Origin of the sequence: Klebsiella pneumoniae subsp. pneumoniae HS11286, from assembly GCF_000240185.1 — a bacterium.
Classification (GTDB): Bacteria; Pseudomonadota; Gammaproteobacteria; order Enterobacterales; family Enterobacteriaceae; genus Klebsiella; species Klebsiella pneumoniae.
This window is the reverse complement of sequence record NC_016845.1, coordinates 573,410-629,803: the sequence shown is the minus strand read 5'-3', so window position 1 is coordinate 629,803 and position 56,394 is coordinate 573,410. Positions and strand designations below refer to the sequence as shown.

Annotated in this window: 59 protein-coding genes and 2 rRNA genes (2 of these 61 only partly in view); 39 read left to right on the top strand and 22 right to left on the bottom strand. The window is 56.4% G+C overall.

Translation table 11 applies throughout. The annotated features are described in order from the left end of the window. A 23S ribosomal RNA gene (locus KPHS_r00110) occupies window positions 1-655 on the bottom strand (it extends 2,244 nt beyond the left edge of the window). A 350-nt stretch (window positions 656-1,005) separates the two neighbouring features. Then, a 16S ribosomal RNA gene (locus KPHS_r00190) occupies window positions 1,006-2,532 on the bottom strand. Together the 16S and 23S rRNA genes form the textbook arrangement of a ribosomal RNA operon. A 597-nt stretch (window positions 2,533-3,129) precedes the next feature. Here KPHS_r00190 and KPHS_05900 point away from each other — a divergent pair. Then, the gene (locus KPHS_05900; RefSeq protein ID YP_005224890.1) at window positions 3,130-4,251 is read left to right on the top strand and encodes a cupin domain-containing protein; all 1,122 of its coding nucleotides are present in this window, start codon (window positions 3,130-3,132) and stop codon (window positions 4,249-4,251) included. A 47-nt stretch (window positions 4,252-4,298) separates the two neighbouring features. Here KPHS_05900 and KPHS_05890 read toward each other — a convergent pair whose 3' ends face one another. From KPHS_05890 to KPHS_05860, 4 genes are all read right to left on the bottom strand, one after another. Next, a complete protein-coding gene (locus KPHS_05890) occupies window positions 4,299-4,832 on the bottom strand; it encodes a putative GCN5-related N-acetyltransferase (RefSeq protein ID YP_005224889.1) in 534 nt (177 codons plus the stop codon). Between the two features lie 10 nt (window positions 4,833-4,842). Continuing rightward, the gene (locus tag KPHS_05880) at window positions 4,843-5,109 is read right to left on the bottom strand and encodes a DUF1778 domain-containing protein (protein YP_005224888.1); all 267 of its coding nucleotides are present in this window, start codon (window positions 5,107-5,109) and stop codon (window positions 4,843-4,845) included. 102 nt (window positions 5,110-5,211) lie between these two features. Next, entirely contained in the window at window positions 5,212-6,645 is a 1,434-nt protein-coding gene (locus KPHS_05870; protein YP_005224887.1) for a sensor kinase CusS, read from the bottom strand. Continuing rightward, window positions 6,635-7,318 carry a transcriptional activator protein Irlr gene (locus tag KPHS_05860; protein YP_005224886.1) on the bottom strand — a complete coding sequence of 228 codons (684 nt, stop codon included), beginning with the start codon at window positions 7,316-7,318 and terminating at the stop codon, window positions 6,635-6,637. Before KPHS_05860 ends, KPHS_05870 begins: the two co-directional genes overlap by 11 nt. A gap of 64 nt (window positions 7,319-7,382) precedes the next feature. Here KPHS_05860 and KPHS_05850 point away from each other — a divergent pair, with 64 nt between their 5' ends. The 6 genes from KPHS_05850 to KPHS_05800 all read left to right on the top strand — a co-directional run bounded on the left by KPHS_05850 (window position 7,383) and on the right by KPHS_05800 (window position 14,126). Continuing rightward, entirely contained in the window at window positions 7,383-7,523 is a 141-nt protein-coding gene (locus tag KPHS_05850) for a hypothetical protein (protein YP_005224885.1), read from the top strand. Next, a complete protein-coding gene (locus KPHS_05840; RefSeq protein YP_005224884.1) occupies window positions 7,490-8,875 on the top strand; it encodes a copper/silver efflux system outer membrane protein CusC in 1,386 nt (461 codons plus the stop codon). The genes KPHS_05850 and KPHS_05840 overlap by 34 nt, the downstream gene beginning before the upstream one ends. Window positions 8,876-8,892: 17 nt before the next feature. Next, window positions 8,893-9,237 carry a copper-binding protein gene (locus KPHS_05830; RefSeq protein YP_005224883.1) on the top strand — a complete coding sequence of 115 codons (345 nt, stop codon included), beginning with the start codon at window positions 8,893-8,895 and terminating at the stop codon, window positions 9,235-9,237. Between the two features lie 45 nt (window positions 9,238-9,282). Next, the gene (locus KPHS_05820) at window positions 9,283-10,545 is read left to right on the top strand and encodes an RND family efflux transporter MFP subunit (RefSeq protein YP_005224882.1); all 1,263 of its coding nucleotides are present in this window, start codon (window positions 9,283-9,285) and stop codon (window positions 10,543-10,545) included. Between the two features lie 11 nt (window positions 10,546-10,556). Beyond that, the gene (locus KPHS_05810; RefSeq protein YP_005224881.1) at window positions 10,557-13,706 is read left to right on the top strand and encodes a CusA/CzcA family heavy metal efflux RND transporter; all 3,150 of its coding nucleotides are present in this window, start codon (window positions 10,557-10,559) and stop codon (window positions 13,704-13,706) included. Window positions 13,707-13,778: 72 nt separating this feature from the next. After that, window positions 13,779-14,126 (top strand): cyanate transport, encoded by a 348-nt coding sequence (locus KPHS_05800; RefSeq protein YP_005224880.1) that lies wholly within the window; start codon window positions 13,779-13,781, stop codon window positions 14,124-14,126. 9 nt (window positions 14,127-14,135) lie between these two features. Here the strand turns inward: KPHS_05800 and KPHS_05790 are convergent, their stop codons facing one another. Continuing rightward, a complete protein-coding gene (locus KPHS_05790) occupies window positions 14,136-14,669 on the bottom strand; it encodes a lipoprotein Blc (protein ID YP_005224879.1) in 534 nt (177 codons plus the stop codon). A gap of 116 nt (window positions 14,670-14,785) precedes the next feature. Here KPHS_05790 and KPHS_05780 point away from each other — a divergent pair, with 116 nt between their 5' ends. From KPHS_05780 to KPHS_05690, 10 genes are all read left to right on the top strand, one after another. Then, complete coding sequence (locus KPHS_05780) at window positions 14,786-15,514, top strand: MerR family transcriptional regulator (protein YP_005224878.1); 729 nt, start codon at window positions 14,786-14,788, stop codon at window positions 15,512-15,514. Between the two features lie 231 nt (window positions 15,515-15,745). Next, window positions 15,746-16,180: a nuclear transport factor 2 family protein gene (locus KPHS_05770; RefSeq protein YP_005224877.1), complete on the top strand. Its 435-nt coding sequence runs from the start codon at window positions 15,746-15,748 to the stop codon at window positions 16,178-16,180. Beyond that, window positions 16,177-16,896 (top strand): oxidoreductase, encoded by a 720-nt coding sequence (locus KPHS_05760; protein ID YP_005224876.1) that lies wholly within the window; start codon window positions 16,177-16,179, stop codon window positions 16,894-16,896. The genes KPHS_05770 and KPHS_05760 overlap by 4 nt, the downstream gene beginning before the upstream one ends. Further along, entirely contained in the window at window positions 16,893-18,152 is a 1,260-nt protein-coding gene (locus tag KPHS_05750; protein ID YP_005224875.1) for an L-aspartate oxidase, read from the top strand. Before KPHS_05760 ends, KPHS_05750 begins: the two co-directional genes overlap by 4 nt. 1 nt (window position 18,153) lies before the next feature. Then, complete coding sequence (locus KPHS_05740; RefSeq protein ID YP_005224874.1) at window positions 18,154-18,876, top strand: plasmid partition ParA protein; 723 nt, start codon at window positions 18,154-18,156, stop codon at window positions 18,874-18,876. Beyond that, on the top strand, window positions 18,873-20,093 hold the full coding sequence (locus tag KPHS_05730; protein ID YP_005224873.1) for a cyclopropane-fatty-acyl-phospholipid synthase family protein: 1,221 nt from the start codon (window positions 18,873-18,875) through the stop codon (window positions 20,091-20,093). Before KPHS_05740 ends, KPHS_05730 begins: the two co-directional genes overlap by 4 nt. Next, entirely contained in the window at window positions 20,090-20,575 is a 486-nt protein-coding gene (locus KPHS_05710; protein YP_005224872.1) for a DUF2878 domain-containing protein, read from the top strand. The genes KPHS_05730 and KPHS_05710 overlap by 4 nt, the downstream gene beginning before the upstream one ends. Next, a complete protein-coding gene (locus KPHS_05720; RefSeq protein YP_005224871.1) occupies window positions 20,572-21,096 on the top strand; it encodes a hypothetical protein in 525 nt (174 codons plus the stop codon). Before KPHS_05710 ends, KPHS_05720 begins: the two co-directional genes overlap by 4 nt. Beyond that, a complete protein-coding gene (locus KPHS_05700; protein ID YP_005224870.1) occupies window positions 21,093-21,644 on the top strand; it encodes a putative lipoprotein in 552 nt (183 codons plus the stop codon). The genes KPHS_05720 and KPHS_05700 overlap by 4 nt, the downstream gene beginning before the upstream one ends. A gap of 74 nt (window positions 21,645-21,718) precedes the next feature. Further along, window positions 21,719-22,600, top strand: coding sequence for a DUF523 and DUF1722 domain-containing protein (locus KPHS_05690; RefSeq protein ID YP_005224869.1), 882 nt, complete (start codon window positions 21,719-21,721; stop codon window positions 22,598-22,600). Window positions 22,601-22,894: 294 nt separating this feature from the next. On the opposite strand, the gene KPHS_05680 is transcribed toward KPHS_05690, so the two are convergent. The 3 genes from KPHS_05680 to KPHS_05660 all read right to left on the bottom strand — a co-directional run bounded on the left by KPHS_05680 (window position 22,895) and on the right by KPHS_05660 (window position 25,868). Further along, window positions 22,895-24,277: a carbohydrate porin gene (locus KPHS_05680; RefSeq protein ID YP_005224868.1), complete on the bottom strand. Its 1,383-nt coding sequence runs from the start codon at window positions 24,275-24,277 to the stop codon at window positions 22,895-22,897. Between the two features lie 130 nt (window positions 24,278-24,407). Next, on the bottom strand, window positions 24,408-24,521 hold the full coding sequence (locus tag KPHS_05670) for a hypothetical protein (RefSeq protein YP_005224867.1): 114 nt from the start codon (window positions 24,519-24,521) through the stop codon (window positions 24,408-24,410). 27 nt (window positions 24,522-24,548) lie between these two features. After that, window positions 24,549-25,868 carry a xylose isomerase gene (locus tag KPHS_05660; RefSeq protein ID YP_005224866.1) on the bottom strand — a complete coding sequence of 440 codons (1,320 nt, stop codon included), beginning with the start codon at window positions 25,866-25,868 and terminating at the stop codon, window positions 24,549-24,551. Between the two features lie 426 nt (window positions 25,869-26,294). On the opposite strand from KPHS_05660, the gene KPHS_05650 reads away from it, so the two are divergent. After that, a complete protein-coding gene (locus KPHS_05650; protein ID YP_005224865.1) occupies window positions 26,295-27,734 on the top strand; it encodes an MFS transporter in 1,440 nt (479 codons plus the stop codon). 58 nt (window positions 27,735-27,792) lie between these two features. Further along, window positions 27,793-29,472 carry a putative beta-1,4-xylosidase, XynB gene (locus tag KPHS_05640; protein YP_005224864.1) on the top strand — a complete coding sequence of 560 codons (1,680 nt, stop codon included), beginning with the start codon at window positions 27,793-27,795 and terminating at the stop codon, window positions 29,470-29,472. A gap of 82 nt (window positions 29,473-29,554) precedes the next feature. Here KPHS_05640 and KPHS_05630 read toward each other — a convergent pair whose 3' ends face one another. Next, window positions 29,555-30,193, bottom strand: coding sequence for an HNH endonuclease (locus KPHS_05630; protein ID YP_005224863.1), 639 nt, complete (start codon window positions 30,191-30,193; stop codon window positions 29,555-29,557). A 179-nt stretch (window positions 30,194-30,372) separates the two neighbouring features. Between KPHS_05630 and KPHS_05620 the strand changes: the two genes are divergently transcribed. From KPHS_05620 to KPHS_05580, 5 genes are all read left to right on the top strand, one after another. Then, on the top strand, window positions 30,373-31,242 hold the full coding sequence (locus KPHS_05620; RefSeq protein YP_005224862.1) for an HNH endonuclease: 870 nt from the start codon (window positions 30,373-30,375) through the stop codon (window positions 31,240-31,242). Window positions 31,243-31,891: 649 nt separating this feature from the next. Next, complete coding sequence (locus KPHS_05610) at window positions 31,892-32,074, top strand: hypothetical protein (protein YP_005224861.1); 183 nt, start codon at window positions 31,892-31,894, stop codon at window positions 32,072-32,074. Between the two features lie 354 nt (window positions 32,075-32,428). Then, window positions 32,429-33,103, top strand: coding sequence for a hypothetical protein (locus KPHS_05600; RefSeq protein YP_005224860.1), 675 nt, complete (start codon window positions 32,429-32,431; stop codon window positions 33,101-33,103). Window position 33,104: 1 nt separating this feature from the next. Continuing rightward, entirely contained in the window at window positions 33,105-33,452 is a 348-nt protein-coding gene (locus tag KPHS_05590) for a hypothetical protein (RefSeq protein YP_005224859.1), read from the top strand. Window positions 33,453-33,718: 266 nt separating this feature from the next. Next, window positions 33,719-33,934, top strand: coding sequence for an Hcp1 family type VI secretion system effector (locus tag KPHS_05580; protein YP_005224858.1), 216 nt, complete (start codon window positions 33,719-33,721; stop codon window positions 33,932-33,934). A 191-nt stretch (window positions 33,935-34,125) separates the two neighbouring features. Here the strand turns inward: KPHS_05580 and KPHS_05570 are convergent, their stop codons facing one another. Together KPHS_05570 and KPHS_05560 are read right to left on the bottom strand one after the other, a co-directional pair. After that, a complete protein-coding gene (locus KPHS_05570) occupies window positions 34,126-34,353 on the bottom strand; it encodes a phospholipase D (protein ID YP_005224857.1) in 228 nt (75 codons plus the stop codon). Between the two features lie 114 nt (window positions 34,354-34,467). Continuing rightward, on the bottom strand, window positions 34,468-34,947 hold the full coding sequence (locus tag KPHS_05560; RefSeq protein YP_005224856.1) for an IS3 family element, transposase orfB: 480 nt from the start codon (window positions 34,945-34,947) through the stop codon (window positions 34,468-34,470). Window positions 34,948-35,079: 132 nt separating this feature from the next. Between KPHS_05560 and KPHS_05550 the strand changes: the two genes are divergently transcribed. Continuing rightward, on the top strand, window positions 35,080-35,235 hold the full coding sequence (locus tag KPHS_05550) for a hypothetical protein (RefSeq protein ID YP_005224855.1): 156 nt from the start codon (window positions 35,080-35,082) through the stop codon (window positions 35,233-35,235). Window positions 35,236-35,312: 77 nt separating this feature from the next. On the opposite strand, the gene KPHS_05540 is transcribed toward KPHS_05550, so the two are convergent. The 6 genes from KPHS_05540 to KPHS_05490 all read right to left on the bottom strand — a co-directional run bounded on the left by KPHS_05540 (window position 35,313) and on the right by KPHS_05490 (window position 40,024). Beyond that, window positions 35,313-35,579, bottom strand: coding sequence for an IS3 family element, transposase orfA (locus tag KPHS_05540; protein YP_005224854.1), 267 nt, complete (start codon window positions 35,577-35,579; stop codon window positions 35,313-35,315). Between the two features lie 744 nt (window positions 35,580-36,323). Beyond that, window positions 36,324-38,657, bottom strand: coding sequence for a nucleoside triphosphatase, D5 family (locus KPHS_05530; RefSeq protein ID YP_005224853.1), 2,334 nt, complete (start codon window positions 38,655-38,657; stop codon window positions 36,324-36,326). Window positions 38,658-38,671: 14 nt separating this feature from the next. Further along, window positions 38,672-38,992, bottom strand: a complete 321-nt coding sequence (locus KPHS_05520) for a P4 phage protein (RefSeq protein YP_005224852.1) — start codon at window positions 38,990-38,992, stop codon at window positions 38,672-38,674. Beyond that, window positions 38,989-39,216, bottom strand: a complete 228-nt coding sequence (locus KPHS_05510) for a hypothetical protein (protein YP_005224851.1) — start codon at window positions 39,214-39,216, stop codon at window positions 38,989-38,991. The genes KPHS_05520 and KPHS_05510 overlap by 4 nt, the downstream gene beginning before the upstream one ends. Next, window positions 39,213-39,407, bottom strand: coding sequence for a phage immunity repressor protein (locus KPHS_05500; RefSeq protein YP_005224850.1), 195 nt, complete (start codon window positions 39,405-39,407; stop codon window positions 39,213-39,215). Before KPHS_05500 ends, KPHS_05510 begins: the two co-directional genes overlap by 4 nt. A gap of 350 nt (window positions 39,408-39,757) precedes the next feature. Continuing rightward, entirely contained in the window at window positions 39,758-40,024 is a 267-nt protein-coding gene (locus KPHS_05490) for a phage DNA binding protein (protein YP_005224849.1), read from the bottom strand. A 560-nt stretch (window positions 40,025-40,584) separates the two neighbouring features. On the opposite strand from KPHS_05490, the gene KPHS_05480 reads away from it, so the two are divergent. From KPHS_05480 to KPHS_05450, 4 genes are all read left to right on the top strand, one after another. After that, entirely contained in the window at window positions 40,585-41,322 is a 738-nt protein-coding gene (locus KPHS_05480) for a hypothetical protein (protein YP_005224848.1), read from the top strand. Continuing rightward, window positions 41,319-41,564, top strand: coding sequence for a phage transcriptional activator, Ogr/delta (locus KPHS_05470; RefSeq protein YP_005224847.1), 246 nt, complete (start codon window positions 41,319-41,321; stop codon window positions 41,562-41,564). The genes KPHS_05480 and KPHS_05470 overlap by 4 nt, the downstream gene beginning before the upstream one ends. Before the next feature lie 17 nt (window positions 41,565-41,581). Next, a complete protein-coding gene (locus KPHS_05460; RefSeq protein ID YP_005224846.1) occupies window positions 41,582-42,148 on the top strand; it encodes a phage polarity suppression protein in 567 nt (188 codons plus the stop codon). Between the two features lie 71 nt (window positions 42,149-42,219). Next, window positions 42,220-42,369 (top strand): hypothetical protein, encoded by a 150-nt coding sequence (locus tag KPHS_05450; RefSeq protein ID YP_005224845.1) that lies wholly within the window; start codon window positions 42,220-42,222, stop codon window positions 42,367-42,369. A gap of 412 nt (window positions 42,370-42,781) precedes the next feature. Here KPHS_05450 and KPHS_05440 read toward each other — a convergent pair whose 3' ends face one another. Further along, entirely contained in the window at window positions 42,782-43,750 is a 969-nt protein-coding gene (locus KPHS_05440) for a transposase InsC for insertion sequence IS903 (RefSeq protein ID YP_005224844.1), read from the bottom strand. A 204-nt stretch (window positions 43,751-43,954) separates the two neighbouring features. On the opposite strand from KPHS_05440, the gene KPHS_05430 reads away from it, so the two are divergent. Next, window positions 43,955-45,034: a hypothetical protein gene (locus KPHS_05430; RefSeq protein ID YP_005224843.1), complete on the top strand. Its 1,080-nt coding sequence runs from the start codon at window positions 43,955-43,957 to the stop codon at window positions 45,032-45,034. Here the strand turns inward: KPHS_05430 and KPHS_05420 are convergent. Continuing rightward, window positions 44,998-45,111, bottom strand: coding sequence for a hypothetical protein (locus KPHS_05420; RefSeq protein YP_005224842.1), 114 nt, complete (start codon window positions 45,109-45,111; stop codon window positions 44,998-45,000). The genes KPHS_05430 and KPHS_05420 overlap by 37 nt on opposite strands. A gap of 410 nt (window positions 45,112-45,521) precedes the next feature. Here KPHS_05420 and KPHS_05410 point away from each other — a divergent pair, with 410 nt between their 5' ends. Then, window positions 45,522-46,532 (top strand): hypothetical protein, encoded by a 1,011-nt coding sequence (locus tag KPHS_05410; protein YP_005224841.1) that lies wholly within the window; start codon window positions 45,522-45,524, stop codon window positions 46,530-46,532. A 57-nt stretch (window positions 46,533-46,589) separates the two neighbouring features. Here the strand turns inward: KPHS_05410 and KPHS_05400 are convergent, their stop codons facing one another. Continuing rightward, window positions 46,590-47,852, bottom strand: a complete 1,263-nt coding sequence (locus KPHS_05400; RefSeq protein ID YP_005224840.1) for a putative P4-type integrase — start codon at window positions 47,850-47,852, stop codon at window positions 46,590-46,592. Window positions 47,853-48,676: 824 nt separating this feature from the next. Between KPHS_05400 and KPHS_05390 the strand changes: the two genes are divergently transcribed. The 8 genes from KPHS_05390 to KPHS_05320 all read left to right on the top strand — a co-directional run. Continuing rightward, the gene (locus KPHS_05390) at window positions 48,677-49,357 is read left to right on the top strand and encodes a putative carbonic anhdrase (protein ID YP_005224839.1); all 681 of its coding nucleotides are present in this window, start codon (window positions 48,677-48,679) and stop codon (window positions 49,355-49,357) included. Then, complete coding sequence (locus KPHS_05380; RefSeq protein ID YP_005224838.1) at window positions 49,354-50,823, top strand: putative sulfate transporter; 1,470 nt, start codon at window positions 49,354-49,356, stop codon at window positions 50,821-50,823. The genes KPHS_05390 and KPHS_05380 overlap by 4 nt, the downstream gene beginning before the upstream one ends. A 111-nt stretch (window positions 50,824-50,934) precedes the next feature. After that, a complete protein-coding gene (locus KPHS_05370) occupies window positions 50,935-51,954 on the top strand; it encodes a putative alcohol dehydrogenase (protein YP_005224837.1) in 1,020 nt (339 codons plus the stop codon). Between the two features lie 130 nt (window positions 51,955-52,084). Beyond that, complete coding sequence (locus KPHS_05360) at window positions 52,085-52,969, top strand: putative SN-glycerol-3-phosphate transport system permease (RefSeq protein YP_005224836.1); 885 nt, start codon at window positions 52,085-52,087, stop codon at window positions 52,967-52,969. Beyond that, a complete protein-coding gene (locus KPHS_05350) occupies window positions 52,959-53,846 on the top strand; it encodes a sn-glycerol 3-phosphate transport system permease (RefSeq protein ID YP_005224835.1) in 888 nt (295 codons plus the stop codon). Before KPHS_05360 ends, KPHS_05350 begins: the two co-directional genes overlap by 11 nt. 10 nt (window positions 53,847-53,856) lie before the next feature. Beyond that, complete coding sequence (locus tag KPHS_05340) at window positions 53,857-54,681, top strand: putative phosphohydrolase (RefSeq protein YP_005224834.1); 825 nt, start codon at window positions 53,857-53,859, stop codon at window positions 54,679-54,681. A gap of 5 nt (window positions 54,682-54,686) precedes the next feature. Next, window positions 54,687-55,760: a sugar ABC transporter gene (locus KPHS_05330; RefSeq protein ID YP_005224833.1), complete on the top strand. Its 1,074-nt coding sequence runs from the start codon at window positions 54,687-54,689 to the stop codon at window positions 55,758-55,760. Next, window positions 55,753-56,394, top strand: the 5' portion of a protein-coding gene (locus KPHS_05320) for an ABC transporter substrate-binding protein (protein ID YP_005224832.1). It continues 669 nt past the right edge of the window; 642 of the gene's 1,311 nt are visible here — the first part of the coding sequence; the start codon lies at window positions 55,753-55,755; its stop codon lies off the right edge, out of view. The genes KPHS_05330 and KPHS_05320 overlap by 8 nt, the downstream gene beginning before the upstream one ends.

The window sequence follows — 56,394 nt, the reverse complement described above, 5'->3', positions numbered from 1 at the left end:
CAACTTAACGCCCAGTTAAGACTCGGTTTCCCTGCGGCTCCCCTATACGGTTAACCTTGCTACAGAATATAAGTCGCTGACCCATTATACAAAAGGTACGCAGTCACACCCGAAGGTGCTCCCACTGCTTGTACGTACACGGTTTCAGGTTCTTTTTCACTCCCCTCGCCGGGGTTCTTTTCGCCTTTCCCTCACGGTACTGGTTCACTATCGGTCAGTCAGGAGTATTTAGCCTTGGAGGATGGTCCCCCCATATTCAGACAGGATACCACGTGTCCCGCCCTACTCTTCGAGTTCACAGCCTGTGCATTTTGGTGTACGGGACTATCACCCTGTACCGTCGGACTTTCCAGACCGTTCCACTAACACACAAGCTGATTCAGACTCTGGGCTGCTCCCCGTTCGCTCGCCGCTACTGGGGGAATCTCGGTTGATTTCTTTTCCTCGGGGTACTTAGATGTTTCAGTTCCCCCGGTTCGCCTCGTTAACCTATGTATTCAGTTAACGATAGTGCAACGAATTGCACTGGGTTTCCCCATTCGGACATCGCCGGCTGTAACGGTTCATATCACCTTACCGACGCTTTTCGCAGATTAGCACGTCCTTCATCGCCTCTGACTGCCAGGGCATCCACCGTGTACGCTTAGTCGCTTAACCTCACAACCCGAAGATGTTTCACTTCTGATTGCGAAAATTTGAGAGACTCGAACACACATTAACTGTGTGTCGTTTCAATTTTCAGCTTGATCCAGATTTTTAAAGAGCAAATATCTCAAACGTCACCCGAAGATGAGTTTTGAGATAGTTCGGCACGCGTCTTTCACTCACGAACCAGCAAGTGGCGTCCCCTAGGGGATTCGAACCCCTGTTACCGCCGTGAAAGGGCGGTGTCCTGGGCCTCTAGACGAAGGGGACACTGAAGTCTCAATCGCAAGACGCCTTGCTTCTTTACGTTCATCAGACAATCTGTGTGAGCACTACAAAGGCAGGTTCTTTAAGGTAAGGAGGTGATCCAACCGCAGGTTCCCCTACGGTTACCTTGTTACGACTTCACCCCAGTCATGAATCACAAAGTGGTAAGCGCCCTCCCGAAGGTTAAGCTACCTACTTCTTTTGCAACCCACTCCCATGGTGTGACGGGCGGTGTGTACAAGGCCCGGGAACGTATTCACCGTAGCATTCTGATCTACGATTACTAGCGATTCCGACTTCATGGAGTCGAGTTGCAGACTCCAATCCGGACTACGACATACTTTATGAGGTCCGCTTGCTCTCGCGAGGTCGCTTCTCTTTGTATATGCCATTGTAGCACGTGTGTAGCCCTGGTCGTAAGGGCCATGATGACTTGACGTCATCCCCACCTTCCTCCAGTTTATCACTGGCAGTCTCCTTTGAGTTCCCGGCCGGACCGCTGGCAACAAAGGATAAGGGTTGCGCTCGTTGCGGGACTTAACCCAACATTTCACAACACGAGCTGACGACAGCCATGCAGCACCTGTCTCACAGTTCCCGAAGGCACCAATCCATCTCTGGAAAGTTCTGTGGATGTCAAGACCAGGTAAGGTTCTTCGCGTTGCATCGAATTAAACCACATGCTCCACCGCTTGTGCGGGCCCCCGTCAATTCATTTGAGTTTTAACCTTGCGGCCGTACTCCCCAGGCGGTCGATTTAACGCGTTAGCTCCGGAAGCCACGCCTCAAGGGCACAACCTCCAAATCGACATCGTTTACGGCGTGGACTACCAGGGTATCTAATCCTGTTTGCTCCCCACGCTTTCGCACCTGAGCGTCAGTCTTTGTCCAGGGGGCCGCCTTCGCCACCGGTATTCCTCCAGATCTCTACGCATTTCACCGCTACACCTGGAATTCTACCCCCCTCTACAAGACTCTAGCCTGCCAGTTTCGAATGCAGTTCCCAGGTTGAGCCCGGGGATTTCACATCCGACTTGACAGACCGCCTGCGTGCGCTTTACGCCCAGTAATTCCGATTAACGCTTGCACCCTCCGTATTACCGCGGCTGCTGGCACGGAGTTAGCCGGTGCTTCTTCTGCGGGTAACGTCAATCGATGAGGTTATTAACCTTACGCCTTCCTCCCCGCTGAAAGTGCTTTACAACCCGAAGGCCTTCTTCACACACGCGGCATGGCTGCATCAGGCTTGCGCCCATTGTGCAATATTCCCCACTGCTGCCTCCCGTAGGAGTCTGGACCGTGTCTCAGTTCCAGTGTGGCTGGTCATCCTCTCAGACCAGCTAGGGATCGTCGCCTAGGTGAGCCGTTACCCCACCTACTAGCTAATCCCATCTGGGCACATCTGATGGCATGAGGCCCGAAGGTCCCCCACTTTGGTCTTGCGACGTTATGCGGTATTAGCTACCGTTTCCAGTAGTTATCCCCCTCCATCAGGCAGTTTCCCAGACATTACTCACCCGTCCGCCGCTCGTCACCCGAGAGCAAGCTCTCTGTGCTACCGCTCGACTTGCATGTGTTAGGCCTGCCGCCAGCGTTCAATCTGAGCCATGATCAAACTCTTCAATTTAAGTTTGATGCTCAAAGAATTAAACTTCGTAATGAATTACGTGTTCACTCTTGAGACTTGGTATTCATTTTTCGTCCGAGGACGTTAAGAATCCATGTCACTTTGAGTGCCCACACAGATTGTCTGATAAATTGTTAAAGAGCAGTTGCGACGCGTTTTAGCGCCCTGTCGCGAGGTGGCGTATATTACGCTTTCCTCTTTCAGAGTCAACCCGTTTTTCAGGATTTTTCTCTGCAACCGAACCGGCTGTTTGTGTGAAGTGATTCACATCCGCCGTGTCAGTGGGAGCGCATTATAGGGAGTTCGCCGGAAGTAGCAAGCGTTAAAATAGAAAAATCTTATCGACCGCTCATTATTTGAACTTTTCGCTAATTCATCTTCTTACCATTAAAGGCGCAATCCCAGTGCTCATGCGGCCTGCAGCGCAATTTACGCTAAGATCGGTTTTTGGCGAAAATGTGATTTTCTCTCTTACCCAACGCCATTATCGCGCCGATGGTGAATTAAGCACCACTCTTGACCCACGACAATGCGCCCGCCCGGCCCTCATTTCTATAATCAGGCCCGTTTCTTCTTACTGGTAATAATCGATGGCTTATCAACTCAACATTAACTGGCCCGAGTTTTTAGAAAAATACTGGCAGAAACAGCCGGTGGTATTAAAAAACGCGTTTCCGGACTTCGTCGACCCGATTACTCCGGACGAGCTGGCCGGATTAGCCATGGAGCCGGAAGTCGACAGCCGGCTGGTCAGCCTGAAAAACGGCAAATGGCAGGCCAGCAATGGTCCTTTTGAACATTTCGACGGGCTGGGCGAAACCGGTTGGTCCCTGCTGGCCCAGGCGGTAAACCACTGGCATATGCCTGCCGCCGAGCTGGTGCGTCCGTTCCGCGTACTGCCGGACTGGCGCCTGGACGACCTGATGATCTCCTTCTCCGTCCCCGGCGGCGGTGTCGGCCCGCATATCGATCAGTATGACGTCTTTATTATTCAGGGCATGGGCAGCCGCCGCTGGCGCGTGGGTGACAAGCTGCCGATGCGTCAGTTCTGTCCGCATCCGGCACTGCTGCACGTCGATCCGTTCCCACCGATCATTGATGAAGATCTGCAGCCAGGCGACATCCTCTATATTCCACCGGGATTCCCGCACGACGGCATAACCCACGAAACCGCCCTGAACTACTCCGTCGGCTTCCGCGGGCCAAACGGCCGCGACCTGATCAGCAGCTTCGCCGACTATGTGCTGGAGAACGATCTCGGCGGCGAGCACTACAGCGATCCGGACCTCACCTGCCGCGAGCATCCGGGCCGGGTTGAAGAGTATGAACTCGAACGTCTGCGCACCATGATGATCGATATGATTCGCCAGCCGGAAGACTTCAAGCAGTGGTTCGGCAGTTTCGTCACCACCCCGCGTCACGAGCTGGATATTGCGCCGGCGGAACCACCGTATGAAGAAGAGGAAGTGGTCGATGCGCTGCTGGGTGGTGAAAAGCTTTCCCGCCTGAGCGGCCTGCGCGTTCTGCATATCGGCGACAGCTTCTTCGTGCATAGCGAACAACTCGACACCACCGATGCCGAAGCGCTGGATGCGCTGTGTCGCTATACCTCATTAGGCCAGGAAGAGCTCGGCAGCGGCCTGCAGAATCCGGCGTTCGTGAGCGAACTGACGCGGCTGATTAATCAGGGCTACTGGTACTTCGAAGAGTAAGAGAGTCGCGATACTGCGGGCAGCCGCCTGGCGCTGCCCGGTTTCTTTTATGACTCATCGTCAGTAAAGAGCTGTTCAATCGATTTGGTCGGATAAAACAGTAAGTTACTATTTTCATCCACGAGCTGTATAAACCCCAGACGAAGATAGAATGCTTTAGCTTTCTCATTAAGGGCTTCAACAAACAATCCGTAGATGCCAACGGCTTTAGACGCTCCCCACACCACTCGCATCACATGGGCAACCAACATCTCTCCCCAGCCCTGCCCCTGAACAGATTTATCAATGGCCAGCCGCCCGAGGGTTACGCTTGGCGCATTTTGATACGGGATTTTCTTTTGCTGAGTTTTAGACGGCAACATGCCTCGCTCGAAACAACTCCCCGATAAGGTGTAATAACCCAGCAACCTGGGAACGGTATCCCCGGAGACCAGCGCATAACCCCTTAAGATTTGTCCATCGTGCTGCCGCTTGAGGTGCTCTTTTAAAAACGTATTCAGCGCTTCCTCGCCGCAATCAAATCCAGTGATATCGTAGCTGAACGCATCGGCAATCATCTCAATCGTCAGTTGCTGCTCCATTAGCTCTACCTTACCTGGTTTGTAGACGCTTCGCTGCACGTTTCAGTCGATCATTCGGGGCTGGCGGTTGGGTAATCGCCTCCATCACCAGGCTCCATGATTGCTCATTGAGGACCATTCTGCGGTGCTGCTCAATCACTTCCGCAGCACGTTCTGAGGCACTGGCAACCACAAACTGGGTAATCGTCTGATTCGAAATTGCCGCAGCTTCCTCGATGATGCTCTTATCATCATCGGTTAATCTCAAATCTATACGCTGCTTTTTAAGTGCGGGCATACGTTATCTCCGGCCTGTTGCAAACTTCATGTACGGTTATTTTCCGTACATTTAATATAGCGACAGAAAGCCACATACTCAACTATCACTCGCGGATTGCGCCTATTTCGGCAACACCACAATAAACCGCGTCGAGCGCAGATCGGACTGCGCCGCCACGCTGCCGTGGTGGGCTCCGACAATCGATTTCACAATCGCCAGGCCGATGCCGCTGCCCTCCCCTTTGCGCTGGCGCGAGGGGTCGACGCGATAGAATCGGTCAAACAGGCGCGGCAGATGCTCGGCGGCAATCGGCGTACCGGGGTTCTCCACCACCAGGCGTACCGTCTCCGCGCTTTCGCTCAACTGGATGGTCACCGCCTGCCCGGCCGGCGTATAGCGAATCGCGTTCGACAGCAGGTTGCTGATTGCCCGCCGCAGCATCAGCGGATCGCCAATCACCCGGCAATGGCTACCGACAAAACGCAGCGCCACCGCCTTCTCTTCCGCCCACGCTTCGAAAAACTCAAACACCTTATGCACTTCATCGGCCAGATCCAGCGCCTGTTGCTCAGGGATCAGCTGGTTATTATCCGCCTGAGCGAGGAACAGCATATCGCTAACCATCCGCGACATCCGCGAGAACTCTTCGAGATTGGAGTAAAGCACCTCTTCCAGCTCCTGCGGGCTGCGGCTCTGGCTTAAGGCGATTTCGGTTTGCGTGACCAGGTTGGTAATCGGCGTACGGATTTCGTGGGCGATATCGGCGGAGAAATTAGACTGGCGGGTAAAGACATCCTCTATCCGCTCCAGCATATGGTTAAACGACAGCGCCAGCCGCTCCAGCTCGACAGGCACCGCCTGCGGGTCAAGGCGTACATCGAGATCCCGCGAGGTAATATTCTGGATCTGGCGGCTGATCTGGCGGATCGGCTTATGCCCCTGGTAGACCACAAACAGCACGATGGCGATGATCAGCAGGCTGATTATCGACGCCGCGGAGATCAGCTTCGCTTTCAGCTCATTAATATAGTGCAGGTGAAAATCGATGGATAAGGCCATCAGCAGGTGGTACGCCGGTTTACCGTCCGCCTGCTTGCCCAGCGGCAGCATGATCAACCGCCAGGCGCGGGTCTCCAGTGGATGATTATCGTGCGCCATTGCCCGCGGCTGCGGGTCGGTCCATGAAATCACATTCCCGTCGCGGAGCTGCATCGCCAGCCCCGGCGTACTCAGCATATGGCTGAGATCCGGCCCGTTGGGCGACTGGAACAGAATATTGCCCTGGCCATCGTCCAGGCAGATGAAGACGTTGGCGTAGCCCGCAATGATATTCTTCACGATCTCCAGCCGCCGCGCCTGCGGATAGTCAGCGTGGTCGAGGACCGTCTCCAGGGTGGTGCTGAGCTGTCTGAGATCGTGAACGTCGCGCTCTTCAAAGTGGGCCTTCACCGAATGGATCATGATCCAGGTGAAGGCAAAGAAAGCAATGATGGTGGCGAGGCTAATAAAGAAGGTCAGCCGGGTGGCCAGGGAAAAGGGGCGCTTAGCGGCCATCCGGCACCTCAAGCATATAGCCGACGCCGCGCACGGTCTGGATCAGCTTCGGCTCGAAGTCGTTATCAATTTTGGCGCGCAGCCGCTTCACCGCCACGTCAATGGCGTTAGTGTCGCTGTCGAAGTTCATATCCCACACCTGCGAGGCAATTAACGAACGGGGCAGCACCTCGCCCTGATGACGCAGGAAGAACTCCAGCAGCGTGAATTCCTTACTGGTCAGGGTGATGCGGGTGGCACCGCGCGTCACCTTGCGGCTGACCAAATCGACGCTGAGATCGGCCGCCTGAAACTGGCTTTCGACGATGACCGCCGCCCCGCGGCGCAGCAGAGTACGCACCCGCGCCAGCAGCTCCGCAAAGGCGAACGGTTTTACCAGATAGTCGTCAGCGCCCAGCTCCAGCCCCTTCACCCGATGCTCAATGGTGCCCAACGCGGTAAGCAGCAGGATCGGCATGCCTTTCCCGGCGGCGCGCAGCATGCGCACGATATCCCAACCGTTCACATCCGGCAGCATGATGTCGAGGATCAGCAGATCGTAATCGCTGGTCATCGCCAGGTGATAGCCGTTGAGGCCGTTATCGGCCAGGTCGACGACGAAGCCGGCCTCGGTGAGCCCTTTGGTCAGGTACTCTCCGGTTTTCTTCTCATCTTCGACAATCAAAATCTTCACGGCAGGCTCCTTCACGCGCGCTTTGTGCGGGTATTCAATTTTAGAGGAGCGCCTCCGGATAGCAATGAAATATCAGGAAAATGACAGCTTTGTCATTTTCCCGTCACGCCCTGAACAGAGCCCGCTACGTAAAGTAGCCGCCATGGATAAATCGTCGAAACTTCTGCCGCCATGCGCTCAATACAGCTACTTACCCTCAGCGTGATATTTACCTTAACCGGCTGTCTGTCACTTGCTCCGGACTATCAGCGCCCCGCAGCGCCGGTGCCGCAGCAGTTCTCTCTCAGCCAGAACAAGCTGGTTACTGCGACAGCGGGCTACCAGGAGACCGGCTGGCGCACCTTTTTCGTCGACCCGCAGGTGAAAAGCCTGATTAGCACCGCGCTGACCAACAACCGCGATCTGCGGATGGCGACGCTGAAAGTGCAGGAGGCTCGCGCGCAATATCGGGTTACCGACGCCGACCGCTACCCGCAATTGAACGGTGACGGCAGCACCACCTATGGCGGCAAGCTCAAAGGCGACACCACCACCAGCAGCGATTATGCCGCCGGCTTAAACCTCAGCTACGACCTCGACTTCTTTGGCCGGTTGAAAAACCTTAGCGAAGCCGACCGACAGAACTTCTTCGCCAGCGAAGAGGCGCGGCGCGCGGTGCATATCCTGTTGATTGCTAACGTTTCACAAAGCTACTTCAACCAGCGGCTGGCGGCAGCGCAGCTGCAGGTGGCCAACGACACCTTGCAGAACTATCAGCAGTCTTACGCCTTCGTTGAAAAACAGCTGCTGACCGGGAGCACCACCGTCCTGGCGCTGGAGCAGGCGCGCAGCATGATCGAAAGCACCCGCGCCGATATCGCCAAACGTCAGGGCCAGCTGGCGCAGGCCAATAACGCCCTGCAACTGCTGCTCGGCAGCTATCAACATCTGCCGGACGATAGCGCCAGCAGCGCCGTGGACCTGCAAGGCGTAACCCTGCCGCCATCGCTCTCCTCAGCGATCCTGCTGCAGCGGCCGGATATTTTAGAGGCCGAACACAGCCTGCAAGCGGCCAACGCCAACATCGGCGCCGCGCGGGCGGCCTTCTTCCCGTCGATCACCCTGACCAGCTCGCTCTCCGGCAGCAGCAGCGAACTCTCCAGCCTGTTTAACGCTGGCGGCGCGATGTGGAACTTCATTCCCAAAATCGAACTGCCGATTTTCAACGCCGGGCGTAATCAGGCCAGCCTCGATCTGGCGGAGATCCGCCAGCAGCAGCAGGTGGTCAACTATGAACAAAAAATCCAGTCCGCCTTTAAAGAGGTGGCCGACGCGCTGGCCCTGCGCCAGAGCCTGGCCGATCAAATTGCCGCGCAGGAGCGCTATCTCGCCTCGCTGAATATCACCCTGCAGCGCGCCACTGCGCTCTATCGCCACGGCGCGGTCAGCTATATCGAAGTCCTGAGCGCCCAGCGCGATATTTTCACCACCCGACAAACCCTGCTGGAACTCAACTATTCCCGTCAGGCAAATGAAATCACCCTGTTCACCGCTCTCGGCGGCGGCTGGATGGAATAACCCAAGGAGTCCCGAACATGAATTCACTATCTAAAATCGCCCTGTTCACCCTGCTCTCTGGCGCGGTGTTCGCCGCCCAGGCCGCCGCCCCGCACGCCGGTATGGTGATGCACGAGCAGCCCGCCGCCGCGCAGGCGCAAAGCATCCGCGGCAAAGGCGTCATTAAAGCTATTGATATGGATAACAAAAAAATCACCATCGCCCACGAGGCCATCCCGGCGGTGAACTGGCCGCCGATGACCATGCGCTTCACCATCACCCCGCAGACGCAGCTCAACAATGTGAAGGATGGCGACAGCGTGGACTTCACCTTCGTTCAGCAGGGCAATCTGTCGCTGTTACAGGATATCCGCGCCCAATAACGGCCCGGCGACGGTAGGCCCCCTCAACAACTGAATGGACGACACATGGCATCCCTGACACTGAAAAATACGGCGCTGATCCTCGGCAGCATGCTGATTGGCGGCGCGCTTACCGCGGCGCTGTACGCCAGACTAACGCCGGTCGACGCTGCCGCTCCGGCAGCCGAGCAGCAGCGTAAAGTGCTGTTCTGGTACGACCCGATGTACCCGAACACCCGCTTCGATAAACCGGGTAAATCGCCGTTTATGGATATGGATCTGGTGCCGAAATACGCCGATGAGGAGAGTGCTGCCGCCGGTGCGCCGGGGGTGCGTATCGACCCGACGCAGACCCAGAATCTTGGGGTGAAAACCGCCGCCGTTACCCGCGGGCCGCTGCGCTACGCCCAGACCTTCCCGGCCAACATCAGCTATAACGAGTACCAGTATGTGATTATGCAGGCGCGGGCGGCGGGCTTTATCAATAAAGTCTATCCGTTGACCGTCGGCGACAAAGTGAAACAAGGCACGCCGCTGCTCGAGCTGACCATCCCGGACTGGGTGGAAGCGCAGAGCGAATATCTGCTATTGCAGGAGACCGGGGGCACCGCTACGCAGGTCGAGGGGATCCTCGAGCGTCTACGTCTCGCCGGAATGCCGGACGACGATATCCGCCGCCTGAAAGCCACGCGCAAGATCCAGACCCGCTTCACCCTCAAGGCGCCCATCGACGGGGTGATCACCGCCTTCGATCTGCGCGCCGGAATGAACATCGCTAAAGATAACGTGGTGGCGAAAATTCAGGGCATGGACCCGGTGTGGGTCAGCGTGGCGGTCCCGGAATCCATCGCCTGGCTGATTAAAGACGCCTCGCAGTTCAGCATTCAGGTTCCCGCCTGGCCGGGCAAAACCTTCCGCATCAGCAAATGGACCCTTCTCCCCAGCGTCGATAGCGCCACCCGCACCCTGCAGCTGCGCCTGCAGGTCAACAACCCGGATGAAGCGCTGAAGCCGGGGATGAACGCCTACCTGCAGCTGACCAGCGAAAGCGCCCCGATGCTGCTGATCCCCTCCAAAGCGCTGATCGACAGCGGCAGCGAGCAGCGAGTGATTACCGTGGATAACGAGGGCCGCTTCGTGCCGAAAATCGTGCAGGTATTCCATGAGTCCAATGGCGTCACGGCCATTCGCAGCGGGCTGCAGGAGGGTGAGAAAGTCGTCGCCAGCGGCCTGTTCCTGATCGACTCGGAGGCCAATATCGCCGGCGCGCTGGAGCGCATGCGCGCGCAGGCCCCTGATGCCGCGGCCTCTGCCGCCCACGCGCACTAAGGAACGGAACCATGATTGAATGGATTATCCGCCGCTCGGTGGCCAACCGCTTCCTGGTGATGATGGCGGCGCTGTTTCTCAGCATCTGGGGAACCTGGACCATCATCCACACCCCGGTAGACGCCCTGCCGGATCTCTCTGACGTACAGGTGATCGTCAAAACCCGCTATCCGGGGCAGGCGCCGCAGATCGTCGAAAACCAGGTCACCTGGCCGCTGACCACCACCATGCTGTCGGTCCCCGGCGCCAGAACGGTTCGCGGCTTCTCGCAATTCGGCGACTCCTACGTATACGTGATTTTTGAAGACGGCACCGATCCTTACTGGGCGCGCTCGCGGGTGCTGGAGTATCTCAACCAGGTGCAGGGCAAACTTCCCGCCGGGGTCAGCGCCGAAATGGGCCCGGATGCCACCGGCGTCGGTTGGGTCTTCGAGTACGCGCTGGTCGACCGCAGCGGCAAGCACGACCTCGCCGAACTGCGCTCCCTACAGGACTGGTTCTTAAAATATGAGCTGAAAACCATCCCTAACGTCTCGGAAGTGGCGTCGGTGGGCGGCGTGGTCAAGGAGTATCAGATTGTCGTCGACCCGATGAAGCTGACCCAGTACGGCATCAGTCTCGGCGAAGTGAAATCGGCGCTGGACGCCTCTAACCAGGAGGCGGGCGGCTCTTCCGTCGAACTGGCGGAAGCCGAATATATGGTGCGCGCCAGCGGCTACCTGCAGACGCTCGACGACTTCAAAAATATCGTGCTGAAAACCGGGGATAACGGCGTGCCGGTCTATCTTGGCGACGTCGCGCGGGTGCAGATCGGCCCGGAGATGCGCCGCGGAATCGCCGAGCTTAACGGCGAAGGCGAAGTGGCCGGCGGCGTGGTGATCTTGCGCTCCGGCAAGAACGCCCGCGAGGTGATCTCGGCGGTCAAAGAGAAGCTGGCGTCGCTGCAAAGCAGCCTGCCGGAAGGGGTGGAAGTGGTCACCACCTACGACCGCAGCCAGCTTATCGACCGCGCCATCGACAACCTCAGCTACAAGCTGCTGGAAGAGTTTATCGTCGTCGCCCTAGTCTGCGCCCTGTTCCTGTGGCACGTGCGCTCGGCGCTGGTGGCGATTATCTCGCTACCGCTCGGCCTGTGCTTCGCCTTTATCATGATGCATTTCCAGGGGCTCAACGCCAACATCATGTCGCTGGGCGGGATCGCCATTGCGGTGGGGGCGATGGTCGATGCCGCCATCGTGATGATTGAGAACGCCCATAAGCGGCTGGAGGAGTGGGAGCATCAGCACCCGGGAGAGAAGCTCAGCAACGACACACGCTGGAAAATAATTACCGAGGCCTCGGTGGAGGTCGGCCCGGCGCTGTTTATCAGCCTGCTGATCATCACCCTGTCGTTTATCCCGATTTTCACCCTCGAAGGCCAGGAGGGCAAACTGTTCGGCCCGCTGGCCTTCACCAAAACCTGGTCGATGGCCGGGGCGGCGCTGCTGGCGATCGTGGCGATCCCGATCCTGATGGGCTTCTGGATCCGCGGCAGGATCCCGGCGGAGAACAGCAATCCGCTGAATCGCTTTTTGATCCGCATTTATCACCCGCTGCTGCTGAAGGTGCTGCACTGGCCGAAGACTACCCTGCTGATTGCGCTCCTGTCGATCCTGACGGTTGTCTGGCCGCTTAACCGGGTCGGCGGCGAGTTTCTGCCGCAGATCAACGAGGGCGATCTGCTGTATATGCCGTCCACGCTGCCGGGGATCTCCGCTGCGCAGGCGGCGGATATGCTGCAGAAAACCGATAAGCTGATCATGGCGGTGCCGGAAGTGGCCCGGGTGTTCGGCAAAACCGGCAAGGCCGAGACCGCCACCGACTCGGCGCCGCTGGAGATGGTGGAGACCACCATTCAGCTTAAGCCACAGGATCAGTGGCGGCCGGGGATGACCATGGAGAAGATCGTCGACGAGCTGGATAAAACCGTGCGTCTGCCAGGGCTGGCGAACCTGTGGGTGCCGCCGATCCGCAACCGCATCGACATGCTCTCCACCGGCATCAAGAGCCCGATCGGCATTAAGGTTTCCGGCACTAACCTGGCCGATATCGACGCCATCGCCGGGCAAATTGAAGGGGTGGCGCGCAGCGTGCCGGGAGTCACGTCGGCATTAGCCGAGCGGCTGGTCGGCGGGCGCTACCTCGACATTGATATTCAGCGCGAGAAGGCGGCCCGCTACGGGATGACCGTCGGCGATGTGCAGCTGTTTGTATCGTCCGCCATCGGCGGGGCGATGGTTGGCGAAACGGTAGAGGGCGTCGAGCGCTATCCGATCAACATCCGCTACCCGCAGAGCTATCGCGACAGCCCGGAGACCCTGCGCCAGCTGCCGATCCTCACGCCGCTGAAGCAACAGATCGTCCTCGGCGACGTGGCTGAGGTGAAAGTGGTCACCGGACCATCGATGCTGAAGACCGAGAACGCCCGCCCGACCAGTTGGATCTACATCGACGCCCGCGACCGCGACATGGTGTCGGTAGTGCACGATCTGCAGCAGGCCATCGGCAAGGAGGTGAAGCTGAAGCCGGGCATCAGTGTGTCCTACTCCGGGCAGTTTGAGCTGCTGGAGCGCGCCAATCAGAAGCTGAAGCTGATGGTGCCGATGACGCTGATGATTATCTTCGTGCTGCTGTATCTGGCGTTCCGCCGCGTCGGCGAAGCACTGCTGATTATCACCAGCGTGCCGTTCGCCCTTGTGGGCGGGATCTGGTTCCTCTACTGGATGGGGTTCCATCTGTCGGTGGCCACCGGGACCGGCTTTATCGCCCTTGCCGGGGTGGCGGCAGAATTTGGCGTGGTGATGCTGATGTACCTGCGCCATGCCATCGAGGCGGAGCCATCGCTGGAGAATCCGCAGACTTTCAGCGTCGATAAGCTCGACGAGGCGCTATACCAGGGGGCGGTGCTGCGCGTGCGGCCGAAGGCGATGACCGTGGCGGTGATTATCGCCGGCCTGCTGCCGATTTTATGGGGCACCGGCGCCGGTTCGGAAGTCATGAGCCGTATCGCCGCGCCGATGATTGGCGGGATGATCACCGCCCCGCTGCTGTCGCTGTTTATCATTCCGGCGGCGTATAAGCTGATGTGGCTGTATCGGCATCGGGGCAAGCGTAGCCAATAGCCCGCCGCGTTTACGCCGGTCCGGGAAATTGGCTATAGTGGCGCCATTCTTCTGGCCGGCGTGAACGTCCCTATGAATCTGAACCTGGTATGTTATTCCCTGCTGCTGCTCACCGCCGTGGGCAGCGCCCTGCTGCCCTACCCGCTGGCGATGTGGTTTTTACTGAGCAGCCTTCTGACATGGCTTATCTATGGCGCCGACAAGCTGGCGGCGCGCAAAGCCTGGCGCCGGGTGCCGGAAACCACGCTGCTGGTGCTGGGCCTGGCGGGAGGCTGGCCGGGGGCCATCCTCGGCCAGCAGTGCTTTCGCCATAAAACGCAAAAGCAGCCCTTCCGGACGCGGTTTTTCATCAGCGTAGCGCTCAACGTGGCGGCGCTGGCCGGGCTGTACGTGGTTTATACCTATCTGCTCAGCCGCTAAGCGGCGAGGCTAGCGCGGCGTCTGGCGGATCCACACCAGGCGATCGACGTCAAAGCCCAGCTCGCGCGCGGTATTCAGGTAATCCTGCTTCACCGCCGCCGGAATGGTGGGGGTGCGCGACAGGATCCACAGATAGTCACGGTTGGGGCCGCTGACCAGCGCGTACTGGTAGTCGTCGTCCAGGCGGATCACGTTATAGCCGCCGTAGAATGGCCCGAAGAACGACACCTTCAGCGCCGCGGTGGTGGGGGCGCCGGTGAAATAGGCTTTCCCGTCGCTCTCATTCCAGCGTTTTTTGACCGGGTCATAACCGCGGTTGACGACGCTGATCCCCCCATCGCTGCGGGCGCCGTAGGTGGCGGTCACCTGCTCCAGGCCTCGCTCGAAGCGATTCTCCAGGCGAGCGACCTCATACCATTTTCCGAGGTAACGGCTGGCGTCAAACCCGCTAATCGGCTGAACGCCTTTCGGCGGCGTGGGCGATTTACAGGCCACCAGGGTTAACGCGATAGCGACGCCGGTGACAACAGGCCATAGCTTCATGAGAACTCCTTTCATTTACGCGGTTGGGGAAAGTGTAGTGCAAAGCCACTACACTTCACGCCAGCCGTCGTGATTCGTAGTATATTGAGAATATTCTTTGTTAACAGGTGGCCTCCATGCCTTACTCCATCGGCGAATTTGCCCGACTATGCGGGATAAATGCGACCACGCTTCGCGCCTGGCAGCGCCGCTACGGCCTGCTTAAGCCGCTGCGCACCGATGGTGGACACCGTCTGTACAGCGATGACGACGTCCAGCAGGCGCTGAAGATCCTCGACTGGGTGAAAAAAGGGGTGCCGGTCAGCCAGGTGAAACCCCTGCTGTCGCGCCCCGGCGCGCGGCGCACCAATAACTGGTTGACGCTGCAGGAGACCATGCTGCAGCGGCTGAAAGAGGGAAAAATCGAGTCCCTGCGCCAGCTGATCTACGATGCCGGGCGCGAATATCCGCGCCAGGAGCTGGTGACCGAGGTGCTGCGTCCGCTGCGCAGCCAGGTCTCCGCCAACGTACCGGCCATCATGACCCTGCGCGAAATCCTCGACGGCATCATCATCGCCTACACCTCGTTTTGCCTCGAAGGCGACAAGAAGGCGCCCGGGGATAACTTTCTGATCACCGGCTGGCACCTGACCGACGCCTGCGAAATCTGGCTTGAGGCGCTCAAACGTACCGGCCAGGGCCATCGCATCGACGTCCTGCCGGTGCCTCCCGCCGCCCTGGCGCCGGAGATTTTTCCCCAGCGCAACTGGCTGCTGGTCACCAGCGGCAAACTCTCCGCTGCCCGCCAGAGGCAGGTCGAACTCTGGCAGCAGCAGGTCGTCTCCCTCGAGGTGATCCCGCTCTAACCCCCTGTTTTCACTTACCTCCACGCTCTGTTCCGCCAGCACCCGGTGGCGCGGCGGGCTCACGCTTGCCCTTTGCGCCACCCGCGACTTTCACTCCTTAAAACACCAATCATAACAACATGATTTTTAACACAAATAAAATATATTTTTCTACAAACTTGGACAAACAATTTTATTTGTGTAAGTTTTAAGTATGCCATTACGCTACCGTATCTAGCCAGGATGTGATCCATGAGCACCTCGCCGTCCGTGATTCGTCGTTTCGTTGAGTACTACGCCGGGCTGGATGCACAGCCGCCCGCGGCGCTGGCCACGCTGTACCATCCGGACGCGACGCTGAGCGATCCTTTTGGTCAGCATCAGGGGCTGTTCGCCATTCAGCGCTACTTTACCCATCTGCTGGCCAACGTGGAGCAGTGCCGGTTCACCATCGACACGCCGCTTTGCGACGGCCAGCGGTTCGCCGTGACCTGGACCATGCACTGGTCGCATCCGCGCATTGCCGGCGGAGAAACCCTGGCCCTGCCGGGCTGCTCGGTGGTGGACATCGCCGGGGAGCAGGTTCTCCATCAGCGCGACTACTACGACGCCGGGGAGATGATCTACGAGCATCTTCCCCTGCTGGGCTGGGCGGTGCGCGGCGTGAAGCGGAGGGTGCGCTCATGATGACGGTGCTCATCACCGGCGCCAGCTCCGGGATCGGCGCCGGCCTGGCGAAATCCTTCGCGGCGGATGGCCATCTGGTCATCGCCTGCGGGCGCGATGCGTCGCGCCTGGCAGCGCTCCAGCAGCTCAGCCCCAACATCAGCGTACGCCTGTTCGATATGACAGACAGGGACGCCTGTCGCCAGGCGCTGACAGGCTGTTTTGCCGACCTGATCATTCTCTGCGCCGGGACCTGCGAATACCTCGACCACGGACAGGTGGATGCCGCCCTCGTGGAGCGGGTGATGGCCACCAACTTCCTCGGGCCGGTGAACTGCCTGGCGGCGCTGCAGACGCAGCTGGAGGCTGGCGATCGGGTGGTGCTGGTCAGCTCCATGGCGCACTGGCTGCCCTTCCCGCGCGCGGAAGCCTATGGCGCCTCCAAGGCGGCGCTGACCTGGTTTGCCAATAGCCTGCGTCTGGACTGGGAGCCGAAAGGGGTCGCCGTCACGGTGGTCTCTCCGGGCTTCGTCGACACCCCGCTGACGCGCAAAAACGACTTCGCCATGCCCGGCCGGGTGAGCGTGGATCGGGCGGTGGCGGCGATCCGCCACGGTCTGGCGAAGGGCAAAAACCACATCGCCTTCCCCACCGGTTTCAGCCTGGCCCTGCGGCTGCTGGCCAGTCTGCCATCGGGTATCCAGCGCCTGCTGTTGCGCAGGATGGTGCGCTCATGAACATCGCCATCATCGGCAGCGGCATCGCCGGGCTGACCTGCGCCTGGCGACTGGCCGGACACCATCAGGTAACGCTGTTCGAAGCGGGCGCCACGCCGGGCGGCCACACCGCCACCGTGGATGTCGCCACGCCGCAGGGCACCTGGGCCATCGATACCGGATTTATCGTCTACAACGATCGCACCTATCCGCGCTTTATGGGCCTGCTCAGCGAGCTGGGGATCGGCGGGCAAAAAACGCAGATGAGCTTCTCGGTCCACAACCCGACCAGCGGCCTGGAGTACAACGGCCACAGCCTGACCTCGCTCTTCGCCCAGCGGCGCAATCTGCTGAAGCCGGCCTTCTGGGGACTGCTGAGCGAGATCGTCCGCTTCAACCGCCTGGCGAAACTGGCGCTGACCGAGGCGCTGGATCCAGGCGCGACGCTGGAGAGCTTCCTCACCCGCCACCGCTTCAGCCCCTTCTTCGCCCGCCACTATATTCTGCCGATGGGGGCGGCCATCTGGTCGTCGTCGCTGCAGGAGATGCGCCGCTTCCCGCTGCCGCTGTTTTTGCGCTTCTTTGAAAACCACGGTCTGCTGGATATTCGCGATCGTCCGCAATGGTACGTGGTGCCCGGCGGTTCCCGGGAATACGTCCGCGCCCTGCTCGCCAGGCTCGGCGATCGCCTGGACCTGCGGCTCAACGCGCCGGTGCAGCAGGTGGAGCGCCACCCGGCGGGAGTTATCCTGCGGCTGGCGTCCGGGGAGGCGCATTTTGACCAGGTGATCTTCGCCTGCCACTCCGCGCAGGCGCTGGCGATGCTGGCGGCGCCCACCGACGCCGAGCGTGAGGTGCTGGGGGATATCGGCTGGCAGCGCAACGAGGTGGTGCTGCACAGCGATCCGCGCTGGCTGCCGGAGCGCCAGCGCGCCTGGGCCAGCTGGAACTATCGCCTGAGCGACGGGGATTTGGCCCGGGCCTGCGTCACCTACAACATGAATATTCTCCAGGGGCTGCCTGCGGGCGCCCCCCTGTTCTGCGTCACCCTGAACCCGGACGCGCCGGTGGACGATCGCTATGTCTGGCAGCGCTTCGTCTATGAGCATCCGCTGTTTAACCCGCAAAGCTGGTCGGCCCAGCTGCGGCGCGAAGAGATTAACGGCCAGCAGCGGAGCTGGTACTGCGGGGCCTACTGGTACAACGGCTTTCATGAGGACGGGGTGCGCAGCGCGCTCGACGTGGTACAGGGCATCGCCGCGGCGGAGGGCAAGTGATATGAACAGCTGCCTCTATCAGGGCGTCCTGCGCCACCGTCGCCTGCAGCCGAAGGCGCACCACTTCGTCTACCGCCTGTTTATGACCTGGCTCGACCTCGACGAACTGGACAGGCTGCCTGAGGCGGGCATCCGCCGCAACCGCCTGGCCGCCGCCGCCTGGTACGACGCCGATTATCCGCTGGGCGCGCCGCTGAAGGCCCAGGTGCTGAACCGGCTGGAGAGCCTGACCGGCTGCCGCCCGGCGGGACGCGTGATGCTCCTGACCCAGCTGCGCTACTTCGGCTTCCATTTTAATCCGGTCAACTTTTACTACTGCTATGACGAGGCCGACACCCTGCGCTGGGTGCTGGCCGAAGTGCGTAACACGCCGTGGAATGAGCGTCATTACTACGCGGTGGACGGCCAGCAGGCGCGCCCGCTGGAGAAAGCCTTTCACGTTTCGCCATTTAACCCGATGGACATGGTCTATCACTGGCGCTTCAACGCGCCCGGCAAAACGCTGCACATGCATATTGAAAACCATCAGGCCAGCAAGGTGTTCGACGCCACCCTGGCCCTGAGCCGCGTGCCGTTGACCCGCGCCAACCTGCGCGGGCTGCTGCTGCGTCTGCCGCTGATGACCCTGAAAACCGTCCTCGCGATCTACTGGCAGGCGCTGCGGCTGTGGCTGAAGCGCGTGCCGCTGTACAACCATCCTGTCAGCAGGAGTGAACGCTCATGACCGATCCCGTCTTTGCGCTTGAACCCGATGTGCCGCGCAACGTGCGGCTCGCGCGCTGGCTGCTCTTTCGTCTGCTGAGCGGCCTCCGCGAAGGCTCGCTCACCGTGCGCGAAGGGGCACAGACTTTTCATTTTGGCGACCCCGCCGCCGCGCTGCGCGCCGAGGCGCGGGTCTGCACGCCGGAGGTGTACTGGCGTCTGCTGACCGGCGGCAGCCTGGCGGCGGCCGAGGCCTGGATGGACGGCGACTGGGAGAGCCACCAGCTGACGGCGCTGCTGCAGATCCTCGCGCGCAACGGCAAGGTGCTGGGGCGTCTGGAGCGCGGCTTTCGTCTGCTGGGCAAGCCCGTCGCCCGCCTGCGCCACTGGACCCGCCGCAACACCCGCGCCCAGGCGCGGGAGAACATCGCCGCCCATTACGACCTCGGCAACGAATTTTACGCCCACTTTCTGGATGAGGACCTGCTCTACTCCAGCGCGCTGTTTACCGATGACCAGCAGGATCTGACCCAGGCCCAGCGGGCCAAGATGGCGCGTCTGTGCGACCAGCTGGCGCTCAACCCCGGCGATCATCTGCTGGAGATTGGTACCGGCTGGGGAGCGCTGGCCGAGTACGCCGCCCGCCATTACGGCTGCCGGGTCACCACTACCACCCTTTCCCGGGAACAGCACCGCTGGGCTACCGAGCGCATGGCCCGCGCCGGGCTGCAGGATCGCGTCGAGGTGCTGCTCTGCGACTACCGCGATCTGCGCGGCGAGTACGACAAACTGGTGTCGGTGGAGATGATTGAGGCGGTGGGCCAGCGCTACCTGCCGGCCTTCTTCCGCACCTGCCAGGCGCGCCTGCGTCCGGGCGGCAGAATGGCCCTGCAGGCGATCACCATCCAGGATCAGCGCTATCGCGACTACAGCAAAAGCGTCGATTTTATCCAGCGCTACATCTTCCCCGGCGGCTTTTTGCCCAGCATCACCGCGATGAGCGAGCTGATGACCCGCCATACCGATTTTGTGGTGCGCAACCTGTTCGACATGGGCCCGGACTACGCCCGCACCCTGGCGCACTGGCGGCAGCGTTTTACCCACGCCTGGCAGGATATTGAAAAGCTCGGCTTTGATGAGCGCTTCCGCCGGATGTGGCTCTACTACTTCGGCTACTGCGAAGCCGGATTTAACGCCCGCACCATCAGCGTGGTGCAGCTCACCGCGGAGCGGGTATGACACGCCCGGCGCAGTACCTGCTGATGGCCCTCGCGTTCGATGTTTACTGGACGCTGGTGGTGATGTTGCGCGAGCGCGGTCTGCTGATCTGGCTGACGCTGGCCCTCTTCGCCTGGCTGCGGCTGCCGGCGGCCAGCCGTCCGCCCGCCCTGCTGTTGGCCGCGGCGGGCTGCGGCCTGGACGCCTGCTGGGCGCTGGCGGGGCTGATCGATTTTCGCGGCGACAGCCTGCTGCCCCTGTGGATGGTGGCCCTGTGGCTGATGTTCGCCGTCGTCTGGACCCGACTGACCCGCACCACGACGCTTCCCGGCTGGGTGCTGGCCGCGGCCGCCACCGTCGGCGGCCCGGTGGCCTACCTGCTCGGCGCGCGCCTCGGAGCCATGACCCTGCTGGTGCCGATGGCGCTTGCCGTGGCCGCCATGGCCTGCGGCTGGCTGGTGCTCATGCTGTTATTCCATCTGGGGATGGGGAGGCGAAAATGAGATTCGCGCTGTTACTGCTGTGGCTGACCACCCTTGCCCCGGCGGCACACGCCGCCGACTGGCTGACGTGGCGCCGCGTCGGCGAGGCGACCCTCACCTGGGGGCCGTTCACCGTCTATCACTCGCAGCTGCGCACACCCAATGGCCGGTATGACGGCCCGCAGCAGGATCGGGCGCTGATCATCACCTACCAGCGCGATATCGATCGCGAGGCGCTGGTGGAGGCCACCCGCGACCAGTGGCAGGCGCAGGGCATTCTGCAACAGGAGCCGCGCAGCGAAGCCTGGCTGCGCATGCTGCAGGGGATCTGGCCGGACGTCGCGCCGGGCAGCCAGCTGGCGTTCGTGGACAGCGGCAGCGAGGGACAGTTCTGGTACCGCGCCAGCGCCGCGCAGACCGCCTTTACCCCGCTCGGCCCGCGCCAGTCGGCGGCATTCAGCACCCGCTTTCTCGCCATCTGGCTCGATCCGCGCACCACTTATCCCGAACTGCGTCAGCAGTTGATCGGAGGTACACCATGAAACGCATTCTGACCCTTGGCCTGGCGCTGCTGATGCTGATCCTCGCCGGCTGCAGCACCGAGGTCACGGAGTACCGGCAGCAGCAGCCCGCCCTCGACATTTTCCACTATTTTCAGGGCCGAACCGAGGCGTGGGGGATGGTGCAGGATCGCAGCGGCAAGCAGCTGCGCCGCTTCCATGTAGCGATCGATGGCGACGTCGTCGGCGACACCCTGACGCTCCATGAGCGCTTTGTCTATGACGATGGCGAGAAGCAGCAGCGGGTGTGGCGCATTCGCCGCACCGGCGATAACCGTTATCAGGGCACCGCCGGGGACATCGAAGGCGTGGCCAGCGGCCAGGCGGCAGGCAATGCCTTTCACTGGCGCTACAGCATGAACGTCGAAGCCAGCGGCAGCCGGTGGCTGCTGCACTTTGACGACTGGATGTTCCTGCAGGATGGCAGCCATTTGTTTAACAAAACCGAGATGAAGAAATTCGGCATTACGGTCGCCACCGTGACCCTTTTCTTTACCCGAACCACAGCAGAAGAGAGGACAGCGCCATGAACACGCAACCTGTCATTGGGATCAGCGGATGTTTAACCGGCTCAGCCGTGCGATTCGACGGCGGGCATAAGCGTATGGGCTTTGTGATGGATGAGCTCGCGCAGTGGGTGGCGTTTAAACCCGTCTGCCCGGAGATGGCGATCGGCCTGCCCGTTCCCCGCCCGGCGCTCCGCCTGGTGCAGACCCCGGTCGGGGAGATCCGCATGCGCTTCAGCCACGCCCCGCACGAGGATGTGACGGAGAAGATGGCTGATTTCGCCAGCGCCCACCTCGCAACCCTGGGCGAGCTGTCGGGCTTTATCGTCTGCGCCAAATCGCCGAGCTGCGGAATGGAGCGCGTGCGGTTGTACGATGAAAAAGGCAATCGCGGGCGTAAGGAAGGCGTGGGGCTGTTTACCGGTGCCCTGATGGCGCGCTACCCGTGGCTGCCGGTGGAAGAGGATGGCCGGCTGCACGATCCGCTGCTGCGGGAGAATTTTGTCGAGCGCGTTTTCGCCCTGCATGAACTCAACGCCCTGCGCGCCCGCGGCCTGACGCGCCACAGCCTGCTGGCCTTTCACAGCCGCTACAAGCTGCAGCTGCTGGCTCACCACCAGGCAGGCTACCGGGAGATCGGCCCGTTCGTCGCCTCGCTGCATGAATGGGAGGATCTGGAGGCGTTCTTCGAGGTTTACCGCGAGAAGCTGATGGCGATCCTCAAGCAGCCCGCCTCGCGGAAAAACCACACCAACGTGCTGATGCATATTCAGGGTTATTTCCGCGACCAGCTAAACAGCCGCCAGCGCGGCGAGCTGCGGGAGGTGATCCTCAACTATCGCGCCGGGCTGCTGCCGATCCTCGCCCCGCTGACGCTGCTTAAGCACTATCTGGCCGAGTATCCGGATCGCTACCTGCAGGCGCAGAACTATTTTGACCCCTACCCGCAGGATCTGGCCCTGCGCCTGACGGTGAACTGAAGGGGGATGGGCCAGCTGCCCGGCGGCGCTGCGCTTGCGCGGGCCTGGGGGTGTGAGCCTGCGGGAAGGAACGTAGGCCGGATAAGGCATTTATGCCGCCATCCGGCACTACCGCAGGTATGGAGCCTGACCGCCCGGCGGCGCTGCGCTTGCCGGTCCTGGGGGGAGCCCGCAGGAAGGAACGTAGGCCGGATAAGGCATGTATGCCGCCATCCGGCATAAATGGAGCGCATCAGTTGTAGCCCGGCTAAGCGTAGCGCCAGCCGGGAACGCTCCTTCGACAACGCTATCGCATCAGAACCACGCCTCAAACATCCCGCCGACGTTCAGCGAATCCAGCTGCTGGTCCTGGGTGCCGTTAACCTTCGCGGTATGCTCGTTGTCCACCTGGCCGCCGGTCACGTAGAAGCGCAGCATCGGACGGAACTCCGGCCCCATGCCGATGGCTATGTTCTGCGACAGCGTCAGCTTCCAGCCGTGGTTATCCCCGCCCTGGTCGTAATCCACGCGCTGGTAGCCCGCTTCCAGCCAGGTGGAGTACACGTCGTTCCAGAAATACATCGGCCGCACGATGGCACCGTAGTTCTTGCGGTTGTCGGTGTTGTCCCTGCCGTTGTCGTAGTCGTGGAAGGCCAGCAGATATTCCACCTGCGCCTGCTGGGTGAACTTATGGCTGCCCTCGAAGCTGGCGTAGACCGTGGTCAGGTCGTCGGTTTTGTTATAGACGCTGTTATCCGAGTTATCGGAGTAGCGCAGGATCACCTTGTTCACCCCGCTGTCGTTGGTGTGGCTCAGCACCAGGCCGCCCTGCCAGGCTTCGAGACGCGCGTCGCTGTCCACCGCCTTTGAGTCAAAGCCGTAGTTGGCGTACACCTCGACGTCGATCGGCCCGGCCTTGATGTTGTGGGTTTTGGTGGTCAGCGCGTAGTGGCCGTTGTCGCCGGTGTCGGAGCTGCCGGTACAGGTGATGCGCGACGGGTTGGTCTCGTCGGCCATCACTTCCGGACTACAGGATTTCACCTGCGACACCGCCGCCACGTCGAACTGCACGCCGCCGATATCAAAGTTCTTTACCCCGGCGCCCTGGCCGTCGTGGTTCATCCAGAAGTAGTCGTTGATCCCCTGTTGCGGACGCTGGTGGAAGTCGCGGCCGGCCCAGATATAGGCGTTGGGGTTGGATTCCAGCACGTTGGTGACCCCGACGTAGGCCTTCTTCAGGTTAACTTCGTCGCTCCAGTGGTCGAACATCACGTTAAGATCCCAGATAGCCCCCTGCGCGCTTTTGAAGGCCTTGCTGATCTGGAATTCGCCGCCGTTGCTTTCGTTGCCCAGACGGCCGATCGCCGAGGCGCCGTTATAGGAGCCGTCGACGCCGACATATTTCTGGTCGCCGGTCTGGAAGTGAGCGCCATAGCGGGCATAGCCGCTGAACTTGAGGCCAAACGGAATGGCCATATCCGGCGAGGCGGCGGTGGTTTCCGGGTTAGTAATCACGTCGACCTTTTTGTTGGCCGCGGCGTCGATTTTTGCCTGGCGGTCGGCCAGCGCTTTATCAACGGCCTTGGCAACGATGGCGTCGATCTGTTCCTGAGTAAATTCTTGCGCCATTACAGAGGTAAGTGGAAAAAACGCGGCGATAACCGCCATGGTTAATGGAAGTTTTTTTATCATTGTCATGAGTTTCTCAATATAGGTTAATTTTATTCAGACAATAACCAGCCTATTCTGAGCTGACAGAATATGTCGCTATCATCAGAACAAGTTATTTTTTATTTTGTACGGTCACAGAGGCGTTACACAATTATCGTTACCCTTCCTCCTTCGCTGATATTAAACAGGTGGTCTTTCGCCACTGACAAAAAAAACACAGCACGAACCAATAAACGCTATTTCCCGGCAGCGGATAGACGGCGGAATACATGCCCCCGCGGGAGCATGTCAGCAAAAATTAACCAAAGATATAGGTATTGACGAGATTTTCGAGTAATTCCTGACGCCCGCTCTGAGGCTGCGGATTCAGATTATGCTGCTCAGCGTATCGGGCAATATTATCCAGCGACATCTGCCCGCTCATAATTTTCTGCCCCAGCTCGCCCTGCCAGCCGGCATAGCGTTTTGCCAGACCCTGATCGAGCTTGCCATCCTCAATCATGCGCGCGGCCAGCTTGAGGGACAGCGCCATCACGTCCATGGCGCCAATATGGCCATAGAACATGTCGTATTTGTCGGTGCTCTGCCGGCGAACTTTGGCGTCAAAGTTCAGGCCGCCGGTGGTGAATCCCCCGGCTTTGAGGATCTCATACATCACCAGGGTATTTTCTTCCACGCTGTTCGGGAACTGATCGGTATCCCAGCCGAGCTGCGCATCGCCGCGGTTGGCATCAACGGAGCCGAAAATGCCCAGCGCGATGGCGCTGGCGATTTCATGGTGGAAAGAGTGCCCCGCCAGGGTGGCGTGGTTGGCTTCAATGTTCACCTTGATCTCATTTTCCAGACCAAACTGCTTCAGGAAACCATACACCGTCGCGACATCGTAATCGTACTGATGCTTGGTGGGCTCCTGCGGTTTCGGCTCGATAAGCAGCGTGCCGCCAAAGCCAATCTTATGCTTGTGCTCCACCACCATCTGCAGGAAGCGGCCAATCTGCTCACGCTCCTGGCGCAGGTCGGTATTCAGCAGGGACTCGTAACCTTCGCGGCCGCCCCACAGAACATAGTTTTCGCCGCCGAGCTGGTGGGTAGCGTTCATGGCGGTCACCACCTGCGTGGCCGCCCAGGCAAACACCTCCGGATCGGGGTTGGTCGCCGCCCCGGCGCCGTAGCGCGGGTGGGTAAAGCAGTTGGCGGTGCCCCACAGCAGTTTCACGCCGGTTTGCTGCTGTTTCTCCGCCAGCACCTCGGTCATGATGGCGAAATTATGCAAATACTCTTTCAGCGACGCGCCTTCTGGCGAGACGTCGACATCGTGGAAGCAGTAATACGGCACGTTGAGCTTGTAGAAAAATTCAAACGCCACGTCCGCTTTGCGTTTGGCCATTTCCAGCGCATCGCCCGCGGCCTGCCAGGGACGCTCAAACGAACCGGCGCCAAACATATCCGCGCCATTCCAGCAGAAGTTATGCCAATAACAGGCGGCAAAACGCAGATGGTCTGCCATGCGTTTTCCCAGCACGATTTCATCCGGATTATAGTGGCGAAATGCCAGCGGATTATCGGTTTTGGGTCCGGCAAAGCGAACGCGTTCGAGCTGGTCGAAATAGGTTTGCATGATGAACTCCGAAATTGAGAAACAGGAAAATTAACAACTGTGACACATCGTGTATTCTCATCGTCGGTTGCTCAATTACGTTATTTCACTCGGCGATTGAGAAAATGCTCAAATGTGAGCCATCTCGCAAATAAAACTATTTTAAATATCTCGCTTCGCGCGCGTATAGCGTACACTCCCTGGGGAATTCAGGTATCCATATCAAATTAAAATGCCGGTTTTGTCACTTTGTCTGTCTGCCCGAAAATTAGCGGCGGAAAACGGTTTAACGCAGGTGATACAGGCCTTTGCTTCGAGGATCACAGAAGTAAAAAAACATAATTACGTAATTTAAAAACGTAATAGATTCTTCCTGGTCAACTGTGTCAGAAAGTGTTTCACCTACACAAAACAAACCGGAGTCTGCTTAGAATGAGTAAAAACATAATGCACAGTCGGCATGATGAATATCATAAATTAACCCGCGGAGAACGAATTGGTTATGGCATGGGCGACTTTGCGCAAAACCTGGTTTTCGGCACAATTGGGGGTTTTCTGGCTTTGCATATGCTGACGGTAAATACCATCAGCACGGCAACGGCAGGCTTTATTTTTCTTTTTGTCCGCATCATTAACGTGTTTTGGGATCCGATGGTCGGAACCTATGTGGATAAACGAACCTCAAAAGCAGGGAAATATCGTCCCTGGCTGTTACGAGCCGGCGTGCCGCTGGTGATCCTGTCGGCATTACTGTTCGCGCCAATCCCCGGAGTGAAAGGTTCGGTGGCTTTCGCCTTTATTATTTATCTGGCGCTGGACCTGGTTTATTCCTTAGTCAATATTCCCTATGGCTCGCTGAATGCCTCGCTGACCCGCGACCCGGAATCGATCGATAAGCTGACCAGTACCCGCATGATGCTGGCCAACAGCGCCAACCTGCTGGTCTATACCCTGTTCCCGATGTTTGTGCAGATGGCGGCGCCGAAAGATCGTAGCCTGAAAGACACCGGCTTTTTCGGCCTTGAGCTGAATCTGGGCAACTATACCGATCCGTCAGCGAACTACGCCTGGTTCGGCGTGTACGCCATCTATATGATCATCGGCGCGGTGGCCCTGTTTATCTGCTACAAATGCACCAAAGAACGCGTTGTCGCGACCGCCGAGCAGACCGCCAACGTCAAAACTACCGACCTTTTCCACGAGCTCAGACATAACCGTCCGCTGGTTATTCTCGGCATGTTCTTTATGCTGGCCTTTACCTTCATGTTCTTCATGAACACCGTTAACGGCTTCTTCAACCAGTTCGTCGTCGGCCATTCCGAATGGATGGGCGCGGTGGGTCTCGTCGCGTCTATTCCCGGCATCGCCTTCCCGGTGTTCTGGCCGAAACTGAAAAAAATCTTTGGTAAAAAAGGCTTCTTCCATCTGTTCCTCGCCATGTTCATCGTCGGCGAACTGCTGACCTACGTCTGGTCCCGCGAAGGGATGCACGACGCCCTGTGGCTGGCCTACATCGCCACCTTTATTAAACAGTGGGGCTTAACCTCCGCCACCGGCTTTATGTGGGCGCTGGTACCGGAAGTTATCGCGTACGGCGAATTAAAATCGGGCAAACGCAATGCCGCCATTATCAATGCCATTATGGGACTCTTCTTCAAGATCGGCTTCACCATCGGCGGCGCTATCCCGCTGTGGCTGCTGGCGGTGTATGGATTTAATGAAAGCGGCGCCGTGCAGAGCGCCAGCGCCATCGACGGGATCATTATGACCGCGGTGTGGATCCCAATTGCGCTGGCCGCTATTTCGATGGTGATCATGCAGGTTTATCCGATCTCCGATAAACATGTTACCGACATCAACCGTCAGCTGGATGAGATCCGCGTGTAGTTAAAAAAATTATAAATCAGACCGATCCTTAACTTTCCATTTTAAAAGGTGTAATGAAATGTCACTTATTCAAAACCCGATATTACGCGGCTTTAATGCCGACCCCAGTATTATTCGCGTCGAGGATACGTACTATATTGCCAACTCGACGTTTGAGTGGTTCCCGGGCGTGCGTTTACATGAGTCCAAAGACCTGAAAAACTGGAACCTGCTGCCTTCGCCGCTCTCCACCACCACCCTGCTGGATATGAAGGGCAACCCCTCCTCCGGCGGCATTTGGGCGCCGGCGCTCTCCTGGGCCGACGGGCAATTCTGGTTGGTGTATACCGATGTGAAGGTCACCGAAGGCGCCTTTAAAGACATGACCAACTACCTGACCACGGCGAAGGATATTCGGGGCCCGTGGAGCGACCCGATCAAGCTGAACGGCGTCGGGTTTGACGCCTCGCTGTTCCATGACGACGATGGCCGGAAATATATCGTCCAGCAAACCTGGGATCACCGGGAGTACCATCACCCCTTCGATGGCATTACCTTAACGGAGCTGGATACCAAGACGCTGAAGTTAATGCCGGAAACCGCGCGCACCATCTACCGCGGCACCGCCGTGGCGCTGGTCGAGGGGCCGCACCTCTATAAACTGAACGGCTACTACTATCTGTTTGCCGCCCAGGGCGGCACCGTGTTTACCCACCAGGAGGTGGTGGCGCGGTCGAAAACCCTCGAGGCCGACAGCTTCGAAACCGAGCCGGGCGACGTGTTCTTAACCAACGTCGATACCCCGGACAGCTACATCCAGAAACAGGGCCATGGCGCGCTGGTCTCCACTCCGGAAGGCGAATGGTATTACGCCTCGCTCTGCGCCCGGCCGTGGAATCGCCCGGGGGAATCCATCTACGACCCGCGCGGCTGGTCAACCCTCGGCCGGGAAACCGCGATCCAGAAAGTGTACTGGGACGACGAGGGCTGGCCGCGTATTGAAGGCGGTCACGGCGGGAAAACCTTCGTCGAAGGGCCAAAAGACGCCATCTTCACCGAAAGCGCCAGCGATAATAGCCAGCAGGATGACTTTACCTCGCCAGCGCTCGACCCGAACTGGAATACCCTGCGGGTGCCGTTTACGGCCAAAATGGGCACCACCGGCGACGGCAAATTAACCTTAATCGGCCAGGGTTCGTTAGCCAATACGCATGACCTGTCGCTGATTGCCCGCCGCTGGCAGGCCTTCTATTTTGACGCCGCGGTGAAGGTGAAATTCGAGCCCTTCAGCTACCAGCAGATGGCCGGGTTAACGAATTACTATAACGACCGCCACTGGAGCTTCGTCTTCCTGACCTGGAATGAAATTAACGGCAAGGTCATCGAAGTCGGCGAAAATAACCGCGGGAAATACACGTCGTACCTGAAAGATAACGCCATCAAGGTGCCGGACGGCGTCGAATACGTCTGGTTCCGGACTAAAGTCCGCAAGCAGACCTACAGCTATGAATACAGCTTCGATGGCGTGACGTTCACCGAGATCCCGGTCCAGCTGGATGCCGCGGTACTGTCCGATGACTATGTGTTGCAGAGCTACGGCGGGTTCTTTACCGGGGCGTTCGTCGGCCTGGCGGCGGTAGACTACGCCGGGTACGGCACCCAGGCTGAGTTTTATCAGTTCGAGTATCAGGAACTGGGCGATAGGTTAGCGGCCGATGGGAGCTATAGCTGGGAGGCTGGCGAGACGCGGGATAAGTAAGAGAAAGCTGGCCCACGCTACCGGTGAGGTAGCGTGGGGTTTGTGCTGTGTGTGATGTAATTAAAGCGAGCGCTGTAGGATGTCAGTCTGCGGGGCGCAGCCGGGCCTTCAGCTCTTCGGGAGTAAACGGCGGATCTCGCCGGTGCAGCATTGCATGGCAATTGGGACATACCGGGATCAGATCGGTTTCAGGGTTCAGACGGTAGTCCTGCTTGATCCCGGCCAGCGGAATGAGATGGTGGATATGGATAAAACCCTGGCCGATTTCGCCATAGCGGCTGGCCATATCCAGACCGCATACCTGACACCGGCAGCCATGCAGGCGAAGCGCCGCCTGACGAGCCTGACGGTCGCGCTCATAGCGATTGACCACCACCTGCATCGCCGCCCCTTCCACGAACTCCATAGTCGTCTGTCCCTCATCGGGGAAAAGCGCAACCTCGTCATCGCCAGCGCCCTGCGACGCGATCGTAAATCCTTGATCCAGTAACAGACGCACGCATTTGGATTTAATCCCTCCGCTGAAATCCGCCGGGGTAAATTCCGTTCCCGTGGCAAGCGTGGCCGCTAACCCGACGATGGCTTTTGAAGGATACCGACGCCCCTCAAACTCGATCTCGTACAGACGCGCGCTTTTAAACTGATGCGCAACGCCTGCATCGTAAGCGCGAATGGCAGCGATGATGCATTCCCTGGATAAATGGTCCGGTAGTTTTTTCATAAGACATAGCTATCTGATGGCGCGAAGCTTGAGTATAAATAGAAAGCTATGGGCTTTTCGAACAAATAACTAGCAGTGATAGTTAAATAGCGATCCACGTAGAATCGCCGCATCTGGTGGGTTGATCGGCAAGGATTTTGCGAGCATCATCGCATTTATTTAGCTGCCAATGTAACGCTATGCCCTCCAGCACGACCCTGCAACACGCGATCGAGAACATCACTATCTGGCGCAAAGGCGAACAGCGTGCGCCGCATAAGCCACTGTTACTGCTGTACGTCCTTTCCCAGTACCAGCGCGGCCATGCGCGGATGTTCGACTACGCCTCGGAGATACGCGATGAGCTGCATAGCCTGCTGGAACGCTTTGGCCCACAGCGCCGCCAGTACCGGCCGGACATGCCGTTCTGGCGCCTGAAAGGCGACGGCTTCTGGGAGCTGCACAACAGCGAGCAGTGCTCAATCCAGGGCAGCCGAAAGCCGCCCGGCAAAGAGCTGGAGCTCTGTCACGTCGCCGGCGGCTTCGATGAGCCGCATTTTGCGTTACTCAACAGAAATAAGAGGCTGATCAATACCCTCGCCCATCAGATCCTCGAGGCGCACTTTCCGGAGAGTATTCAGGAAGAACTGGCAGAAGAGATGGGGTTTGATCTGCTGCAGATCCGCAAAGAGCGCGACCCGCATTTTCGCCAGCAGGTGCTGCGCGCCTATAACTATGAGTGCGCGATCTGCGGCTTCAATATGCGCCATGATAATACCTCCGTCGCCCTGGAAGCGGCCCATATCAAATGGAAGCAGCACGGCGGCCCATGCGAAATCCCTAACGGCCTGGCGCTCTGCGCGATTCACCATAAGGCTTTTGATAAAGGATCCATTGGTCTGGATGAGGATATGCGCATCCAGGTTTCGCCAGCGGTGAACGGCGGAGGCATCGTTGGCAGGCTGTTCTGGGATTTTGATGGTAAGCCGATTACCTTGCCGCAGGGGAAAGAATGTTATCCCCAGGAGGGGTTTGTGGCATGGCACCGGCGGGAGGTGTTCAGGGGGTAAGGGGGGATGGTGATAAGCGGGTTTCGATGCTGCCTTCTCGCTCCTGAACATCAACAGCTCCTTTCGTGTCTGCGCCACCATCGTCTTTAAGACACATATACGGAGGAATTGGCATCTCATTTGCTCCTTATCGTTGAAATTAGCTGCAATGTAATAATGTAGAGTACAGCTGAAAGGAATATTACTATTATCAGTGATATATAAAAGAAAGTGTCATACATCGTATCGGCGTTCACACTCCCGAACAAGAAGTGGCAAATATCCCTTGCGATATCATAATCGAGATAGATTTCCGGCCTTGGAAGTGCACGTCCCAGAACCAAAAACAGCAATATAAAATAAATAATCTTACTGATTTTACGGGCAAGCGTTATTAGAGCCACTGGCAACAACCTCCACCCAACCGCGAGCCATCAGGGAACGGATGCAGGGAACCTGTACTAACGATGTATTCATAAGCGCATTCCGGATCATGGCAAAATCAGAATTATGGGCGATAGTAATACAACCCTCGGAAACCGTACCCGGATGCAAACGGAAGTTACCACGTTTCACACCCTCTACCCACGTCTCATCGTCAATTCCGCGGTCGTCACGCCATAACGCAAACCAATCGCTATTCCCCCGCCGTAGTTCGCGGCAGGACGTAATGAAACGATTGGTATTAGCCCTGCTTTTATTTATTTTCAAAGAATCGGCTGTAGCCCCCGCTCTCACGCCGGAAGCGGATATCACTCTGGTGAATCCGTCAATGTTTGCTCGTGAAGGATATCGACGGCACAACATGATGCTGTCGATGTGTTCACATAAACCGCCTGTTCATGAGTCATAACCCGTTTCTGCCATGAACAAGTCAGAGCAAATACATATAAACCAATAATTTTAACATCCAAATTTTTTGCGTATCCAATCACTTATCGAATACTTATATGCGCTTTATTATTTATTAAATTAATACATCTCACACCAAGATAATTCATCATAATAATCAACCGTAAAGTGATATACTATGCTGTTTTAAGCCTTATTTAAATCAATGGTTCAAAATCATTTTGCAATACAATTTGTAACAATTAGGTTATAGTAACACTTATCAAGTTACTTATTCTCTTGTAAATTACCATCGATTATTTCTTGCAAAAATGATGTACATCCTCAGTCATTTATTTAAACATAGGATAGCTATATGGCAGACATAGAAGGGATAGCGCGGAAGTTATATAACATCATTATCTCTCCTGATACAGTTACAGGGCTTATCAATGGTGGATTATCTGTTCCTTTAGATTATGGTTATCTGATTTACGGTATCTTTGATACGGATACAAGATATGAACGTGAAACAGAAAGAATCCGTATGATGACCGCGATAAGACATGACATTCTTAACTATGAAAATATCGTTAATGCAGTTAAATTAATCTTTCAGTTATTTAATAAATATCTATCCGAATCAGAACAAGATAGAATATACAGAAGTGTAGTTACCTCTATCGTGGGTAGAATCTCTACGAATATTATCGCATCGAACATCGCTAAAGCCGTTATAGAAAAAACGTCATTTACTTATGTAGTATTTAAGGGGAAAGGGAATCCAATAGCCTTTTTAAGTACTATCCTCTTGTTTGGTGGAATGGCAGAGCGATCCATCAGGACGTCTGATAAACTCAGGAATGAAGAGCCCGAGGTATACTCGTTGTTAAGACCCCGCGATTATGATCTGCTTTATTTCTTATTTGCCGATGCGGTACAACCTTTTGTGGATGCCATCCATGCAGGGTACACCGAGGGCAACCCCGTATTCGACAAGATTATGAAAAGAGTGGAAGATCATTTAAATACGAATGCTAAGGCTGGGTGATATGAAAAAAATCATCACGCCACTCGTCGATATAGTTCTCTGCACCTATATTATTACCACATGCTTTATTTGCCTGACTGAGTTTAATAACTGGCAGAATAAAATAATCGCAGTGACGATTATAATCGGTAGCGCTTATATCATCGCCATTGCATTGAATAGATTACTGGGAACAAAGATAGGTGTGTTAAGCGGTATTTTTAATTTACTATCAGGCCCACTATTAATTATTGGCGCTATTGTTTGCATAGCCTTACTTGACCCGTGGCCGGTTAAGGTTATTGGTCTGTTTTTATGGGTCATTATAATGTTTTGTTTACCTTCATTTATAAATAGAGATAAGGAATAATCATGTCAAATCCAGCATATCTTTGGCTAACCGATACAAACGGCTCCCCTATAACGGGTAGTTCTCTCGTTACAGGGCGTATTGGCGCTATTGAATTAAAAGCGGTAACGCACCACCTATCCATTCCTGTGGATGGAAACACCGGGAGATTAACAGGAACCAGAGTACATACGCCTATTACGGTACAGAAAGATTTTGATAAAACAACGCCCCTTTTATACAAAGCGCTGAGTGAGAACCAAACATTAAAGTCGGCAACCATAAAGATGTATCAGATCCTTGATGCAGGTGTTGAAAGCGAATATTTTAATATTACATTAGAGAATGTAAAAGTAACCGGAATTACCCCCAACTTATTTCCTGATTCTGGTACAGGTACGCACAGCGAGACGATTCAGTTAAGGTATGAGGCCATCACCTGGAAACATTGCGATGGGAATATCATTTACAAAGATTCCTGGAACCACAGGGCAACGGCATAAATTCCCCTTAGACTAAAGGCCATTCAAAAAAGTGGCCTTTTCTGAGTTCAACTGATTATTTAAACCACCCTCGCCAAACAAGCCATCCAAATGCAACCGCATGGTTTGGAGGCATAGTATCTTGAAGCTATACCTCCTTGAGTAGCGCTAAATTAATTCAACACATTCGATACCTGCATTGCGATAAGCCCCTATAACTTCCGCTGCTCCAGGCTGGAATAAATCGTTTTAATTTCCGCTTGTAAGCTTTCGCCACGGTATACCATCGACGTATCGTATCGTTTGTACTTCTCATCACGCGTAGCGCTAAACCAGTTGAACGATCCTATGCACAGCAGCCCTTCATCACCAATCACGATTTTACTGTGAACACGGTTGACCAACATAGTCACAATGCCCAGCGCATTTAGTTTTTCCACTGCATCATTAAGGCGCTGCTGTTTTGCTTTGCGCTTTTCATAACTGACGTTTTGGGTATTAAAGCTTTTATCCGTTACGACAGTAATGTCGATACCACTTTAAGCACACCTGTTTTAGTTCCACGCACTTTTTGAGAGTTCCGGTTTTTCAGCCATCAGCCGGTACTCTTCCGGCGTCAGGTTGTTCAGGGACTCATGAGGCCGCTCGTTGTTATATTCTATCAGCCAGCGCTCGGTAATTTCCCGTGCTTCATTCAGTGTTCTGAACAGGTAAAAATCCAGAATTTCTGTCCGGTATGTCCGGTTGAACCGTTCGATAAAAGCATTTTGTGTAGGTTTACCCGGTTTAATAAATTCGAGCTGCACGCCATGTTCTTCGGCCCATTGTGCCAGTGCCCGCGAGACCAGTTCTGGCCCGTTGTCCATCCGCATTTTCAGCGGATAGCCGCGGTTTGCCACGATCCTGTCCAGCACCCGGATGATTCGCTGAGCCGGGATATTCCGGTTGATTTCTATCGCCAGTGCTTCACGGTTAAAATCGTCCACCACATTGAAGGTCCGGAAGCGTCTGCCGCAGACCAACGCGTCGTACATAAAATCGATGGGCCAGCTCTGGTTTAACGCTTGCGGTGTCGCCAGGGGTGCTGAATTACGCACTGGCAGCCGCTGTTTTCCCTTGCGACGAAAATTCAGTTTCAGCAGGCAATAAATCCGGTGAACACATTTATGGTTCCAGGTATTGCCCTGCCTGCGCAGCAGCTGGAACAGCTTCTTAAAACCGTAGCGCGGATAGCGTTCTGCCAGTTCAGTCAGCGCGTGGATCTCGGGTTCATCACGCCGGGTATCGGGCTAATAAAAATACACCGTCCTGCTCAGCGATAACGTCCTGCAGGCCTGGCGTAAACTTATGGCAAATTGCGTCGTCAGATAGCTGACGAGTTCACGCTTTATCGCTGGTTTTAAAGCTTTTTTTCGATGACGTCTTTCAGTGCCCGGCACTCAAGACTGAGATCAGCAAACATCTGTTTAAGCCTCCGATTCTCGTCTTCCAGATCTTTGATTTTTTTAATATCGACCGCTTCCATCCCGCCATGCTTTGCCTTCCAGTTGTAATAGCTGGCTTCCGAAATAGCGGCCTCACGGCAAACATCCTTGACGGTACGTTCAGCTTCGACGGACTTCAATACGGCGATGATCTGGTGTTCAGTGAATCGGATCTTGCGCATAGCGATCTCCTCTGGGGACATAATCAGTATGTCGGAAGATCTCTAAAAGTGAATGGTTCGTTTTGCCGGGATACTTACAGGTTGACTCAGATTGACTTCTGTTGAAAGGAGAATCGCGAAAAGCCTTGCGTAGCGCGGATTTCAGGCACAAAAAAGACGTCCGTCGACGTCTATTGATGTTCCGATGGTGCGAAGGCCGGACTCAAATTATGTCGTAACTTAATGAAATTAAACAGATAATATATAAATCATAAATTATATGCCCCCTTTTGTGCCCCCAACCATTTTTGCGACCATATCAAACTTAGCTGTTTGATATTACTATCTAATTAAAGACTAATGCCCCATTCGGTTAGGATCCGAAACCCGGATCCTAACCGGAACTCAAATACCATAAAAAAGTTTTTTTGCATTTAACTGTTCACACTGTTCACCTCCTTATTTTTCTTTTTAATATCATAATGATAGATGGTGATCAGTTGGTGAAGAGTGAACAGTCAACTCTTCACCTCAGCGCATCTCTGGCCTGTTTCCGGCGAACATCACCGCAATACGATGGTGATGAGGTGGGGGGGGGTAAAAAGTTTTTTTGGGTTTAACTGTTCACACTGTTCACCTTTGGTTTTTTATTAATACTTTCATAGTGATACAGGGTGAACATACGGTGAAGGGTGAACAGTGGATTGTTCACCCTTGAGGGAGGGGCTGACACAAAAAGACCGGCTGTTGCCGGTCTGAGACAGGTTAAGTCGCGGTGGGTTCGTCGCACTTCGGCAGCCAGTCGCCGTAGCTTTCTTCTTTCAGCGACAGGTTGGTTTGTATCCCCTGCTTTGTGTGCCGCTTCTCATAATTCATCCCGTACTCTTTCAGCATCATGGGCAGTCCCAGCCCGAACATTTTCAGGCTGAGCACGTTCCTGTAGCCGTTGGCCTCCATATAGGCCAGATAAGCGTGATAGAGATATTTACGGTAATTACGCGGGATGATACTGGCATTCCCCATAAACATCCCGTTGGTCTGCGGTAACATTTCCAGATAGCCGCAAAAATCAAAGGTCGGGTCAGCGTCGCGTTTAATACTGAGCGCCTCATCGGAGTTCTGCTGCGACTGGAGCAGCGAACGGGCACTCATCGGGTCACTGAACTGCTGCATTAACTGGCGCACGATGACGGCCAGCTCGCGGGCGATTTTATCCCTGAGCTGCGGGTCGCGCTCCTCCGGGGCTATCTGCTCCGGGAAGTGGATAATCACCCGGCGACGTGACACGCCGCCGCTGCGGTCGGTGAAGCGCATCGGGTTATTGTTCACGGCCAGAATCACCGCCGGGATATGCGTTGAGTACGGGTTCTGGTATTTCGGGTCGACCGACACCGCATCGCCGCCGGTGATGGCCTTGAGCCCCGCACCGTCACCACTCCATTTCTCCTGGTCAGGCAGACGTATCAGCGAGAAGCCAATCAGGGAGGCACGCTTACGCGGGTCTTCCAGCGTGTCGATATTCGCCGATGTGGCGTTATCCTCTCCGGCCAGCATCGTGGCGATTTCGGCCAGAATACTTTTCCCGCTGCCACCGGGGCCGGTCACTTCGAGAAAGAGCTGCCAGTCGTAGCGGTTCGCCAGCACCATAAACAGCGCGGCCAGAATCACGTCGCGTTTTGTCGGGTTGCCACTGGCCGCCCGATCGAGCCAGCGCCAGAAGTTAGGCGCATGGGTTTCCAGCGTTTCCCCTTCTACCGGCGGAGTAAAATCCACGTCGCACAGCGTGCGAAGCCAGTGCGATTTGCTGTGCGGGCTGAACAGGCCGCTCTGGGTATCGAGTACCCCGTTGCGAAAACCAATCAGACGGCGTGCCGGTGCGGCCTGCTGAGGAATAATCAGCTTCAGCGTCTCCACCACTGACGCAATCCTCCCCGATGAAAACGGGGCGCGCAGGCGCTGGAAAAGCCCTGCTACGTCGCGTTCGAAATTGGACGGCTGAATGACTTTCCATATCCCTGCTTCATAACGGGACAGGAGCTGGCCGTTCGCATCCACCGCCAGCGCTTCGCCGTAATGCTCATGTACCCGCCAGGCTTTGTCGCTGGCGCTCATGGCGGTAAATTCCGCCTCGCTCATGGTGTCGAAGGGGCTTTGGGCCGCTGGCCGGATAGCGGCATAAATGGCCTTCCGTGTGGCGTCCTCCCCCTTCAGCATCGCCGCATCATTCCAGTCACCAAATACCGGCGGCAGGGCGACAATGCCCTCACAGGCTTCTGCGGCCGCGGCGGCTTTAGTCTGGCCGGTGCCGTTCAGGTCACGGTCGGCGGCGAGGATAATCTGACAGGCCGGGTGTTTGTGACGGGCCAGGCTCGCCAGAGAAAGAAGGTTCACGGACGACAGCGCCACCATGACGGTTTCCCCGGTCAGGTGATGCACGGTAAGCGCCGTCGCATAGCCCTCCGCTATCCACAGGCGTTTTCCCGCCTGTTTCTGCCCGTCGATGAGATGGCATGCCCCTTTGACCTGCCCGCCTTTCAGGGTGCGCTTGAGCCCCTCAGCATTAATAAGCTGGAGGTTAACCAGCGCGCCGGTCCCGTCATACAGCGGCACTACCACATCACCGGCGCGGTAGGCCACGCCGCCGGTTTTGTGGGAAGCTGTCAGCGTCAGACACTCACGACCGGCAAAGCCCTTGCGGGTCAGGTAGGCATTGCCGGTGGCCGGGCGGGTTTTCTCCAGCAGTCTGACGGCCAGCGCGGCCGCTGCTTTGCGGTCGGCCTCCGTTCCGGCCTCTGCGGCCGCTGTCACCTCCGGGGCTACCGGCGGCAGATTCCCGGTGACGGCGTTCACCTTCCCGGCGGCCTCGGATGCCGATATGCCGAACACCTTCTCAACCAGTTTCAGGCCGTCACCGGCGCCGCACTGATTACAGAACCATGTGCCGCGCCCTTCCTGGTCATCAAAGCGGAACCGGTCAGCGCCGCCACACACCGGGCAGGCCTGATGGCGGTTTTTTATCACTTTCATCCCCAGCGCCGGGAGAATGCGCGGCCAGTGGCCGCACGCCTGTTTTACCGTGTCCGTTACGTTCATTTTCATGGTTTTTCTCTCCCTCAGTGCAGTACAGGCGATGTGATATGGCGGGCACAGAGCTCATCCATCACGGCGAGCCCGAGGAAGGACAGCGACGGGGCGGCTTTCAGCGGCCCGGCCTGCATCAAATCTTCCAGCAGCGCACAGGCAATCAAACGACCTTTTTCCTCGCCATGCTGGCGCAGGTAGAAGCCCTCCAGCTCGGTAGCGATGGCGCTTTCCAGCGCGTCGAGGGTGAGGTGAGGATAGCGGTGCTGGCGTTCGCACAGGGTCAGCCAGGCACAGGCCACGGCACGGCGATACAAGGCGGCACGCAATACGGGCGGCAGAGGCGTTTTCATACGTTGCCCTCCCCGGTGAACCAGCGGTGATTGCAGCGTTCGACCACGCCGTCGAGCTGGGCGGTCATCAGGTAAATCACGGAGGTAAGCTGCGACTGTTGCGCCGGGTCGCGGCGAATGGTAGTGCAGTCCTGCTCCTGCATCATCGCGCTGACAAAGTGGCCGACGTTACGCAGGTGCTCAAGGCATTCGAGGTCTTTTACGGTGATGGCGGGCTGTTTCATGCGCGCACCTCCGCCACCGGCAGACGACCGGCAAACGAGAGGACGTAATCGCGAACGAGGGAAAGGCGTGCGGCGTGTTCATCTCCGGCGACGGCGCGGAGCATACAGATACGGGGCTGACGGTCTGCGCGACGGACAGCGGCAAACACGAAGACAAATTGCGGGTGAGACGGGGTGAGGGTCGTAGCCATAAGGGCAACCTCCATTGAGTAGCGGTTATCGCCACCACCGGAGTTCTCACGCTCGGGTGGTAGCCCAGACGGGGGTGAGAAACCGGCCTCAATGGGTACCGGCCAGCCCGAAGGCTGCCCCGCCTGAGCCACCATTACGCAGATACAGCAACGGCTTAAGAACCGATGCGTAAACAACAGGTGCACATAGGCATAGACACAAAAAAAGACGCATGGCGCGTCCGGTGTCGCCACTGAGTAACTCGGGTTCTCACGCCCGGCTGCCGATTTTGCGACAGCGAGAAAACTATACCTGGAAACGGCGAAGGGAAGCAAGCCAGAAAAAGGGGCTTTTTGCAGAACGGGCATCATCATGCGTCATAGCCCCGGTTGCGTTCAGCGATACGGTCAGCCATCCACCCGGTGATTTCCGACTGCGCCCACGCCACGTTTTTCCCGCCGAGGGAGATTTGTTTCGGGAAAGCCTCCCGGCTGATGAGGTCGTAAATCGTGGAGCGGGATAACCCGCACAGATGCATCACTTCGGGCAGGCGAATAAAACGCTCCTGAACGGTGTCAGAGACCGGCATCAGCGGCGCGGCAGGGGCAGAAGACGGGGAAGAAAAAGCGGTGTGCATCGGGCCACCTCATAAAGTCCATACAGTGCCGGTCGTGTCCGTCCGGCCTCGGGTAGCTCTCTATTTTGTGAATATTTTCCCTGAGGGCAACAAGTCATTTTGTGGTGTCTCACCACACAACAGGCTAATTTTTAATCAAAAAAAGGTGCTGGCCTATATTGGCCATTATTGACCGTTATTGGCCATTGTTGGCAAAGCGATTAATTACTAAATGGAATTTTAAATTAATTATTTATCCCAAATAATTCTAAGTATCTCAAAAACGGTCAGCGGTTAATAAATAGCCAGGGTGAACAGTGGTGAACAGACGGTGAACAGTCACCCTCTCAACTATTCACCCTTTATCTTACTGTATTACTTATATTTTTTCTTATGGTGAACAGTGGTGAATAGTTAACAGTAAAAAAACAAACGGTGAGTATGCTTTTCCTGAGACCTTTCTCTGGCAAGCCGGGTTTTAACGTCCTGTTTGTGCCAGCACTGCCACAACCGCAACAGGTCGTGTTGTTGTGTGTGCCCCGGCAGAATCACCTCATGTTGAAACCACGAGGAAACCTGCCATGACCGACACCACCTTTATCCCTGATTACCTGAAACCGGCGCTGGAGCGACTGGCCGAGGCCAGAGCGGCCCATCTTGAACAGGCCCGCCTGATGGAGGACACCCTGACGGCCATCACCCGCGCAGAGGAGCAGAAAGCGGAGCTGGAGCAGGACAACGGCAGCGACACCCGCACCTGGCGTGCTGCTTTCCGTGCCGGGGGCGCCATGCTGACGGATGAGCTGAAAAGCGGCCATATCGAACGCGTGGCCCGCCGGGAGCTGGCGCAGGAATGCCACAACCTGACCGAAGTGCTGGCCTTTGAACGTGACCAGCTGAAAGCCACCTGCAACAGCACCGCGCGGGCATTCCGCCAGGCGCATCATGCTGTGCTGAGTAAATACGCTGAGGAAGAGCTTAACCGCGCGCTGAATGACACCCTCGGGCCACTGGTCCGGGCGATGGTGCTGAAAGCGGAGGTGATGGCAAACCCGCTCGCCAACACCACCGGCCATCAGGGGTACACCGAGCCGGAGAAAGAGGTCATGCATCAGGTGGTGACCTTCCTGACCGGGAAAGTGAGCGCCTTCTCCGTCACGCCAGCCGATGAGCCGGTGCTCTCCCTGACCGGCTTCCCGGCCGTCGCGCTTGCGCATATGGACCACGACGCCGCCAGCACGCCCGGCGAGCGTAAGGTCTGGCAGGAGAAAATCCGTCAGCGCGAGGCTGACCTGAAAGCGCGGGGGCTGCTGCCATGATGCACTGTCCGTTCTGCAAAAAGTCGGCGCATGCCCGCACCTCCCGCTATCTGTCGGAGAACGTCAAACAGCGCTATCACCAGTGCACCAATATTGAGTGCTCGGCGACGTTCCGCACCACTGAAGCCATCGACGAGGTTATCCGGCCCCCGGCGGAGAAAGCGCCGCCTGTCGCGGAGCCGGTCACACCCCCGGCACCCCGTAACGTGCAGGGCTGCTACAGCTCGCCATACCGTCATTAATCAGGGGAGAACTGACCATGACCACCCTTACGCTACAGCAGGCTTTTGAAGCCTGTCAGAAGAACGAAACCGCCTGGCTGAACCGTAAAGCCGAACTGGCGGCCGCAGAGCAGGAATATCAGGAACAGGTGCTGGCCGGGGATGACCGTATCCCGGCAATTATGCAGGAACTGCGCGACATTATCGATGTCAAAAAATGGGAGATAAATCAGGCCGCCGGGCGCTATATCCGCTCCCATGAAGCGGTGCAACGCATCAGTATCCGCAACCGGCTGAATGACTTTATGCAGGCGCACGGGACAGAGCTGGCCGCCACGCTCGCCCCGGAGCTGATGGGACTCAGTCAGCAGCCCGCACTCCTGACCGGCCATGCGCTCGACCGTTCGGCGCATTACCTGCGCGAAGCGCTGTCAGTGTGGCTGAGTACCGGTGAAGAAATTAATTATGCGGCAGAAGACAGCGATATTTTAACGGCCATCGGATTCAGGCCTGACGCGGCTTCGCGGGTGGATAATCAGGAAAAATACACCCCCGCACAGAGCCTGATTTATGCCCGCCGGCGCACGGAACTGGCCAGTAAGTAGCTCCGCAAAAAATCCCCGAAAATACTGCTATTTTTCCCGAATTAAGCCATGCATCCACAGGGTGCATGGTTTTGCATGCGTTTCCTCGCCTTGTTATTCCTGTCCGGCCCCTGTCCCGGCGCGGCCTGAGCCCCCCGATGTACCTGCATGAAAACCGCCCCACGAAGCGGGCAGGCGAGGCGGGGAAAGCACTGCGCGCCAGCGGTAAAGTATTTATTTAATGATATTTAATTTCGTGGCCTGAGCGCGTCGCTGCGCTGCGTGGGTTCGCAGGTGGAGCGATGGGTCGAACGGAGAGGTTCGAGGGTGTGGCGTGCCTTTGAGGCGGTCAGGTTAGGGGTAAGAGAAGGCTGCCCAGAGGATGGGATAAATCCGTCATTTCGGTGTTGATGGTGTAGCTTCTGAAGCCACACACCTACTATCTTTTCATTCGCATGATGTATACCTGTCGCGACCTGTGACCATAAATGCGCCAACATAAATATCACCTCCCTACGACTCTGACAGGCGTGACGGGGGAGAGCATTGCACGCTAAGCCATGAGGATAATTAGTTAACTATTATTCTGCTTAAGATCGGCTTTGTTGAATAAATCAGATTTCGGGTAAGTCTCCCCCGTAGCGGGTTGTGTTTTCAGGCAATACGCACGCTTTCAGGCATACCTGCTTTCGTCATTTTGTTCAGCGCTCGTACCAGGGCCATAGCCTCCGCAACCTGACCATCGTAGTCACGCAGCGTCAGTGAACCCCCGAACAGCTGTTTTACCCGGTACATCGCCGTTTCCGCTATCGAGCGACGGTTGTAATCTGTTGTCCATTTCCACCGCGCATTACTCCCGGTCATTCGCTGATTAGCCACTGCACGGTTACGGTCTGCATATTCACCGGGCCAGTAACCCGCACCTTTTCGGGGCGGGATAAGCGCGCTGATTTTCTTACGCCGCAGTTCATCGTGACAGAGCCGGGTATCGTAAGCTCCATCGGCGGCGGCTGACCTGATTTTCCGGTGGGTTTGCCGGATTAACCCGGGGAAGGCCTCTGAGTCCGTAACGTTGTTCAGCGACAGGTCAGCGCAGATGATTTCATGTGTTTTACTGTCAACTGCCAGATGCAGCTTACGCCATATACGACGGCGTTCCTGGCCATGCTTTTTGACTTTCCACTCGCCTTCACCGAAGACCTTCAGCCCGGTGGAATCAATTACCAGGTGTGCGATTTCACCCCGGGTGGGCGTTTTGAAACTGATATTAACCGACTTTGCCCGCCTGCTGACACAGCTGTAATCCGGGCAGCGTAGCGGAACGTTCATCAGAGAAAAAATGGAATCAATAAAGCCCTGCGCAGCGCGCAGGGTCAGCCTGAATACGCGTTTAATGACCAGCACAGTCGTGATGGCAAGGTCAGAATAGCGCTGAGGTCTGCCTCGTGAAGAAGGTGTTGCTGACTCATACCAGGCCTGAATAGCTTCATCATCCAGCCAGAAAGTTATGGAGCCACGGTTGATGAGGGCTTTATTGTAGGTGGGCCAGTTGGTGATTTTGAACTTTTGCTTTGCCACGGAACGGTCTGCGTTGTCGGGAAGATACGTGATCTGATCCTTCAACTCAGCAAAAGTTCGATTTATTCAACAAAACCCTTAAGATCCCTCCATTCAAAAAGAAACGAAAAATGCTCACATACTCCCTCAATATTTAACGTTAAACCGATCAAACTCTAGGGAGAAGACGTTGCCTGTGCTAAGTCAATGGGAGTAAGCTTAATTTTTGTTCGTGGTCCATATCCAAAGATAAGAAGTTAAGGAAAAAGCATGAATATAGGGCATCTCAATTTTTTCAAGGTTAATAAGTGCGGTTTATACAAAGTAAATGATAACAATACCTATGGTTTAGAACTTAGCGAAACCTTTGACCTCATACAGGATTGGGTAGGAACGAAGTCACTTGCACTTACGATACCATGGGACCCAAAAGAAAAGCCAAACAGATCAAAGTGTTACTGCAAAGATATCTATAAAGATGAAAATACTGGTGATTTCTTAATCATGCTTTGGAAATCTGATACTGATAGTACCGGTTCTTTATTAGGTGCGAGTGAAGATGGTGAGATTGGAAGCTCATCTGTAGTTAAATATACAAATAGCTACAGAGGGAAAAAAGTTATCTGGGGTCGACCATGCTTTTATTGGGTTATCCCTGAGCTTGAAACTATAGTGTCGATTAAATTTGATCATTCAATTTGTGATTCTGAACTATTTCAAGACTATGTACATTCATCTATTACAAATAGAGTTAAACATAGCAAAAGAGTTAAGAACAAAACCGAGAAAGGTTATATAAGATTATCTAATACTGATGACGATGATTTATATAAATATATGTACAGATTTGATATGAAGCTCCGAAGCTTAGAAACCACGCATACTGAGTTAGGCAAATTGATACCAAAAATCACGCACATAGTTCGTAGAGAAACTATTATCATAAACCCAAATGATGCACGAGCTGATTGGCTAAAGACCTTTAGTACTCTCGTCCCATTTGTCTCCGGAAAGAAAAACACCAGAACAAGACAGATTGAAATTAAGGCAGAAGCGAAACCGTCCTTGAATGAAGTTAAAGAAATCATCGAAAAGTATTCTTCTGAGGATAGAGAGAAACGACTTTGGGACAATGTCGGGTTTGCTACGGATAAGGGAATAACTTGGGTAGATAAATATAGAATGCGTGATATTCTCAATGTTCCTTCCGAAGATTATTCAACGTATTCAGCCGCATATATTTACGAACAAATATCACACAAAAGAAAAGAATTCATTTCTCCTATATTAAAAGAATCAAAAGCTTTACAATCTCAATCAAGAATAAATAAAGCATCTGGAGAGGATTGAATGTTGAAAGCTATAGTAGGCATCTTCAAATACACATGGATATACTTAGCGATATTCTGTATATCGCTGATAATCATTTCACCATCTAATATTAATTATGTGTATAACGATTTTGCTAACTATTGCACTCTTCTCGTATCAGTTTCTGGAATGGTTTTTACTATTATGGGAATTTGGTTAGCGTTTCTTTACCCAAATGCTTTACAGCGTATCGTTAACCCCAAAACTATAGAAACTGTTGATTTCACCGAACAGCTGGAAGATACAAGAAGGTTAGAGGCAATAGTTGGAAGTGTTCTAAAGTCATCTTTCGTTATGATCACTTTACTTGTAGTATATTTAGTTAAACTTGTATTTTTCAAAAGTCATCTTTATTTAGAGAGCCAAGAAGTAATAAAAAATACATCTTTAGCATTAATTATTGCTATTTCCTATATGCAGATTGAGGCGGTAGTTAGCGTAATACTTGCAAATGTTATGTTCATCAATGATTTACATAACAAGCGTGAGCAAAGAGACATCGATGACCAAGTATGAGGTAAAAATGAAGAAGAATATACGTGTTATACCTAAAAACATTCATAGCAAGTTAAGAAGGCTTGGCAATACAGTCGTTGCTGGCACTTCGATCGCATTTACAGAGAATCAATTAAAAAATGGAATGTTAGAGCATCTCGGAATATATTTTGATAATGATGTTATTAAATATGAGGCATCGATCATTCCTGATCCATTGCAAGGTAAATATTCATTTAAAAATGTTTTCGGCGAGGAAGTCATCAGAAAAGACCTCCCAAAAGAAACTCACTATACCGAAATTGAGTCACCTAACTGGGGGGATAGCTCTAACGGTACACATACTGTTAGATTACCTCACGATAAATACCCCAGAGACATAATCCCACCAAAACTTATAGCAATTGAAATTAATCACAAGAAGTCCTCGGACAGCTATTTTATATTTAATTTCAGAGCAACTAGAATTTTAGAAAAAAATTCAAATAAGTTTGATGATGAGTTGCTATTTGATCTAAATCTTCTTCAAGAAAATCTCGGTAAATGTGGCGTTGAGAATGCTGATAAACCTATATCTACTTATGCTGATACACTTATAGTCTCATGGGACATATTTCCGCCAGGTAGCAAAGAAGAAATTTTAGCAAGAATTTTCAAAGGAAAAAACATAACTGACGATAAGAAAGCCGTTGCTGAAAATAGATATGAGTTCTTCATGAGCCTTGAACCTAAAAAAATTGTTACTGGAAATAGTACGTTCAGTAATTACATTGGAGCTATGCTAGAGGACGATCTGGTTGTTTTTGAGAACATAGAATATGGCAATGCGATATATATTCTCTATGACGACTGGGATGAAATCAGCAAACTATCTCGAATTGATTTGTTATCAGGAAGAGCAGGAAGTAATTTTGATAGAATAATCCACAGTGGTAATTGGAAAGAGGAAGTACGAAAAAAAGTTGCTACTGGAAGATTATGATTCAATATTTTAATATAAATAAACGCCTTCTTTTTGTAGAGGCGTTTATTTCTGCTATCAGCTTTTTCTTATTTTGGCAAATTCATAAGGTGTGACTATTTTGCCTTCATTTGATTTGAGATAATCAGCCCACCATTGCACCATTAAACGGCGTTCATCTAAATGTTCAGAAGTGTGAATATATGCTGCACGTACATTATTACGCTCTGAATGACTCAGTTGGCGTTCTATAGCATCATCACTCCATAAACCCGATTCCCCCAGCGCGCCGCGCGCCATCGTCCTGAATCCATGCCCACAGACCTCTGTTTTCGTATCATAGCCCATAGCACGCAACGCACCGTTTACTGTGTTTTCACTCATGACCTTCGTTGCGTCGTGATCTCCCGGAAAAAGTAGCTCTTTATCACCACTGATTTGCTTAAGCTGCTCTAACAACACTATAGCTTGTCGACTAAGCGGAACTATATGTTCCTCTTTCATCTTCATGCCGCGGTAGGAGTAACGTACGCCTTTAATTTCTTCACGCTTTGCAGGTATACGCCAAAGAGATTTAGCAAAATCGAATTCATCCCAACGTGCAAAACGGAGTTCACTGGAACGTACAAAAGTGAGCAATGAAAGCTCTACGGCGATCCGTGTCATTACACGACCACGATATGCCGCCAGACGAGCAAGAAATTCAGGGAAACGGCTAGAGGGTAAAGCTGGATAGTGTCTTGCTTTGGTTGTTGATAAAGCACCAGCCATATCACTGGCCGGGTTTGAGTCTATGTAATCGTTCTGAACGGCATAGCGCATAATGGCCGTTACACGCTGCTGAAGACGCTGCGCGACGTCATGTTTGCCACTGGCATCAACTTTTTTAATCGGGGCTAACAGGTGGCTGGTTTTGAGCTGGCGAATGTCGGACGAACCGATATGAGGGAAGATATAAAGCTCAAGATAGCGAAGAACGCGCGATCGATGGTCTTCACTCCATCGCTTGTTACTGGCATGCCATTCGCGAGCAATTGTTTCGAAAGTATATGCCCCCGAATTCTCGGCCTGAGCTTCTTTCTGTTCGGCTTTTGGGTCAATGCCCTGTACTAACAGCTTTTTAGCTTCGTCGCGCTTGGTTCTTGCCTGAGCAAGCGTCACAGTTGGCCAAACACCAAAAGCAAGGCGATCCTCTTTTTTGTCAGAGGGGCGTCTGTATTTCATGCGCCAGTATTTAGACCCCTTAGCCGAAACTTCGAGATACAAACCGCCGCCATCAGCCATTTTGTAGGTTTTGTCTTTGGGCTTTGCGGTCTCTACCTGCCTGGCGTTGAGCTTCATTTTGGGGGCACATTTCTAATCGAAGTTAAGATGCCCCCAATTATGCCCCCAATGACATCCGGATTTCAACGGACAACCTCGGACGACTCAGGACGTAAAAATCGCTGCAAGCATTGATTTTTAAGGGATAATTGGACTTTCTCGGATGGTCTTGGAAGTACTAATGGTGCCGAAGGCCGGACTCGAACCGGCACGTATTTCTACGGTTGATTTTGAATCAACTGCGTCTACCGATTTCGCCACTTCGGCACTGAAGGGGATGCGGAAACGTTCTGGATTATACCTGTCGGCGGCGGTCATGCAAGCGACAGCGTGTCGTCATTGCGCTAAGTGTTGAAAAAAACAGCGCTATCCTGCGCGGCGTCAGCTTTTACCGCCGTTCCGGGGCGCGACTGCCATCAGCAACCCTCCTCTCACAACCCCCACAACCCCAGCACCACCTGCCAGCCACTCCCCTTTCCCCTTGCCCCCCAAACTTCACTCAAAGTCATCTCTATTTTTTCTCACACCATTCTCACCCGAATCACTCAACCCACCCATCCCCAATATCCACTCCCCAACTATTCCCCCCACCCCACCCACCCGCATTCCCATATATTCCAGAAAGTTTTAATCAATGCCTTTTTATTACTCACCCACTCCGCAGTCAAATATTAATTTCATCAATATTTTTATAACTTTACATTAATGAAAAGTTTTCTTTTTGCCGTTTAATCCAGGATTTTCCTCAGGCGTGAAGGGTTCCGGTAAACACTATTTTTACTAGTCGCTGTACGAGTCTTGATGGACATATTCACTCGATGAATTAACTCAGGAGAATACTTGTGACGACGTTAAAACCTTTGCTGGCCCGCAACCGCAGCTGGGCGCTGCAGAAGTGTCAGCATGATCCGGACTATTTCGAAAAATGGGTCGACGGGCAGCGGCCCCACTCGCTGTGGATCGGCTGCTCCGACAGCCGCGTGCCCGCCGAGGTGCTCACCGGCAGCCAGCCCGGCGAGCTCTTTGTCCACCGCAATATCGCCAACATGCTCGATCCCGCCGACGACAACGTCATGAGCGTCCTGCAGTATGCCCTCGACTACCTTGAGGTGGAGCGGGTGGTGCTCTGCGGCCACTACGGCTGCGGCGGGGTGCAGGCGGCGCTCTCCCTGCCCACTCTGCCGCTGGCGCAGGAATCCTCGGCGCTGGCTCGCCGCATCGGCCAGCTGCGCCACACCCTGCATCACGAAATTGCGCAGATCGCCGATGACTGTTGTGTTGCGGCCTCCCCCGGCGCCAGCACCAGCGCCAGCGCCAACGCGGAGCGCTCTCGCCATGCGCTGGACGCCCTGGTGGAAGCCAACGTTCGCGCCCAGTTCGCCCCTCTGCTGGAGAGTGAACCGGTGCAGACGGTGCTCGCCAGCGGGCGACCGCTCAGCCTGCACGGCTGCGTCTACGATCTGGCTTCCGGCCATTTAACCACCCTCGTCGAACACCTCTCACCGCAGGAGCACGCCCCATGAACACGCTTCGTCAGGACTCTCTCGCCGGCATCGTCGTCTTCCTTGTCGCCCTGCCGCTGTGCCTCGGCATCGCCCAGGCCAGCGGCTTACCGCCCTTCGTCGGCCTGCTGACCGGCATCATCGGCGGCCTGGTCGTCACTGCCCTCAGCCCCTCCCGCTTCGCCGTCAGCGGCCCCGCCGCCGGACTGGTCACCATCGTCGTCGCCGCTATTGAATCCCTGGGTTCCTTCTCCCTCTTCCTGATGGCGCTGGCGCTGGCCGGCGTGCTGCAGCTGCTGTTCGGCATCCTGCGGGCCGGGCGCTTTATCTCGCTGGTTCCCGCCAGCGTCATCAAAGGCATGCTGGCGGCGATCGGCATCCTGCTGATTATTCAGCAGATCCCCGTCGCGCTCGGCAGCGCAGAAGAGACCGGGCTCGTTGATATCGTGAAGGGTAACGCCACCTTCTCCCTCAGTGCTATCGCCGTCGCCGCGGGCGGTCTGCTGGTGCTCTGGCTGTGGGGCTCGCCGCTTATTCGCCGGGTGAAGAGCCTGCGCTGGATCCCCGGGCCGCTGATCGCCGTCCTGCTCGGCTGCGTGACCACCCTGCTGCTGACCCATTTTGCGCCGCAGCAGCTGGCCGCCCTACCGCGTATTACCCTGCCGGCGTTCGGCAGCCTCGGCGACCTGCTGGGCGAGCTGGAGTCTCCCGCATGGAGCGCGTGGCGCAATCCGTCGGTGTGGGTGGTGGCGGTGACCCTGGCGCTGGTCGCCAGCCTCGAAACCCTGCTCAGCCAGGAGGCGCTGAAAAAGCTGCGCCCGCAAAATCCGCCGCCTTCGCCGAACCGTGAAATGGTCGCCCAGGGCGTGGGCAATCTGCTCTCCGGCGTGCTGGGGGCGATGCCGATCACCGCGGTGATCGTCCGCAGCTCGGTGAACGTCAGCAATGGCGCGCAGAGCAAACTGTCGATCTTTATCCACGGCGTGCTGCTGCTGATCTGCGGCCTGTGGTTCAGCGGCCTGCTAACCTTAATCCCGCTCGCCAGCCTCGCCGCCGTGCTGCTCTATACCGGCTATAAGCTGGCGACCCCGCGGCTGTTCATCGAGCAGTTCCGCCAGGGGGCGGCGCAGTACGTCCCGTTCCTCGCCACCATCGGCGGGATTATCGCCTGCGGCATGCTGGCGGGGATCGGGATTGGTCTTGCCACCCAGATGGCATTCAGTCTCTGGCGCAGCCATCGCCACTCGCTGCAGCTGGCGCGCTACGATGACCACTACGTGCTGCGCATCCAGCAGAATCTGACCTTTATGCACAATCCGCATCTGCTGGCCCTGCTGGCGAAGATTCCGGAAAAGAGCGTGGTGATCGTCGAGCACGACAGCGTCGGCTATCTCGACCCGGACGTGCGGGCGGTGCTGGATGATTTTGCCGAGAACGCCCCGCAGCGCGGCATCCGCCTTAATCAGTGGCCGCTGGCCAGCCGCTGACCTTAACGGGCGGCTGGTCCGCCCGCTTCGCGACCCCTCCGATTGCCAAGCGCCTGGGAATACCATGCTCTACACTTTCTGGGTTATCACGCCAACCCCAAGGAAATGAACATGACCATCATTAAAAGCTACGCCGCCAAAGAAGCGGGCGCCGATCTGTCGCTGTGGGAATACGATGCCGGCGAGCTACAGCCGGAAGATGTCGAAGTTGAAGTGGAATACTGCGGGATCTGCCATTCAGACCTGTCGATGATCGACAACGAATGGGGGATGTCGAGCTACCCGCTGGTGGCCGGTCACGAGGTGATTGGCCGGGTGGCGGCGCTGGGCAGCGCGGCGCAGGATAAAGGGCTGAAGATTGGCCAGAAGGTCGGCATCGGCTGGACGGCGCGCAGCTGCGGCCATTGCGACGCCTGCATCAGCGGCAACCAGATCAACTGTCTGGAAGGCTCGGTGCCGACCATTCTCAACCGCGGCGGCTTCGCCAATAAGCTGCGCGCCGACTGGCAGTGGGTGATCCCCCTGCCGGAGAGCATCGATCTGGCGTCCGCCGGCCCGATGCTGTGCGGCGGCATCACCGTCTTTAAACCGCTGCTGACCCACCACGTCACCGCCACCAGCCGCGTCGGGGTGATCGGCATCGGCGGCCTCGGCCATATCGCCATTAAGCTGCTGCGGGCGATGGGCGCGGAAGTGACCGCCTTCAGCTCCAACCCGGCCAAAGAGCAGGAAGTGCTGGCGATGGGCGCCGATCGCGTGGTCAACAGCCGCGATCCGGAAGCCTTAAAAGCGCTGGCCGGTCAGTTCGACCTGATCATCAACACCGTGGCGGTGGACCTCGACTGGCAGCCGTACTTCGAAGCCCTGGCTTACGGCGGCAACTTCCATACCGTCGGCGCGGTGATGAAGCCGTTCCCGGTGCCGGCCTTTACCCTGATCGGCGGCGACCGCAGCATCTCCGGCTCGGCGACCGGTAATCCGTCCGAACTGCGCACGCTGATGAAGTTTGCCGGGCGCAGCAAAGTGGCTCCGACCACCGAGCTGTTCCCGATGTCGCAAATTAACGAAGCGCTGAAGCACGTTCGCGAAGGCAAAGCCCGCTACCGCGCGGTGCTGAAAGCCGACTTCTGATGATTCTCTCCCGCCGGGCGGCCCGCTCGCCCGGCGTTTTCCCCGTTGCTTCATCAAACCGTCATCTCCCCGCCATGCCTCTGTAGTCATTGCTTCCCACAATCCGGGCTTCGATAAATGGCTGAACGAGATGCGCGTCACCATGAGAAAGACCTGGCTTCCCTGGCTGATCCTGTCGCCTTCCCTGCTGTTTTTACTGCTGTTTACCTGGTTCCCGCTGGGGCGTTCGGTGTATGACAGCCTGTTTGATACCCGCATGGCCAGCGACGGCGCGCAGTACGTCGGGCTGGATAACTTCTCCCGCCTGTTTGCCGACGGCGTTTTCTGGCAGTCGCTGGTCAATAATCTGCTCTATATCCTGCTGACGGTAGTGCCCGGGGTGACCCTCGCCCTGCTGCTGGCGGTGGCGCTGAGCGAGAACCATCGCGTCAACCGCTGGCTGCGCACCGCCTTTTTCTTCCCGATGATTATCCCGATGGTCAGCGCCGCCGCGCTGTGGCTGTTTATCTTTATGCCCGGCCTCGGCCTGCTCGACCACTATCTGGCGAAGCTGTTCGGGCCGATGAACAACAACTGGCTGGGACGCAGCAACAGCGCGCTGCTGGCCCTGGCGCTGATCGGCGTGTGGAAGTTCGCCGGCTACTACATGCTGTTTTTCCTCGCCGGGCTGCAGAGCATTCCGGCCTCGACGCGGGAAGCGGCGCTGATGGAGGGGGCTACCCGCACGCAGGTCTTTTTTAAGGTCACGCTACCGCTGCTGCGCCCGACCCTGAGCTTTGTGATCACCACCGCGCTGATCTACTCCATCACCCAGATAGACCACGTGGCGGTGATGACCCGCGGCGGGCCGGACAACGCCACCACCGTGCTGCTCTATTACATCCAGAATCTCGCCTGGGATACCCACGACCTCGGTAAAGCCTCCGCCGCCACCTTCCTCACCCTGGCCGGGCTGTTCGCCTTCTCGCTGATTAACCTGAAACTGCTGGAGAAAGGAGCCCACTATGAGCGCTGAAATCTCGCCGCTGCTGGTCCGCACGCCCGCCGCCGCCCGTCCGCTGTGGCTGCGCCTGCGCCGCTCGTCGCCCTTTACGCTCACAGTATTAATGTGCTGCCTGGCGCTGCTGTGGGTCAGCCCGTTTATCTGGATGCTGGCGACCTCGTTCAGCGCCACCACCTTCGGCGACGATATGGCGTCGCTGCTGCCCCGCCTGCCGCTGACTCTCGATAACTTCCGCGACGCCTGGAACAGCGCCGACTGGCTGAGCCTGTACGCCAACACCCTTATCTTCACCTTCGGCACCTTCTTCGTGCAGCTGTTGACCATCACCACCGCCGGCTACGTCTTCGCCTGCCACGAGTTTCGCGGCAAGCAGACGCTGTTTCTCCTGTTCCTGGTGCAGCTGATGATCATGCCGGTGGTGATGATGGTGCCGAACATGCTGACCCTGAAAACCTTCGGCCTGCTCAACACCCTCACCGGGGTGATGATGCCCTACTTCACCTCGGCGTTCGGCGTGTTCCTGATGCGTCAGGCGTTCCTCGCCATTCCGAAAGAGCTGGAGGAGGCGGCGCTGATGGAGGGCTGCCGCTGGTGGCAGGTGCTGTTCCGCGTACTGCTGCCGATGTCCTGGCCGTCGGTGCTGGCCTTCGCCACCGTCAGCATTACCTACCACTGGAACGAGTACCTGTGGCCGCTGATGATGCTCAACGATCCCGATAAGCAGGTGCTGACCGTCGGGCTGGTCTCTTTCGCCATGGGCGCCGAATCCGGCGGCCAGTGGGGCACCATCGGCGCCGGGACGCTGATGGTCTGCCTGCCGCTGATGCTGGCGTTCATCCTTTTTCAGAAACAGTTCCTGCGGAGCTTCGGCTTCTCCGGGATCAAATAAGGAGTGATTCATGCTGTTAGCGCACATTTCCGATACCCATTTCCGCAGCCGCGGCGAGAAGCTGTACGGCTTTATCGACGTCAATGCCGCCAACGCCGACGTGGTCTCCCAGCTTAACGCGCTGCGCGAGCGCCCGGACGCGGTGGTGGTGAGCGGGGATATCGTCAACTGCGGCCGCCCGGAGGAGTATCAGGTGGCCCGCCAGATCCTCGGCAGCCTGAACTATCCGCTGTATCTGATCCCCGGCAACCACGACGACAAAGCCCATTTTCTCGAGCATCTTCATCCGCTGTGCCCGCAGCTGGGCAACGATCCGCAAAATATGCGCTATGCGGTGGATGACTTCGCCACCCGCCTGCTGTTTATCGACTCCAGTCATGCCGGCACGTCAAAAGGCTGGCTGACCGACGAGACCATCAGCTGGCTGGAGGCGCAACTGTTCGAGGGCGGCGACAAACCGGCAACGATCTTTATGCACCACCCGCCGCTGCCGCTGGGCAATGCGCAGATGGACCCGATCGCCTGCGAAAACGGCCACCGTCTGCTGGCGCTGGTGGAGCGTTTTCCGTCGCTGACGCGCATCTTCTGCGGCCACAACCACAGCCTGACCATGACCCAGTATCGCCAGGCGCTGATCTCCACCATTCCCGGCACCGTCCATCAGGTGCCGTACTGCCACGAAGACACCCGGCCCTATTACGACCTCTCCCCGGCCTCGTGCCTGATGCACCGTCAGGTCGGTGAGCAGTGGGTGAGCTACCAGCACTCGCTGGCCCACTACGCCGGGCCGTGGCTGTACGACGAAAACATCAGTTGCCCAACGGAAGAGCGCTAACCGCCATGCTCAGTCTGCAAAACATCAGTAAACGTTTCGACGGCAAACCGGCGCTCAGCGCCCTGTCGCTGGATATTCACGAAGGCGAATTCGTGGTGCTGGTCGGCCCGTCGGGCTGCGGGAAAAGCACCCTGCTGCGCCTGCTCGCCGGGCTGGAGCCGGTCAGCGAAGGACAAATCTGGCTGCATGATGAGAACATCACCGCCACCACGCCGCGCGAGCGCAACTTCGCGATGATCTTCCAGAACTATGCCCTGTTCCCCCATCTGTCGGTGCGCGACAACATCACCTTCGGCATGAAGGTGCGCAAGGAAGAGAAAAGCAGCTGGCAGCCGCGGGTGGACAAAGTGGCGCAGATGCTGCAGCTGGAGGCGCTGCTCGACCGCAAACCGGCGAAGCTCTCCGGCGGCCAGCGCCAGCGGGTGGCGATGGCCCGGGCGATTGTGCGCAATCCGCGGCTGTTCCTGATGGACGAGCCGCTCTCCAACCTCGACGCCCGCCTGCGCAGCGAAGTGCGCGACAGCATTATGGCGCTCCACCAGCAGCTGAAAACCAGCACCATCTATGTGACCCACGATCAGACCGAGGCGATGTCGATGGCCGACCGCATCGTGGTGATGAACGGCGGCCACGTGCAGCAGGTAGGACGGCCAGAATATCTGTATGCCAACCCGGCCAATCTGTTCGTGGCCGGATTTATCGGTTCACCGGCAATGAATCTGCTATCGCTCCCCTGCGTTGACGGCAACGTTCAGCTTGGCGAACAACGCCATCCGCTGCCGCCGCGCCACCGGGATCAGACCCGCGTCTGGCTGGGCGTTCGCCCGGAACATATTACCGACCGCGTGGAGGAGGGCCATCTGCGCCTGCCGGCCACCGTTCTGCAACGAGAACTGATGGGGGCCGATTACCTGCTCCACGTCAGCACCCCGATCGGCACCCTGCGCTTTAGCCGCCGCCACCGCGGCACGGTGCCGGAGAAAGGCGAGTCGCTACAGATCGGCTTCTCGCCTGCCGATGTGCATCTTTTTCATGCTGAGACCCAGCATAATTTATTGATGGAGTGTAATCATGTTTAAACCTTTTACGCTAGTCGCGGTTGGCCTCAGCCTTGCCCTGAGCGGCGCGGCGCTGGCAAAAGAGAAAATAGACTTCATGTTCCCGGCGCCGGTGGACGGCAAGCTGACCATGGAGATGACCCGCGTCATTAAGCAATTCAACGACTCGCAGCAGGATGTCGAAGTGCGCGGGATCTTCACCGGCAACTACGACACCACCAAGATCAAAGCCGAATCGGCGCAGAAGGCCGGCCAGCCGCCGGCGCTGGTGATCATGTCCGCCAACTTCACCACCGATCTGGCGCTGAAAGATGAGATCCTGCCGATGGACGAGCTGTTTAAATATGGCGATCAAAAGGCCGGCGATTTTCTGCAAAAGGAATTCTGGCCCGCGATGCATAAGAACGCCCAGGTGATGGGCACCACCTATGCGATCCCGTTCCATAACTCGACGCCGATCCTCTACTACAACAAGACGATGTTCGATCAAGCCGGGATCAAACAGCCGCCCCAGACCTGGGCCGAGCTGCTGGCTGATGCCAAAAAGCTGACCGACGAGAGCAAAGGCCAGTGGGGGATCATGCTGCCGTCGACCAACGACGACTACGGCGGCTGGATCTTCTCGGCACTGGTGCGCGCCAACGGCGGGAAATAC

Bases quoted from the DNA above. Each gene is read 5' to 3' on its own strand.
- KPHS_05690 (YP_005224869.1), top strand. From the start codon at position 21,719: ATGGGCTTTGTGATGGATGAGCTCGCGCAGTGGGTGGCGTTTAAACCC.
- KPHS_05820 (YP_005224882.1), top strand. From the start codon at position 9,283: ATGGCATCCCTGACACTGAAAAATACGGCGCTGATCCTCGGCAGCATG.
- KPHS_05360 (YP_005224836.1), top strand. From the start codon at position 52,085: ATGCGCGTCACCATGAGAAAGACCTGGCTTCCCTGGCTGATCCTGTCG.
- KPHS_05420 (YP_005224842.1), bottom strand. From the start codon at position 45,111: ATGATTATCAGCGATATACAGAATATCGCTAAGTATATCCATGTGTAT.
- KPHS_05670 (YP_005224867.1), bottom strand. From the start codon at position 24,521: ATGTATTCCGCCGTCTATCCGCTGCCGGGAAATAGCGTTTATTGGTTC.
- KPHS_05650 (YP_005224865.1), top strand. From the start codon at position 26,295: ATGCACAGTCGGCATGATGAATATCATAAATTAACCCGCGGAGAACGA.
- KPHS_05430 (YP_005224843.1), top strand. From the start codon at position 43,955: ATGAATATAGGGCATCTCAATTTTTTCAAGGTTAATAAGTGCGGTTTA.
- KPHS_05640 (YP_005224864.1), top strand. From the start codon at position 27,793: ATGTCACTTATTCAAAACCCGATATTACGCGGCTTTAATGCCGACCCC.
- KPHS_05560 (YP_005224856.1), bottom strand. From the start codon at position 34,947: ATGTACGACGCGTTGGTCTGCGGCAGACGCTTCCGGACCTTCAATGTG.
- KPHS_05410 (YP_005224841.1), top strand. From the start codon at position 45,522: ATGATTTACATAACAAGCGTGAGCAAAGAGACATCGATGACCAAGTAT.
- KPHS_05380 (YP_005224838.1), top strand. From the start codon at position 49,354: ATGAACACGCTTCGTCAGGACTCTCTCGCCGGCATCGTCGTCTTCCTT.
- KPHS_05500 (YP_005224850.1), bottom strand. From the start codon at position 39,407: ATGGCTACGACCCTCACCCCGTCTCACCCGCAATTTGTCTTCGTGTTT.
- KPHS_05660 (YP_005224866.1), bottom strand. From the start codon at position 25,868: ATGCAAACCTATTTCGACCAGCTCGAACGCGTTCGCTTTGCCGGACCC.
- KPHS_05740 (YP_005224874.1), top strand. From the start codon at position 18,154: ATGAACAGCTGCCTCTATCAGGGCGTCCTGCGCCACCGTCGCCTGCAG.
- KPHS_05730 (YP_005224873.1), top strand. From the start codon at position 18,873: ATGACCGATCCCGTCTTTGCGCTTGAACCCGATGTGCCGCGCAACGTG.
- KPHS_05710 (YP_005224872.1), top strand. From the start codon at position 20,090: ATGACACGCCCGGCGCAGTACCTGCTGATGGCCCTCGCGTTCGATGTT.
- KPHS_05490 (YP_005224849.1), bottom strand. From the start codon at position 40,024: ATGCACACCGCTTTTTCTTCCCCGTCTTCTGCCCCTGCCGCGCCGCTG.
- KPHS_05600 (YP_005224860.1), top strand. From the start codon at position 32,429: ATGGCAGACATAGAAGGGATAGCGCGGAAGTTATATAACATCATTATC.
- KPHS_05350 (YP_005224835.1), top strand. From the start codon at position 52,959: ATGAGCGCTGAAATCTCGCCGCTGCTGGTCCGCACGCCCGCCGCCGCC.
- KPHS_05510 (YP_005224851.1), bottom strand. From the start codon at position 39,216: ATGAAACAGCCCGCCATCACCGTAAAAGACCTCGAATGCCTTGAGCAC.
- KPHS_05530 (YP_005224853.1), bottom strand. From the start codon at position 38,657: ATGAAAATGAACGTAACGGACACGGTAAAACAGGCGTGCGGCCACTGG.
- KPHS_05470 (YP_005224847.1), top strand. From the start codon at position 41,319: ATGATGCACTGTCCGTTCTGCAAAAAGTCGGCGCATGCCCGCACCTCC.
- KPHS_05550 (YP_005224855.1), top strand. From the start codon at position 35,080: ATGGTTCCAGGTATTGCCCTGCCTGCGCAGCAGCTGGAACAGCTTCTT.
- KPHS_05790 (YP_005224879.1), bottom strand. From the start codon at position 14,669: ATGAAGCTATGGCCTGTTGTCACCGGCGTCGCTATCGCGTTAACCCTG.
- KPHS_05580 (YP_005224858.1), top strand. From the start codon at position 33,719: ATGTATCAGATCCTTGATGCAGGTGTTGAAAGCGAATATTTTAATATT.
- KPHS_05460 (YP_005224846.1), top strand. From the start codon at position 41,582: ATGACCACCCTTACGCTACAGCAGGCTTTTGAAGCCTGTCAGAAGAAC.
- KPHS_05340 (YP_005224834.1), top strand. From the start codon at position 53,857: ATGCTGTTAGCGCACATTTCCGATACCCATTTCCGCAGCCGCGGCGAG.
- KPHS_05830 (YP_005224883.1), top strand. From the start codon at position 8,893: ATGAATTCACTATCTAAAATCGCCCTGTTCACCCTGCTCTCTGGCGCG.
- KPHS_05400 (YP_005224840.1), bottom strand. From the start codon at position 47,852: ATGAAGCTCAACGCCAGGCAGGTAGAGACCGCAAAGCCCAAAGACAAA.
- KPHS_05700 (YP_005224870.1), top strand. From the start codon at position 21,093: ATGAAACGCATTCTGACCCTTGGCCTGGCGCTGCTGATGCTGATCCTC.
- KPHS_05630 (YP_005224863.1), bottom strand. From the start codon at position 30,193: ATGAAAAAACTACCGGACCATTTATCCAGGGAATGCATCATCGCTGCC.
- KPHS_05800 (YP_005224880.1), top strand. From the start codon at position 13,779: ATGAATCTGAACCTGGTATGTTATTCCCTGCTGCTGCTCACCGCCGTG.
- KPHS_05330 (YP_005224833.1), top strand. From the start codon at position 54,687: ATGCTCAGTCTGCAAAACATCAGTAAACGTTTCGACGGCAAACCGGCG.
- KPHS_05880 (YP_005224888.1), bottom strand. From the start codon at position 5,109: ATGCCCGCACTTAAAAAGCAGCGTATAGATTTGAGATTAACCGATGAT.
- KPHS_05850 (YP_005224885.1), top strand. From the start codon at position 7,383: ATGAAATATCAGGAAAATGACAGCTTTGTCATTTTCCCGTCACGCCCT.
- KPHS_05840 (YP_005224884.1), top strand. From the start codon at position 7,490: ATGCGCTCAATACAGCTACTTACCCTCAGCGTGATATTTACCTTAACC.
- KPHS_05610 (YP_005224861.1), top strand. From the start codon at position 31,892: ATGAAACGATTGGTATTAGCCCTGCTTTTATTTATTTTCAAAGAATCG.
- KPHS_05900 (YP_005224890.1), top strand. From the start codon at position 3,130: ATGGCTTATCAACTCAACATTAACTGGCCCGAGTTTTTAGAAAAATAC.
- KPHS_05780 (YP_005224878.1), top strand. From the start codon at position 14,786: ATGCCTTACTCCATCGGCGAATTTGCCCGACTATGCGGGATAAATGCG.
- KPHS_05590 (YP_005224859.1), top strand. From the start codon at position 33,105: ATGAAAAAAATCATCACGCCACTCGTCGATATAGTTCTCTGCACCTAT.
- KPHS_05750 (YP_005224875.1), top strand. From the start codon at position 16,893: ATGAACATCGCCATCATCGGCAGCGGCATCGCCGGGCTGACCTGCGCC.
- KPHS_05810 (YP_005224881.1), top strand. From the start codon at position 10,557: ATGATTGAATGGATTATCCGCCGCTCGGTGGCCAACCGCTTCCTGGTG.
- KPHS_05480 (YP_005224848.1), top strand. From the start codon at position 40,585: ATGACCGACACCACCTTTATCCCTGATTACCTGAAACCGGCGCTGGAG.
- KPHS_05520 (YP_005224852.1), bottom strand. From the start codon at position 38,992: ATGAAAACGCCTCTGCCGCCCGTATTGCGTGCCGCCTTGTATCGCCGT.
- KPHS_05720 (YP_005224871.1), top strand. From the start codon at position 20,572: ATGAGATTCGCGCTGTTACTGCTGTGGCTGACCACCCTTGCCCCGGCG.
- KPHS_05620 (YP_005224862.1), top strand. From the start codon at position 30,373: ATGCCCTCCAGCACGACCCTGCAACACGCGATCGAGAACATCACTATC.
- KPHS_05540 (YP_005224854.1), bottom strand. From the start codon at position 35,579: ATGCGCAAGATCCGATTCACTGAACACCAGATCATCGCCGTATTGAAG.
- KPHS_05680 (YP_005224868.1), bottom strand. From the start codon at position 24,277: ATGACAATGATAAAAAAACTTCCATTAACCATGGCGGTTATCGCCGCG.
- KPHS_05890 (YP_005224889.1), bottom strand. From the start codon at position 4,832: ATGGAGCAGCAACTGACGATTGAGATGATTGCCGATGCGTTCAGCTAC.
- KPHS_05770 (YP_005224877.1), top strand. From the start codon at position 15,746: ATGAGCACCTCGCCGTCCGTGATTCGTCGTTTCGTTGAGTACTACGCC.
- KPHS_05760 (YP_005224876.1), top strand. From the start codon at position 16,177: ATGATGACGGTGCTCATCACCGGCGCCAGCTCCGGGATCGGCGCCGGC.
- KPHS_05370 (YP_005224837.1), top strand. From the start codon at position 50,935: ATGACCATCATTAAAAGCTACGCCGCCAAAGAAGCGGGCGCCGATCTG.
- KPHS_05870 (YP_005224887.1), bottom strand. From the start codon at position 6,645: ATGGCCGCTAAGCGCCCCTTTTCCCTGGCCACCCGGCTGACCTTCTTT.